Here is a 42,722-nt window from a genome sequence, read left to right as displayed (position 1 = left end):
ATGGTGCACGAGCCCAGCGGGATCATCGCATGGACCAGCGACAGGTCCTTGTTCTCCAGGCGCTTGAGGTAGCGCAGCATCTCGGTCTCGCTGCGATAGCGCCGGAAGGTCGGATGGGTCAGAAAGTCGCTCTCCCGCGCGCAGCCGGCGGGGAGGCCGGTGCGGCCCGCGGCCACCACCCGGTCATCGAGTTCGCGCACGGACAGGCCGTGCTCCTCGTCGAGCAGCACGTCGAACAGCGTATCCAGGTCGTGGGCGGTGGTGGTCTCGTCGAGGCTGAGGCCCACGTCGCCGCCCTCGAAGTAGCGCAGGTTGACGTCGTGGGCCATGGCGCGGCCGTGGATGCGCCCGGCGTCGACCCCAGTCAGGCGCAGGGTGTCGAACCAGCTGTCATTGACCAGCGCCACCCCCTTCTCCTGTAGCCCCTCGGCGAGCAGCGTGGTCAGGCGGTGGATGCGCGAGGCGATGGTGCGTAGCCCCTCGGCCCCATGATAGACGGCATAGAAGCCGGCCAGGTTGGCCAGCAGCGCCTGGGCGGTACAGATGTTGGAGGTGGCCTTCTCGCGACGGATATGCTGCTCGCGGGTCTGCATGGCCATGCGCAGGGCGGTCGCGCCGCGGCTGTCCTGGGAGACGCCGATGATCCGCCCGGGGATCGAGCGCTTGAGCGTGTCGGTGGTGGCGAAGAAGGCGGCATGCGGGCCACCGAAGCCCATCGGCACGCCGAAGCGCTGCGCCGAGCCCACCACGATATCGGCGCCCAGGGCGCCGGGCTCACGGAGCAGCACCAGGCTCATCAGGTCGCTGGCCACGCAGGTCATGATGCCCCGGTCCTGGGCCGCGGTGAGCAGCGGGGCCAGGTCGCGGACCCGGCCATCGTTGCCCGGGTACTGGAGCAGGGCGCCGAAGACGTCATGCTCGGCGAGTGCCTCGGCGGGGCCGGTGACCAGCGTATAGCCGAACCAGGCGGCGCGGGTGCGCAGCACGTCCAGCGTCTGGGGGAAGACATCGTCGGCGACGAAGAAGGCCTCGGTCTTGGCCTTCTTGTTGGCGCGCCGACACAGCGCCATGGCCTCGGCGGCGGCGGTGGCCTCGTCGAGCAGCGAGGCATTGGCCAGCGCCATGCCGGTCAGGTCCATGACCATCTGCTGGAAGTTGAGCAGTCCCTCGAGGCGGCCCTGGGAGATCTCCGGCTGGTAGGGCGTGTAGGCGGTGTACCAGCCCGGGTTCTCCAGCACGTTGCGCTGGATGACCGGGGGCAGATAGGTGTCATAGTAGCCCTGGCCGATATAGCTCCTGGCCACCCGGTTCTGGCGGGCCAGGCGGGCGAGGTAGTCCAGCGCCTCCGCCTCGCCCTTGGGCGGGTCGAGGGCGAGCTCACGGTCCAGGCGAATGGCCGCGGGCACGGTCTGGTCGATCAGGGCCTCCACGCCTTCCAGATCCAGGGTGGCCAGCATGGCGGCCGTGTCGTCGGCATCCGGGCCGTTGTGGCGGCGCAGGAAGGCATCGTGGTTGGCCAGCTCGGCCAGGCGGCGGGGGTCAAAAGCCATGGGGCACCTTGGATCGTGTAACCAGCAGGAGACGGGCGCGGGCCCGGGTAAGGGACGGGTCGCCCCCGGTCGGCCGGGGGCAAGGGGTGGGTCAGTCGTCGGCGTCGGCGATGGCGCGGTAGGCCTCGGCGTCGAGCAGGGTGTCCAGGGCGCCGGCATCGTCGAGGCGCAGCGTCATCAGCCAGCCGTCCTCGTAGGGCGATTCGTTGACGGTCTCCGGGGCGTCCTCGAGGGCCTCGTTGACCGCGGTGACCTCGCCGGCCAGCGGCGCGTAGAGGTCGGACGCCGCCTTCACCGACTCGACCACCCCGAACTCGTCGCCCTTGTCGAGGTGGCTGCCGACCTCGGGCAGCTCGACGAAGACCACGTCGCCCAGCGCCTGCTGGGCATGGTCGGAGATGCCGACGGTCACGGTGCCGTCGCCGTTATCGAGGACCCACTCGTGACTTTCCGCGTAGCGCCGGTTGGCGGGGATTGAACTCATGTGTGTTTCCTATAGGAAATTTATTTTCGACAGGTTGATCCTAGGGTAGCGAGAGCGTGTCGCCAACCATTTAGAAGTAAATTTTCCGACTTAATAAATAAATAAAAAGAATATACAAGGCAAAAGCGTGTAAGATCTTATCTCTTCTCATTGCATATCAAACAGTTATAAGGGTTTCAGCGGGCATGCAGGTGCTGCTCGCTGTGACGGGGCAGTCGATAGGCTATGTTTCAGGAAGACGGCTATTGTTTCTTTTAAGAAACTTCGTCTAGTCTGGGCGCACAGCGAGCGCTATCCGCCCGCCAGTGGCATGGCGGTGTCGGCGCACTTCCCTTTTCTTCGTCAACCCGAGGCGACCCCATGAGCGACCCGAAGCGAACCCCCCTGTATGACCTGCATGTCGAGCTGGGGGCCAAGATGGTGCCCTTTGCCGGCTACGAGATGCCCGTCCAGTACCCTCTGGGCGTCAAGAAGGAGCATGAGCACACGCGCGCCGCCAGCGGCCTGTTCGATGTCTCCCATATGGGGCAGCTGCTGCTGCATGGGCCGAATCCCGCCGAGGCGCTGGAGACCCTGGTGCCCGCCGATCTCGTCGGTCTGCCGGTGGGCATGCAGCGCTATGCGTTGTTCACCAGCGACGAGGGGGGCATCCTCGACGATCTGATGGTGGTCAATAACGGGGATCACCTCTATCTGGTGGTCAATGCCGCCTGCAAGGTGCAGGACATCGCCCATCTGCGCCAGCACCTGCCCGAGGGCTACACGGTGGAGGAGCTGGACCGTGGCCTGTTGGCCCTGCAGGGCCCGGCCACCGCCGAGGTCATGGCGCGTCTCTGCCCCGAAGCCGGCGAGCTGGTCTTCATGCAGCATGGTCATTTCGAGATCGACGGCATTCCGGTGTGGATCAGCCGCAGCGGCTACACCGGCGAGGACGGTTTCGAGATCTCGGTGCCGGCCGAGCAGAGCGAGGCCCTGGCGCGCCGCCTGCTGGCCGAGTCGGAAGTAGAAGCTATCGGCCTGGGGGCCCGGGACTCTCTGCGCCTGGAGGCCGGGCTGTGCCTCTACGGCCATGACCTCGACACCGATACCACGCCGATCGAAGGCGGGCTGATCTGGGCCATCGGCAAGCCGCGCCGTAACGGTGGAGAGCGTCCGGGCGGCTTCCCCGGCGCCGACAAGATTCTCCATCAGGTCGAGGCCAAGGACCACAGCCGCAAGCGGGTCGGCCTGCTCGGCGAGGGCCGGGCGCCGGTGCGCGAAGGCACCGAGCTGTTCGACGCCGAGGGCAACGCCATCGGCCAGGTGACCTCCGGCGGCTTCGGCCCCACGGTGGGCAAGCCGGTGGCCATGGGGTATGTGCCCATTGCCTTGGCCGAGCCCGGCACCACCGTCTATGCCGAGGTGCGCGGCAAGCGCCTGCCCATGGTGGTGAGCAAGACACCCTTCGTCACCCCGGGCTACTACCGCGGCAAGTAGGCACCCATGAACGGGGCCGGCATCCCGTGGGTGCCGTCCCCTCTCCCGTGCTGGGGGATGTCGGTGTCCGGTAGAGACTAGCCCAGGTAGGCGAGTGCCCCGGCGGCCATGGCCTCGATGCCGGTACGCAGCGTTACCGCGTTGCCCGGGAAGTAGTACGGCGAGTGGGGCATCTCCAGGTGACGCATCTTCTCCGCGACGCCCTGGCCCGGGGTGGCCTGCCAGCGCTCCGCGGGGGTGGCGCCGATGAACCAGTAGACATAGGGGATGTCCTCGCCACCGAAGCCGCCGTCCTCGGCGCTGCCGAAGAACGGGAAGTCCTCGCTGCCGTTGAGACGCGGCATGGCGTAGAGGTTGGCCTCGCCGAAGTGCGCGCCGTGGGCCTGGCGCACCCGCTCGACCGTCGCCGGGTCATTGTGCAGGGCGAGGGTCTCGTTGAGCACGCGGAACTCCGGGGGGTGGGGCGAGCGCCCGGCCTCGCACTCGGCGCGAATGATGCGCTCGATGGCCTCCACCACTTGGCGGTGCAGGGCGTTGTCGAAGCTGCGGATATTGATCTCGAGCTCGGCGGAATGGGGAATGATGTTGGCCTGGGTGCCGGCATGCAGCTTGCCGACGGTGACCACCACGGTCTCCTCCGGCGGCACCTCGCGGGAGACGATGGTCTGCAGGCGGGTGACCACATGGGCGGCGATGACCACCGGGTCCACCGTCTGGGCCGGCATGGAGCCGTGACCGCCGGCCCCGTGGATCGTCACCGCCAGGTTAGTGCAGGCGGCCATGGCACTGCCGGCGCGGTGCCCGATGGTGCCGGCCAGGGCCGGCATGTTGTGTTGGCCAAGGATGACATCCGGTCGGGCGAAGCGTTCGTAGAGGCCATCGTCCAGCATGGCCTTGGCGCCGCCAAAGATCTCCTCGGCGGGCTGACAGATCAGCATCAGGGTGCCGGACCAGCGTTCTTTCAGCCCTGCCATCACGGCGGCGGCCCCCACCACACAGCTGCTGTGCAGGTCATGGCCGCAGGCGTGCATCAGCGGCACCTGCCCGCTCTCGGTCTGTGCCGTGCGCGTGCTGGCGAAGTCCAGGCCGGTGTCCTCCTTGATCGGCAGGGCATCCATGTCGCCACGCAGCATCACCGTGGGGCCCTCGCCGTTACGCAGCAGGGCCACCACGCCGGTGCCGCCCACGCCGCGGATCACCTCATAGCCCAGGGTCTCTAAGGCCGTGGCGAGTCGCTGGCTGGTCTCGTGCTCCTCGAAGGGCAGCTCGGGATGCTGGTGAATCTGGCGGTACAGCGCCTGAACCTCCTCGAGGGTCGCCTCCACCTGGGCGCCGATGGCGTCCTTGAGATCGATGCTCTTGAGGTCGGACGTGTCGGTTTGCGTCGTCATCTGGGTCTCTCCCGAGGCTTAGTGGCTGTTACGGATCCGGGGCTGGCTGTCTTGCGTGGCGCTGACCAGGCGCTGCCAGACGGCGACCGCCACCACGTTGAGCAGCATGGCCCAGACGCCGGCGTGCCAGCCCAGCGGCGAGCTCCACACGAACTCCATCAGCAGGAAGGCCAGGCTGCCGATCAGCGCACCCGCCATCACACTGGCGCGGCGCAGCTGCGGCAGGAACAGCGCGCCGATCACCATCGGGAACAGCTGGATGATCACCCCGTAGGCGGTGAGCAGGATCATGACCAGCGAGCCGGGGTTGAGCAGCGCGATCAGGTAGGCCGCCAGCGACAGTCCCAGTACGCTCCAGCGCGTCACGCTGACCGTGGTCTTCTCGCTGGCGTCCTTCATCACGGTGGGGCCCATCACGTCGCGCACCAGCACGATGGCGGCGGTATGGGCGAGGTTGGCCCCGGTGGACATGGCCGCCGCCAGGGCGCCGGAGAGCATCAGGCCGATCACCCAGGGCGAGAAGTTGGCCACGTCCATCACCATCTTCAGCAGCACCGTGTCGGCACGCTCCAGCGGCGTATCGGCGAAGGCCAGGATGCCGGCGAAGCCGATGAACAGCAGCGGCACCAGCAGGTAGGCGTAGAGGGGGTAGAAGACGCTGACCTTGCGCAGGGTCTTGCCGCTATCCGCCGAGTAGAACTTCATGAATAGATGCGGCCACATGGCGCCGCCGAAGGCGCTGACCAGCACCGCGGTGCTGAAGTAGCCCCAGTTCATGCCGGTAGCCCCGGGCATGGTCAGGTACTCCGGCGCCGCCTGCTGGAGCTGGGTGAACATCTCCCCCACGCCGCCATAGAGGCGCTCGGAGATGGCCAGCCCCAGGAACCAGGCGATGACGATCATCATCAGGCCCTGCACCAGGTTGGTCCAGCCGATGCCGCTCAGGCCGCTGCAGAATACGTAGGCGGCCACCACCACGAAGGCCAGCAGGCCACCCAGCCAGAAGGGCACCATGCCGTCGGTCGCGGCCTGGAACAGCAGGCCGGCGCCGGCGATCTGGATGGTCAGGTAGGGCACCAGGGCGACCACGCCGATGAGGCCGGCCAGCATGCCCAGCGGCTTGCTGCGGTAATGATCGGCGATCATGTCGCCCTGGGTCAGGTAGCCACGCTCGCGACCCAGCTTCGCCACTCGCGGGCCTAACGCCCAGATGGTGATCGGTACCAGCGACAGGTAGGCGAGGATATAGAAGGCCGGCGCCCCGTGCTGGTAGGCCCAGCCGGGGGTGCCGAGGAAGGCGAAGGCGGAGAAGATCTCGGCCCCGAGGATAAAGAACAGGATCACCACGCCCACGTGGCGGCCGCCAGCCACGTAACCTTCCAGGCTGGAGCTCGACTGGCCGCGGGCGCGCAGGCCTACTACCAGCACCATCGTCAGGTAGACGAGCGTAATGCCAACGATAATCACGGAATCACTCATGGCGGCCACCTCCGTGACGGACGACGAAGGCGACCCACATGCCGGCGAAGAGCACCAGCATCCACAGGGCGTACCAGAAGAACAGGAAGGGCAGGCCCAGCACGGTGGGTTCGATACGGTTGGCGATCAGGGCGCCGGGCCAGATCATGGCCAGGGTGCACACTGCAAAGTGTAACGCCGTCAGCAGGTGATAGGTCTTGTTCATGGGGATCGTCCAGCTCGCCGAGGCGAGACTTGTTATGGGTTGTCCCGACACTATGAAATGCCTTTTTCGATAGAAAAAATATAGGTTTGGCATTGCTGACATGCCGTGATGATATGGCTAAGGTAGATACCTACCCCTGAATGAGACGAGAGGGCCCGTGGAATTCCGCCAGCTCAGCTATTTCATTGCCGTTGCGGAGACCGGTTCCATCTCCGCGGCCAGCCGCCGGGTTCACGTCGCCCAGCCGGCGCTGACCCGGCAGATTCGACTATTGGAGGAGAACCTGGGCACCCGACTGCTGGAGCGTCATGCCCGCGGGGTCAGCCTGACGGTGGCCGGCAAGGCGCTCTACGATGAGGCCGTCCAGCTGCTCGACAGGCGCACCCAGATCAGGACGCGACTCTCGGCGCTAGGCCAGGGGCTGATCGGCAAGGTCAGCCTGGGGGTGACGGTGACCCACCTTTGGGTGCCGGAAGTGGCGGCGCTGCTCAGGCACTATCGCGATCGCTATGCCAGGGTCGCCTTCGAGGTCTTCCCGCTGCTTTCGGGCCCCCAGCTGGAGCGGCTGCGGGAGGGCAGCCTGGAGGCCGGTATCCTCTACCTGGACAGTGCCGAACAGCCCGGCCTCGAGACCCGCCTGCTGCAGCACGACCACCTGATGCTGGCCGTGCCTGACGCCTCGCCGTGGGCGACAGAGCCACCGAACCGCCTGAGCGAGCTGAGCGATGCCGACTTCGTGTGGGGCTTTCGCAGCGTCTCACCGGTCTACTACGACCGGGTGATGGCGCATTTCGCGCGGCTGAACTTCGCGCCGCGGGTAGTGCAATACGGCGCCGACAATATCACCATCCTGAGCATGGTGGCGGCAGGACTGGGGATCGCCATCGTCCCCTCGGCCAGCAGCGCTTATCCCATGCCCGGCATCCACTTCGTGGACCTGCCGGAGCTTGAGGCCTGCGACATGCCGCTATGGATGGCCTGGCGGTCGATCAACGACTCGCCGGCGCTGCACAACCTGATTGGCCTGATCGACGAGGTGTTCGGGGACGGCACGGAGTCAGGTGTCGCCAGGGGGTGACGACGGCGGGACCATGGAAGCCCCCTTCCCGGGGCCGCAGGGGCCTTCCACACGTGCCGTAAGAGTATCCGCCACTACCGACCGGCGGCGTCCAGCCGAGCAAGGGCCCCGTCAGGCAGCGTCAGGTTCACCGAATCCAGCACCTCATCGAGCTGAGGCGTGCTGGTAGCGCTGGCGATGGGGGCGGTGACCGCGGGGCGGCTTAGCAGCCAGGCTAGGGCCACCTGGGCGGATTTGGCACCAAGCTCGTTGGAGACCGCCAGCAGCTCGCTCAGAATTGCCTGCCCCCGCTCGTCGAAGTAGCCCTTGAGAAAGTCGGCGCGGGCGTTGCCTTCCAGGTCCTCGAGCCTTGAATACTTGCCGGTCAGAAAGCCGCTGGCCAGGGAAAAATAGCTCACCACCCCGAGCGCATGCTCCTGGGCGACGCTGGCCAGCTCGGCCTCGAAGTCGTCACGGTCATAGAGGTTATAGAGCGGCTGGATCAGCTCGTAGCGGGGCAGCCCCTGTTCCTGGGAGACCGACAGGGCTTTACGCAGCCGCTCGGCGGAGTAGTTGGAGGCGCCGATGGCGCGCACCTTGCCGGCCTCGATGAGTCGGGCGAAGGCCCCGAGGGTTTCCTCCAGTGGCACGTCCTGGTCGTCGATATGCGCGAAGTAGACGTCCAGGTAGTCGGTGCGCAGGCGTTTCAGGGAATCCTCGACGGCGGCCTCGATGTTGGCCGCCGAGAGGCCCTTGTGCGGTTCCCACATGCCGACCTTGCTCATCAGCACGATGTCGTCGCGCCGTCCGCGTCGGGCCAGCCATTGACCCAGTACCGTTTCCGATTCACCGCCGCCGAGCTCCGGCGCCCAGGCCGCATAGACATCGGCGGTGTCGATGGCATTGAAGCCGCGCTCGATAAAGCGATCGAGCAGGGCGAAGGAACGCTGTTCATCGGTGGTCCAGCCAAAAACGTTGCCGCCGAAGACCAGCGGTGCGATCTCGATATCGGAGCGGCCCAGCTTGCGTTTTTGCATGGTCTCTTTCTCTCCTGTATCACGAAAGGTAGTGCCAGCATTGACGACGATTTGTCTCGAAGCTAGCAGATCGGCAGAGCGCTTGCCTTGAGTGGCGAGGACGGCCTGCTGTTCGGTGTCAGCTACCCGATCAGGCAATGCTCTCGACGATGCCGCCTTCCACGCGCAGTGCCGCGCCGGTCGTCGTGCCGGTCCATCCCTGCCCGGCCGTTTTCTCGATCGGCCGGGCAGGCTAAGCTGACGGGCTCGACCCATCGGTGAGAGAGACGACACGATGCGCCTGCGGTGCCTGCACTACCTGTTGCCCCTGGTACTGCTGGCCGGCTGCGAGGAGACGCCGACCGGGCGCTCCCAGCTGGCCCTGGTGCCGGAAGCCCTGATGGCCCGGATGAGCGAGGATGCCTTCGACCAGATGCGCCAGCGCCAGCCGGTGTCACGCGATGCGACGATCAATCGCCGGGTGCAGTGCGTGGCCCGGGAGGTGGTGGCCGCCGCCGAGGCGCGCTATCCGGATGCCGACCTGCCCGAGGCCTGGGAGGTGGTGGTCTTCGAGGACCCTTCCCCCAACGCCTTCGCCCTGCCGGGCGGTCGCATCGGCGTACATACCGGCCTGTTGCGGGTGGCCGAGACCCCGGCCCAGCTGGCGGCGGTGATCGGCCACGAGGTAGGCCATGTGCTGGCCGACCATGGTAACGAACGGCTGACCCAGCAGCTCGGTATCAAGGCCGTGCTGCTGGTGGTGGGACTGTTCAGCGAGGGAGAGCTGGCGCAGGAGTCGCTGATGCAGGCGCTGGGCCTCGGCGCCCAGCTGGGTATCACCCTGCCGTTCAGCCGCACCCATGAGGAGGAGGCCGACCTGATGGGCCTGGCGATCATGGCCCAGGCGGGGTTCGATCCGCGCCAGAGCGTGGCCCTGTGGCGCAACATGGCACAAGCCGGCGGCGGCCAGCCCCCGGAGTTTCTCTCCACCCACCCGGCCCACGGCTCGCGCATCGAAGCGCTTCAACAGGCCATGGAAGGCGCCATGGCCACCTACCGCACGGCCACCCCGGCCGACTGCGCCGGATAGGCGTGGTGAACCCGTCCGAGCCGGTAGGCCAGCAGGATACCCAGCAGCGAGGCCGTGCCGGTCATGGCCCAGGTCCACTGCCAACCGCCGACCTGGGCGGCGAGCCACGCCACCAGAGGCGGCCCGGCAAACTGGCCGAAGGCCGACCACTGCTGCATCCAGCCGATGGTGGTCGAGACGGTGTGCTCGCTGGGAGCCAGCCGGACCGCCAGGGTGAACAGGGCGCCAGGAATGACACCGCCGACGGCGGAGAACATCAGGATGGCGGCGAAACGCAGCAGCGGCGCCCCGGCCGTCAGCTCGCCGAATGCCAGGAAGGTGCCCAGGGCCGAGAAGGCGAAGCCGAAGCGCAATAGTGACACAGGCGCGATGCCGCGGTGCATCAGCTGACCGGAGCCCAGGTTGCCGATGATGTTGGTGGCGGCCACCAGCGCGGTCAGCGAGCCGGCCAGCAATTCGCTGACACCGGCCTGCTGGTAGATGGTGGGCAGAAAGCCGATCACCGCCAGCCACTGGCTCGAGTACATGGCGAAGCAGAGCGCGACCAGCCAGGGGCCCGGCGCGCCCAGCGTCATGGCCAGGCGCCGGCGCCAGCCTTCGCCGGTTTCGCCCGCCAGAGTCTGGGCCCCGTGGCGATGCCGGTCGGCTGGCACTCGACAGCGCAGCGCGACCAGCATGACCGCCGTCCACCCGGCGAGCGTCCACCACCAGCCCTGCCAGCCCAGCCAGGCGATCACCCAGGGGCCGGTCAGCAGGGCGCTGCCGACGCCGAGCCCCATGAAGCAGCTCCACAGGGCCATGGCGCGGTGCAGGCGCTCGGTGGGTACCAGTTGGCGAAGCAGGGCGGGGGCCGACAGCACCACCAGCAGAAAGCCCAGGCCTTCCAGGGCCCGGCAGGTCAGTAGGAAGGTGGGCGTCTCAGCCAGGCCTCCCAGCAGACTGGCCGTCGCCAGCAGGCCAAGGCCGAGGGTCATGCTGCGGCGCAGGCCCAGCGAGTCCGTCGAAAGGCCCACCAGCAGCCCCAGGGACATGCCGGCGAGTTGGACCAGCGAGACCAGAAAGCCGGCCTGGAGCAGGCTGATATCGAGGGTGTCCTTGAGGATCGTCAGGGCCGGGGGCAGCTTGCCCACGTGCAGGGCGGCGGTGATACCCGACAGCACGATCACAAGGCCGGCAGGCACAGCGGGAGGCGTCATGGACAGGCTCCAGGGAAAAGGGTCCGGGGAAAAATTGTGTGGTTATGTTTAGGAGCCTAAAGAAGTGGTCCATGCCTGGCCATCCCTGCTTTGGTCGCGCGTGCCGATGAGCCTGGCGGAGATGGTGGCCGATGTGTTCGTATAAACGCCTTGGACAACAACGGGAGAAGTGTCTTGGATCGTACAGTGTCTGTTGGTGAAGCCCCCGATTACGATGAGATCGTTCGCGTCGTGCAGCTCTATGTGGAGGGCTTTCAGGGAAGGAGCGACAAGCTCAGGGAGGCGTTCCATGAGGATGCCTGGATTTTTGCCATCGATGCGGAAGGCGCGCTGGGCAAGGGGCTGGTCAGCGAGCGCTTCGAGCGCTGGGCGACCAGCCACCGGCCGATCAAGGGGCGCGTCATTTCGGTGACCCAGGCGGGAGAGGTGGCCAGTGTTCTGCTGGGGTTCGATAACACCGAGGACCTGGCGGATTCCTGGGTGGACGTGATCGCCCTGATGAAGATCGATGGGGCCTGGAAGATCACCAACAAAACCGCGGCTCACAGCAGCCGAGCGGCATGGGCCAAGCCCTAGGTGGCAAGATCGAGGGTTTGCTGCGCGCTTACTCGGCAAACATCGCGAACAGCAGGCCGCGCAGCCAGCGGTTGCCGGCATCCTGGTGGAAACGCCGGTGCCAGAAGACCTTGATGGGGATCTCGGGAAAGGGCAGGGGGTGCTCATGCATCGTCAAGCCGAAACGTTCGCAGGTCGCCTCGGCCAGCTTGTCGGTGACCGTGACCACCAGGTCGCTGTGGCTGACGATATAGGGCACAGCCGCGAAATGCGGCAGCTCGAGGCGTACCGGCCGGTGAATCCCGGCCTTGGCCAGCGATTCCTCCACAATGCCGTGGCCGGTGCCACGGGCCACCACCACGGCGTGGCGAGCGGCGATGAAGGCTTCCAGGTCGAAGTCGCTTGTCGCCAGGGGGTTCGCCTGGCGCATCAGGCACACATAGCGCTGCACGAAGAGGCGCTGCTGGTAGAAACCGGCGCCCAGCTGGGGGATCAGGCCGATGGCCAGGTCGATCCGTCCCTCCTCCATCTCGCGTTTCAGGTCCTCATTCTGGCTACGCACGGTGCTCAGGGCGATGCCCGGTGCCTCTTCCAATCGCTGCAGCAGGCGTGGCAGGAAGACGATCTCGCCGATGTCGGTCATGGCGAGATGGAAGGTGCGCTCGCTGACCGCCGGGTCGAAGTCCTCGGGGCGGTTGAGGGCCTCCTGGAGCCCGGCCAGGGAGGTGGCCACCGGCGGATGCAGGCGGGTGGCCAGGGGAGTAGGCATCAGGCCCTGGGAGGTGCGCTCGAAGAGCTCGTCGCCGAGCAGTCGGCGCAGGCGCTTCAGGGCGTGGCTGACCGCCGGCTGGGTGAGGCCGAGGCGCAAGGCCACCCGCTGGGTGTTGCGCTCCTGGTAGAGCAGGTCGAAGACCACCAGCAGGTTCATGTCGATCTCGGAGAGCTGGATCATGGGCGGCTCCCGGTGCCCGATAGCCTCTTCGACGGCCCGCCGATGGCATAAGACAAAGGTCGATGCCGGGCGACGGAGTGGCTTTCAACTGGTTGATTCATCAGTTTATTCGTGTCGCTTATGCCATGAATGAAAGGCGCTGAGTGGCCCGCGGCCGGCCCGGGGAATAGCGTGAGGGGGAAATCTCACGACACCCCCTGACTGGAGACCCACATGGTATCCGACAACCACGACAAGCGTCTTTCCATCGGCATCATCGGCGGCGGCATCGGCGGCGTTGCCTTCGCCGTGGCCCTGTCACGCGACAGTGGCCTCGATGTCCACCTCTTCGAGGCGGCCACGCAGTTCTCCGAGATCGGCGCCGGCGTCTCCTTCGGCCCCAATGCGGTACGGGCCATCCGGCGGCTCGGCCTGGAGGCGCCCTACCGGCGCATCGCCGATTCTTCTCCGCCACCCTTCGAGGATGTCTGGTTCGAATGGCGGCGCGGCCGCGATGATGCCTACCTGACCGCCACTCTGGCGCCGGGCTGCGGTCAGTCCTCGGTGCACCGGGCCGACTTCCTGGAGGCCATCGTCGAGAACCTGCCCGAGGGGATTGCCCAGTTCGGCAAGCGTTGTATCGAGGTCCAGCAGGATAGCGAAAGCGCCACCGCGCGTTTCGCGGACGGCACGACCTTCACCGGCGATATCCTGATCGGCTTCGATGGCATCAAGTCGACGGTGCGCGATCATGTGTTGCCTCCCGAGCAGTACGCTGACCTCGGCCCCTTCTGGAGCGGCACCTATGCCTATCGCGGCATGATTCCCACCCAGCAGCTAGAGGCGACCCTGGCGGCCAAGGGTGCCGACAAGCGCCTGGCACGGGTGCCGCAGATGTATCTCGGCCCCGACCGTCACATCCTGACCTTCCCGGTGAAGCAGTCGCAGCTGATCAACGTGGTGGCCTTCATCACCGACCGCTCCACCCCGTCTCCCCAACTGCCGGAGGGCGAGGAGTGGGTCAATGCCGTGACCCAGGAAGAGCTGCTGGAGGTCTTCGAGGGTTGGGGTGCGGCGTCCCAGGCGATTCTCGAGTGCATCCCCGAGCCGACGCGCTGGGCCTTGCACGAGCTTCCCGAACTGCCTCATTACCATCGCGACCGGGTGCTGATCGTGGGCGATGCAGCCCATGCCATGGTGCCTCACCAAGGCGCAGGCGCCGGCCAGGCGCTGGAGGATGCCGATGTGCTGGCCAGCCTGCTGACCGAGGAGGCCTGCGACCGGCATAACGCCGAGGCGGTGCTGGCGGCCTTCGAGGCGGTCCGCCACGCGCGTACCTGCAAGGTGCAGCGCACATCGCATGAAGCGGGTGATGTGTACGAGTACGCCGGGGCCGGCATCGGCGATGATGAAGCCCGGCTGATCGAGAACCTGGAAACTCGCTACGACTGGCTGTGGCACCACGACCCGCAGGATGATGTGGTCGAGGCGCGTCGTCGGCTGGGCTGGAAGCAGGATGCCGACTCACGGGGGCCGAAAGCCTGACGGGCCTGAGGGCGTCCCGTGTGGGGCGTCATCCGGCCTGGCGCACCGGCACGCGGCTCAGGTGGTTGTTCTCGTCGGCGATGCGTGTCAGCAGCCGGCACAGGGTCTCCCGCTCGTCCTCACTCAAGGGGGCGAGAATCTCCTCCTGCACTTCGGCCACCTGTGGCTCGGCGTCGTGGCGAAGCCGTTCGCCCGCCTGGGTCAGGGTGACCAGCATGGAGCGGCGATCTTCCGGGTTGCGGCGCCGGGTCACCAGGCCGCGTTCCTCCAGCTTGCGCACCACCACGGCCACGGTATTGCGATCCAGTGCCGTATGGCCGCCCAGGGTGATCTGGTCGATCGGCCCCTTCTCCTCGAGGGCGCAGAGCAGAATGTACTGCAGCTGGGTCAGATTGTAGGCCTCGCACTTGCGCAGGAAGATCGCGACGCTGATCTGGTGGCAGCGCCGCAGCAGGTTGCCGGGCAGGGCGCTGGCCTGGGAGAGGGGGGCTTGGCTCATGGTTTCGATCGTCTCGTATAGGATGAACGACACAAGCCATGACCCTACCTGGGCCACGGCTCCGATGTGGGACTCCGCGCCGGACCACCTGCAGGTCCAGACGCCGGTGAGGATGACTTTCGCCGAGGCTTGGATAAAAGTCTAATTGCTCGTCGCCAAAATAATCACAATACTGATTAATATAGCCGTGGCAGATTGCCACGGGGCTCCGACCCTTACCCCTGATTGTCCATCAATAACGAATACCCGTAGCGCACGGGATGGAGAGCGAGCAGATGCAGTACTTCCTCGACGGTTACCGCAGTGGGGACCCGCGGATTCAGCCCGCGGCCGAGGGGCGCAGCGCCGACCAGGGTCCGCTGCCGGAGGAGGTGGACGTACTGATCGTCGGTACCGGCCCGGCCGGGCTGCTGCTGGCCGCCCAGTTATCGACCTTCCCGGATATCGTCACCCGTGTGGTGGAGAAGGCCGATGGGCCCCTCGAAGTGGGACGCGCCGACGGTGTCGCCTGCCGTACGGTCGAGATGTTCGAGGCCTTCGGCCTGGCCGAGCGGATGACCACCGAGGCCTACTGGATCAACGAGACCCACTTCTGGGGGCCGGACCCCGAGGACAAGGCCCGCATCGCCCGGCTCGGCCGTGTGCAGGACGTACGCGACGGCCTATCGGAGTTCCCGCACGTGATCGTCAATCAGGCTCGCCTGCTCGATTTCCTGCTGGAGTATATGGTCAATTCCCCGAGCCGCCTGCAGGTCGACTACAGCCACGAGACGCTCAAGGTGGAAGTGCCCGAAGCCGCCGACGAGCGGGTGGCTGTGACCCTCAACACGTCGGACGGTGAGAAGACCGTCCGTGCCAAGTACGTGGTCGGCTGCGACGGCGCGCACAGCGTGGTGCGCCAGTCCATCGGCCGTAAACCGCAAGGCCACGGCGAAGACAAGGCGTGGGGCGTGATGGATGTCCTGGCGGTGACCGACTTCCCGGACATCCGCTTCAAGTGCACGATCCAGTCCGCCGAGGCGGGCAACATCCTGCTGATCCCCCGCGAGGGCGGCTACCTGGTCCGCCTCTACGTCGACATGGGCAACATCGCCCCGGACGCCTGGCTGACCCAGGAGCAGGTGCTGGAGAAGGCTCAGGCGGTACTGGCACCGTACTCCTTCGAGGTGAAGGAGACCGCCTGGTTCTCCGTCTACCGGGTCGGACACCGGGTCACCGACAAGTTCGATGACGTCGACGACGACCAGGTGGAGAGCCGCACGCCCCGGGTCTTCATCGCCGGCGATGCCTGCCACACCCACACCGCCAAGGCCGGCCAGGGCATGAACGTGTCGATGCAGGACACCTTCAACCTGGGCTGGAAGCTGATCTCGGTGCTGCAGGAGCGCAGTCCGGCCAGCCTGCTGCACACCTACAACGCCGAGCGCCACGTCATCGCCGAAAACCTGATCGAGATGGATACCCGCTGGTCGCGGGCGATCGGCGCCGCCCAGGACGCCAACGACCCGCAGGCGGCGATGAAGGGCCTGGCCGAGGTGCAGCGCCAGTTCGTCACCAACAGCGAATTCACCGCGGGCTTCGCCACCCACTACGCCCCGGACCTGCTCACCGGTGACGATACTCACCTGGGCCTGGCCACCGGCTTCCCGCCCGGACGGCGGTTCCACTCGGCCGAGGTGATCCGGCTCGGCGATGCCAAGCAGGTCCACCTCGGGCACGTCCATCGCGCCGATGGCCGCTGGCGGCTCTATGCCTTCGCCGACATGGTCGACCCGCGAAGCCCGGGCTCCCGATTCAACGCGCTGATGGACTTCCTCGCCAGCGAGGCGTCGCCGATCCGCCGCTTCACGCCGAAAGGGGCCGACCCGGACGCGATCTTCGACGTGCACGGCATCATCCAGCAGTCCCACCTCGAGGTCGACTGGGCCGACATGCACGAGCTGCTCAAGCCGCATAAGGGGGCCCTCGGGCTTCAGGACTACCAGAAGGCCCACGCCCCGGTGCTGGGGACCGACCAGGACATCTTCGATCTGCGAGGCATCGACCGCGGGGCCGGCGCGCTGGTGGTGGTGCGCCCGGACCAGTACGTCTCGCTGGTGCTACCGCTCGATGGCTTCGATGAACTCACCGAGTTCTTCTCCCGCTTCATGGTGGAGCCGAGCTGAGACGGCGATATCGCGCCGCCCCCTATCGCTACATCGCTACCCAGGAGTACTTCTATGAACACCAAGGTTACCGCCTGCCTGCTGGCAGCCTCCTTTGCCGGCCTGAGCGCGGCGTCCACTCAGGCCGCCACCACCCTGCGGTTCGCTCACTTCTTCCCGGCGGCCTCGGCGGTCCACGAGGATCTTTACCAAGCCTGGGCGGAGTCCGTGGAGGAGGCGTCCGGGGGGGAATTGCGCGTGCAACTGTTCCCCTCCGGCACCCTGGCCAAGGCCGAGTCCCTCTACGAGGCGGCGGCCAACGGCATCGCCGATGTCGGGTCCACCGTCCAGGGCTATAGCGCCGGGCGTTTTCCGCTGACCCAGGTCGTCGAGCTGCCCGGGGTGGCGCCCACCGCGGAGGCCGGCGCCTGTGTGCTGCAGACCCTCTACGACGAAGGCCACCTGGATGAGGAGTATGCCGATACCCGGCCGCTGTTCATGTTCACCACCGGCCCGGGCTTCCTGCACACCCAGGACACGGTGGTGGAAACCCCTGAGGACCTGCAGGGCCTGCGCATCCGCCGTCCCACCGCCCTGGTCGGCGACATGCTGACCGACATGGGGGCGACCCCGGTGGGCATGCCGGCTCCGGATATCTATACTGCCATGCAGCGCGGGGTGATCGACGGCGTCAGCCTGCCCTGGGAAGGCGTCAACACCTTCCGCCTCAACGAGCTGACCACCCAGCACACCCAGGTGCCGTTCTACTCGCTGGGCCTGATCGTCACCATGAACCAGCGGACCTACGATCGTCTGAGCCCCGAGCAGCAGGCGGTGATCGATGACCACTCGGGCATGGCCTGGGCCGAGAACGCCGGCGAGGTCTTCGGGCGTCTCGATCGCGAGGGCAAGGAGAAGGCCATCGAGGCCGGCCATAACATCATCGAGATCGACGAGCCGCTTTCGCACCCGGACTGGCAGCAGCCGTTGCAGAATGGTATCGAGCAGTACCTGACCGGCCTCGAGGAGCGCGGCCTGCCCGGTCGCGAGGTCTACCAGGCGGCGTTGGCCGCGCGCGATGCCTGCACCGCCGAGCAGGAGTGAACCTGGGTGACAGCTCCCCCCTGAAGGGAGGGAGCGCCTGTTTCATTCGACAGGACGACCGGGATCAGGCAGCGTGAGCTAAACAGTCACGTAATTTTTGATCAGAGTGCGCGTCAGACCCCGTACTTCTAGTGCGGGGAAGGAAAGCGCGAGGCGAGGTAACGCCTCTCTTTGACAGGCTAAATATAGCACGCTAGATTGAGATTATGGCTACCGTTCTTCGCGCTTACCGCTACCGCTTCACCCCAACGCCCGAGCAGGCTGAGCAGCTGGCTCGGACGTTTGGCTGTGTGCGGTACGTCTACAACTATTTCCTGCGCGAGCGCACGGATGCCTGGTATGAGCGCCAAGAGCGGATGGGCTACAACGCCACCGCCAAGGCTCTCACCACCCTCAAGAAGCAGCCGGATACCGACTTTCTTTCCGAGGTGTCCAATGTCTGCCTTCAGCAGTCGCTGCGGCATCTCGATCGGGCCTTTGCCAACTTTTTCAAAGGCCAGGCGCGGTATCCCACCTTCAAGAAGAAGCGCGGCAAGCAGTCAGCCACCTACATGGCCAACGGTTTTCGCTGGCGCGATGGCCGGCTGTGGCTGGCCAAGCAGAAAGACCCGCTCGCCATTCGCTGGAGCCGCCGTTTCTCCGGCGACCCCTCCAGCATTACCGTCAGCCTGGATACCGCGGGGCGCTACCACATCAGCTTCCTGGTCGAGGAGGAGCAGGAAGCGCTGCCGGTGACGCCGCGAATGGTCGGGCTCGACCTGGGGCTGACGCATCGCGTCATCACCAGCGACGGCGACAAAATCCCCAACCCGCGCTTCATCCGGCAGACCGAACGCAAGCTGGCCCGCGCCCAGCGGGCACTGTCGCGCAAGCAGCGCGGCTCCAACAACCGGGCCAAGGCCCGGCAGAAGGTGGCGCGCCTGCACGCCAAGCGGGCCGACCAGCGCCGGGATGCCACTCACCAGCTCACCACGCAGCTCATTCACGAAAACCAAGTCATTGCTGCCGAGAGCTTGCAGGTCAAGAACCTGCTGAGGAACCGTTCACTGGCCAAGGCGATCAGCGACGTGGGCTGGCATCAGCTCACGTGCCAGCTCGCCTACAAGGCCGAGTGGTACGGTCGCGATTTCGTCCAGATCGACAAGGGGTATCCCAGCTCCAAGCGCTGTTTCCACTGCGGCTACATCGCCGACACGATGCCGCTCGACATCCGGCGCTGGGACTGCTCTGCCTGCGGCACTCGGGGCATCGACCGCGACATCAATGCTGCCCGCAACATTCTGCAGGCGGGCAAGGCGATCCTGGCGGGCGCCGACAAGCTCCGCCATCACGAGAAAACTACCGTGGGGCACACGGGAAGTTAAGCCTGTGGAGCCTGTGTAAGACCGGCGGTGCGATCACCAAGGGCAACGGGCAGGGAAGCAGGAACCGGAGAGGTGACAACCCGGGAATCCTCCGCCTTCAGGCGGAGGGGCATGTCAATTTCACTGCTTATCCCCGTTCTCATTGGCTTGTTGGTTTGACGCCTCGCATTCGTCTTTCAGGCGCATTGCCTCATCGTAGATCTCGCGGGCATTGCCGTCGACCTCCTCCAGATAGCGGTCGATGGTCTCCTGCAGCACTGGTCCCCACTGCTCGTCATCCAGCGGGTCCTCGATCACCAGGAACTCGTGGCCTGCCGCCTTGGCCTCCTGGCGGCCCTGGGCGATCAGCTCGTCGTAGACCGCTGCGGCACGCAACGACCACTCCATGCCGCTGTGATCGTCGATGACCTGCTGCAGGTCTTCGGGCAGGCTGTTATAGGTGCGCTGGCTCATGGTGGCGATCAGGGACAGATCGTAGAGGGCCACTTCGGTGTGGTATTCGGCCAGCTCATTGAGGCGGAAGGTCTTCATGCCTTCCCAGTTGAAGCTCAGGCCGTCGACCACCCCGCGCTGCATGGCGGTAAAGACATCCGGCGCGGGCATGCCCACCGCCTGGGCGCCGAGGCGCTCGAGCATGTCGCCGACCAGGGGGGTGGGGCGGCGGATGCGCATCCCTTCCAGGTCCTGGGGCGTCTCGATCAGCTTTTCCTTGGTGTGCAGGTAGCCGGGGCCGGTGGTGAAGAAGAACAGCGGCCGGGTGTCCTCGTATTCGCTACCGATGTAGCTCTGGTCATAGAGCGACTGCAGGATGCAGGAACCCTGGCGGCTGCTGTCGGAGACCCCGGGCAGTTCGACGATCTGGGTCAACGGAAAACGCCCAGCGGTGTAGCCCTGGGCGGTGGCGCCCACGTCGGCGATACCGGTGACCGTGCTGTGATAGGTCTGGTCGGACTTGGCCAGGGTCTGGCTGGGATAGACTTCCACCTCCAGCCGGCCGTCGGAGGCTTCCTCGACGCTCTCGGCCCAGGCCTTGAAGAGTTGCTTGTCGATCAGCGAGCCGCCGGGCCAGACATGGGCGACCCGGATGGTCGTACTGGCCTCGGCCAGGGCGGCGGTGGTGAGGGTCAGGGCAAGGGCACTGCCGATAGCGGTCTTGGTCAAGTTCATTAGGGGTCTCTCGATTGTGATTGTCGTGAGGTGCTGGGCGTCAGGTGTCAGGTGATATTGAGAAGACGTTATAAGTGTCCGGGCACCTCAGAGATCCAGCACCAGGGTCTTGCTCTTGGACCGTGAGCAGCAGGGGGTGAACTGGTCGTTGGCCGCATGCTCGTGGTCTTCCAGGTAGAGATCGCGGTGTTCCGGCTCGCCCTCGAGGACCCGCGTCAGGCAGGTGCCGCACACCCCCTGTTCGCAAGAGACCATGATCTCGATGCCGTTCTCTTCGAGCACCTGATGCACGGTCTTGTCCTTGGGGATCGTGAAGGTGGCGCCGCTGCTGGCGATCTTGACCTCGAAGCTCTCGTCGTCGGCGGTATCGGCCACGGCGCCGGCGAAGTACTCGGTATGCAGCTGGTGGCTGTCCCAGCCCTTGGCCTTGCAGGTCGTCATCACGGCATCGATGAAGCCGGTGGGCCCGCACACATAGACCTGGGTGTCGGGATCGGGGGTGGCGACTAGCGCCTCCAGGTCGAGTTTCTGTGAGGCGTCGCCGTCATCGAAATGGAAGTGCACGCGGTCGGCGAACTCTCCTTGACGAATGCGCTCGAGAAAGGCCGTGCGCGAGGCCGAGCGAGTGCAGTAGTGCATGGCGAAATCGGCGTCGGTATGCGCCAGGCGCTCGGCCATGCACAGAATCGGCGTCACGCCGATGCCGCCAGCCAGCAGCAGGCTACGCTTGGTGTGATGGGCCAGCGGAAAGTGGTTCTTGGGCGCACTGATCTGGATCAGGTCGCCTTCTTGGATCTCGTCGTGCATGGCGATGGAGCCGCCCCGCGAGGTGGGGTCGCGCAGCACGCCGATTAGGTAACGGTCGCGCTCCTCGGGGTGGTTGCACAGCGAGTACTGGCGCACCACGCCTTCCTTGACCTGCACGTCGACATGCGCGCCAGCGCTAAAGGCCGGCAGCGGGCGCCCGTGGGGGTCGGCCAGCTCGAAGGTGACGATATCCTCGGCCTCCTGGCGCTTGCGCTTGACCTCGACGATTAGTGACAGGCTGCTGGGGATGCTCATGAGGTCACCTCCTCGCTGCCAGGGGCTGCCTGGTGCTCCTCGGCCAGGATGCGGTCGATGACCCGACGGGCCTGCACGCCGCCGCCGTCGATGTTGAGCTTGAGCAGCTGACGCTCGGGGTAGAGGAGCAGGTTACGTTGCTGGGCCTCGAGCATCTCCAGGTCCTCGGCGAAGATCTGGCCCTGGCCCTCGCGGATCTGGTCGGTGAGCGCCGGGTCCTCGGGCTTGAAGTTGCGTGCCATGCCCCAGAAGTACCAGATCGAGGTGTCGGTCTCGGGGGTGATGAAGTCGACCACGATGCTCGAGGCCTTGAACTCCGCCGGTGCCTCATAGCCACCTTTGCCGGCCAGGGCCACGCCCACTTCGATCAGCACATGGCTGGGCGGGGTGAAGCGGCAGACCTGCCAGCGGTCCACCGGCTCGTCGTCGGGCAGGTCATTGCCGCGCAGGGCGGTCTGCCAGAAGGGCGGGGCTGGGATGCTTTCCATGTGGCGGGCGGTGATGACCTCATCGCCTTCGCTGGTGGTTTTGGGCGCGGCCTCCTCGATCTCCGGCTGGCCGATGCTCGAGGCATGCACGTAGGTCTCGTGGGTCAGGTCCATGAGGTTGTCGATCATCAGCCGGTAGTCGCAGTTGACGTGGTAGAGGCCACCGCCATAGGCCCAGTCGGGGCTCTCGGCCCAGTGCAGTTCGGGGATCCGCTCGGGGTCAGCCTTGGCGGGATCGCCGGGCCACACCCAGATAAAGCCGTGGCGCTCCTCCACCGGATAGGCGCGGATGCTGGGGAAGCCGCGCACCCGCTGGCCGGGCATGGCGGCGCACTTGCCGTCGCAGCCCATCTCCAGGCCGTGGTAGCCGCACACCAGCTTGCCGTCGCGCACGAAGCCCAGCGACAGCGGGGCGCCGCGGTGAGGGCAGAAGTCCTCAACGGCTGCGGCCTTATCTTCGTCGCCGCGGAAGAAGACCATTGGCTCGTTACAGATGGTGCGCCCCAGCGGCTTGCCGTCGATCTCGTCGGGGGTGCAGGCGACATACCAGGTGTTGCGGGGGAAAGGGGCTTGGGGGGTCATGGGGCTCTCCTCAGCGTGCGTGTCACGGATTGGTTAAGGGAGGGTTGTTTTGGATCCAAAGTAAAGAGCATTGTGGCATTTTAGGTCAAGTTATGCTTTAGTTGGATCCATCGAGGGGTGCTGATGCAGATCCTTGACAAGGGGAGAATAAGCCGATGACGAGTAGCAGGAACGTGGTGAGCCAGCTTCGCAAGCTGATCAGTGATGGCCTCTATCAGCCGGGCGAGCGCATCGGCGAGGTGCAGGTGGCCGAGCAGCTGGGCGTGTCGCGCACACCGGTACGTCTGGCCTTCCGTACCCTGGAGCAGGAAGGCCTGCTGGAGCGAGCCGGCAAGCGTGGCTTTCAGGTGCGTGAGTTTACCGAGACCGATGTGCGCTGCGCCGTGGAGGTGCGTGGCGTGCTGGAGGGGCTGGCGGCACGCCGTCTGGCCGAGCAGGGCATCGCATCGGAACTGGATGCCGAGCTGGCCTTTTGGATCCAGAAAGGCCGGGAGCTGCTGGCCAAGGGCTATCTGGTCGAAGCGGATATCGAGGGCTGGAGCGAGCTCAATCGGCACTTCCACGAGGCCATCGTCAAGGCTGCGGGCAGCCCGGTGATCGGCGATGCCATCGCCCGCAACAACCATCTCCCCTTTGCCGCCGCAGACTCCATCATCATCGACCGCCAGGCCCTGGAGCAGGAGTACCGCAAGCTGCATCAGGCTCAGCTGCAGCACGAGCTGGTGGTTCAGGCGCTGCGCCAGGGCGAGGGCGCGCGCGCCGAGATGCTGATGCGCGAGCATGCCTTCATCGGGCTACGCTATGCAGAGCTGCTGGGCTAGGGAGGCCGGCCGTCAAGACGGTACGCGCCTCGCCGCTCTGGATCCGAGCTGCGACTAAAGTCGTTTTTCCTTATGAGGCCAGGGTGGTTACACTTCGCCGTCAACGAACTAATGTTCTCTATGCGAACAACTAAACAAGGCATGTCCATGCCACCGTGGAGGATTTCCATGAAGCGCACGTTCACTACCTGCCTGCTGGCCGCATCCATCGCCGGTCTGGGTACGGCATCCGCCCAGGCCGCCACTACCCTGCGCATGGCGCACTTCTGGCCGGGTGCCTCCGGCATCAACCAGGAGATCTTCGAGGCCTGGGCCGAGACAGTCGAGGAGGAGTCCGGCGGTGAGCTGCGCGTCCAGATGTTCCCCTCCGGCACCCTGGCCAAGCCCGACTCCATCTACGAGGCAGCGGCCAATGGCATCGCCGACATCGGCGCCACCGCCCAGGGCTACACCGCCGGGCGCTTCCCGCTGTCGCAGATCGTCGAGCTGCCCGGCGTGGCCACCACGGCCACCCAAGGGGCCTGCGTGCTGCAGACCCTCTACGACGAGGGCCACCTGGACGAGGAGTACGCCGATACCCGGCCGCTGTTCTTCTTCACCACCGGCCCCGGCGGCATCCACACCCAGGAGACCGACGTGCAGACCCCGTCCGACCTGGAAGGGCTGCGCATCCGCCGGCCCACCGCCGTGGCCGGCGAGATGCTCGAGAACATGGGGGCTATCCCCGTGGGCATGCCCGCGCCGGACATCTACACCGCCATGCAACGCGGCGTGATCGATGGCCTGAGCTTCCCCTGGGAGGGGCTGAAGGGCTTTAGGATTAATGAGCTGGTCAACTACCACACCGAGGTGCCCTTCTATACGCTGATCTTCGTCACCACCATGAACCAGCGGGCCTATGACAGTCTGTCCCCGGAACAGCAGGCGGTGATCGATGCGAACTCGGGCATGAAGTGGGCCGAGAACGCCGGCGAGGTCTTCGACCGCCTGGATGTGGAAGGCAAGCAGGAGGCCATCGAGGCGGGCGATACCATCCGCGAGATCGAGAACCCGCTGGAACACCCCGACTGGCAGGAGCCCTTGAAGGACGGTATCGAGAGCTATCTGACCCGCCTCGAGGAGCGCGGTTTGCCCGGTCGCGAGGTCTACCAGGCGGCCCTGGCCGCCAGTGAGACCTGCGCCGCTGTGGACCAGGGGTAAGAGGCTATGCAATCGACTCTGGAACGGGCCAGCCACTGGCTGGCCCTGTTGTGCAAGATTGTGGCCGGTATCGCCCTGCTGGCGCTGCTCGGGGTAACCATCGCCGACGTCAGCACGCGCTATCTCTACCGCCTCACCGAGGGCGCCATCGCCCTGCGGGTGATCGGCAGTGTGGAGCTGGTCAGCTACCTGATGCTGCTCTCGTTGCTGGCGGCCATGGCGGCCAACGTGGAGAAGAGCCAGGTAGTGGTCGAGGCCTTCTCCCACGGTCTCTCGCCCAACCTCAAGAACCGCTTGCATGGCGTCTACCTGCTGGGCTTCGCGGCCCTGGGGCTGGTGCTGTTCATCGGCCTGCTGGACTCCGCCACGGCGGCGGCTCGCCACGGCGAGGTGACCCAGGACCTGCGCCTGCCCATGGGACCCATCTACTATATGGCCGCCGTGCTCAGCCTGTTGCTGGGCCTGCGCAGCCTGATCCACGCACTGCTGAGTGCCGTCTTCGGTGCCGAGGGGGAGGTGTCCCATGGGGAGTGAAATGATCGGCGCCATCGGCCTGGGCCTGCTGCTGGTGCTGATGGTGCTGCGAGTGCCGGTGGCGCTGACCATGCTGATCATCGGGGTGGTGGGCTTCGCCCAGATCATCAGCTGGGACGCCGCCATCGCCCAGCTCAAGACCGTGCCGGTGGAGGTGCTCTCCAACTACAGCTTCAGTGCCGTGCCCATGTTCATCTTCATGGGGGTGCTGGCGGCGCATTCGGGGATGGCCGGCAAGCTGTTTGAGTCGGCGCGCACCATCTGCGGCGGCTGGAAAGGGGGGCTCGCCATCGCGGCCGTAGGCTCCTGCGGCGTCTTCTCGGCGATCTCCGGCTCGTCGCTGGCCACCGCCAGCACCATGACCCGCGTCGCCCTGCCGGAGATGGAGCGCTACGGCTATAACCGCGGCCTGGCCACCGGGGCGCTGGCCGCCGGGGGCACCCTGGGGATCATGATCCCGCCCTCCATCGCACTGCTGATCTACGCCATTCTCACCGAGCAGTCGGTGGGCGACATGTTCATGGCCGGCCTGGTGCCGGGGCTGATGGGCCTGGTGATGTACGCCCTGACGGTCACCGTGGTGATGCGCCTCAAGCCGTCGCTGGCGGTGGCCGGCGAGCCGACCTCCTGGATGGAGAAGCTGAAGTCAATGACCGGCCTGGTGCCGTTCTTTGTGGTCTTCCTGGTGATCATCCTGGGCATCTACTTCGGCGCCTTCACACCAACGGAAGGGGCCAGCGTCGGGGCCTTCGCCACCCTGCTCTACGCCCTGGTCAAGGGCATGCGCGGCAAGGAACTGTGGCGCAGCGTGCAGGAGACCCTGGCGCTCTCCAGCGTGGTGTTCTTCATGCTGGTGGGTGCCGAGACCCTGGGCTACTTCATCTCGGTGTCGCGCATCTCGTTCACGATCAGCGACCTACTGTTCGGCATGGACCTGGCCCCCATCGTGGTGGTGCTGTGCATCCTGCTGCTCTACTTCGTGCTCGGCATGTTCATGGACTCCATCGCCATGCTGGTGATCACCGTGCCGGTGGTGTTCCCGATCATCGTGTCGCTGGGCATCGATCCGGTGTGGTTCGGCATCATCACGGTGCTGACCGTGGAGCTGGGTTTGATGACACCGCCGGTGGGGATGAACGTCTTCGTGATCAAGGCCATGGCCCCCCATGTGGGGCTGGGCGAGATCTTCAAGGGGGTCGCGCCCTTCGTGGTCTCCGACTTGCTGCGCCTGGCGCTGCTGATCCTCTTCCCGGTGCTGACCACGCTGTTTTTGCTCTGAGGCTGGCTTCCCTGTCCGCGCCGCTGGGCGTGACAGGAGGCCATAAGATCGAAGCGGGGCGCCCCAAAGGGCGCCCCGCTTCGTGATATGCGCCCCTTGTCGTCAGGCCTTTCGGCTCGTCACCGTCTCGCCAGGTGCAGGTGGGGCCTGCCCATCGCGTGAGTGCCGAGGCGTTTGAGCGTCGGGCCCGAGCTCGCGCCTGATGCACACCGTGTTTGAGGGCTAAGCCAAAGTCTGGTGTATGGGAGGAGGCAGGAAGGGTGGCGTATCCTGTTGACTGATCTAACACGAGTGGATACGCCATGATCGATTCTACGTACAGAACAGATGCGTTTTCGGTGGTGCCCCCTCATCGACAGCCAGGTTGGCGTGACCTATAGTAGTTATAGGTATTACCTCTAACTACGGAGGTCAGCATGGCAACTCCAACATCCATCAAGCTCGACGACGACCTGAAAGGGCGGGTTCAGCACCTGGCCGACGCTCGCCGGCGCTCGGCACACTGGCTCATGCGTGAGGCCATCGAGCAGTATGTGGAGCGTGAGGAAAGGCGGGAGGCCTTCAGGCGAGACACGCTCAAGGCCTGGGAGGATTACCAGGCTACGGGCCTGCACGCGACCGCTGGCGAAGTGGAGAAGTGGCTGGCCACTTGGGGAACGGATAATGAAGACCCGGCCCCAACATGCCACAAGTGATCTTCGCGCCGGCAGCGCTCCGAGATCTGGAGCGGCTGCGTGAGTTCCTGCGACCGAAGAATCCAGCGGCAGCCGAGCGAGCCGCTAAGTCGATCATCCAGGGCATCCAGGAGCTTGGAAAATTCCCCAATATCGGCCGCCCGATCGAGGAGTTGCCCGAAGAATACCGGGAGTGGCTGATTGATTTCGGTGATAGCGGCTATATCGCCCGGTACCGTCTCGACGGCGACACCGTGGTGGTGTTGGCCGTTCGTCACCAGAAGGAAGCCGGCTTCTAGCAAGATGGTCCAAGTGGAACTGAACGGAGTGGAACGCGAATAAAGCCTCGAAGACAGGCGCGGCGTGAATGAGAAAAGCCGACGCTTGAGCGCCAATGACAAGGACCGGCCAGAGGCCGGTCCTTGTGTATCGGGTGGATGCCACCGATGAGAATGCCCCCTCAGCTACCTGAACTGCACCCCGAAAGTTGGACACTCAACTCAACCCCGGGGCGCCGTCGTAAGGGCTTCAGGCGCCGGGCTGGCGACGTCGGAAATCCCGGGGCGATAGGCCCGTCAGGCGCTTGAAGAAACGCGTGAAATAGGCCGGTTCGGAAAAGCCCAGGCTGTCCGCGACCTCGCTGATGGTCATATTGGTATAGGTGAGCTGGCGCTTGGCCTCCAGCAGCAGGCGTTCGTGGAGCAGCTGCAGGGCGCTGCGGCCGGCCAGTCGTCGACACAGCAGGTTGAGGTGGGCACTGCTCATGCCCAGCTGCTCGGCGAAGCGCTCGACGCTGGGCTGTTGGCGAAACTGCGCCTCGATCAGCGCCTGGTAGTTCTGCAGGTGCTCCAGGGCACGGCTGCGGCCATGGGGCAGCGGGCGGGCGGCGGGGCGCCAATCGTGGTCGGCCAGGCGGGCCACCTCTACCGTCAGCGCTTCGATCAGGGCGGTCAGCAGTCGCTCTCGTCCCGGGGCCGGTTGACGATACTCGTCGTTGATCTGAGCCACCAGGGTGGCGATGCGGGCCGCTTCCCGGGCGTCGTCCAGGCCACGGGCCTCGGCTCGGCCGAGCACGCCGGCCTGGTCGGCCAGGTCAGCGCTGAGCCGCTCGGTCAGCGGGCGCGCCAGGGTGATGATATGGCCCTGGGTGTCCGGCGAGAAACGAAAGCCGTGGATGCTCATGGTCGGCACCATGATCACCAGGGGCGCCTGGCGTTCGCGGACGCTGCCCTCGAGCTCCAGCGTCACCCGACCCGCGGAGAGGTGCAGCAGGTGCACCAGGTCGGCATGGCGGTGGGGTTGGATGCGCCAGTCGTGAAGGCGGCTACGCTCGGGAATCGACTCGCAATGCAGCAGGTCTGGTGTGGGCCAGGGGTGCGTCTCGCCGTAGAGCTTGAAGACCGGGACGCTAGCAGCCGGCGGGGTCATGGCGCCTCCTGTCGGGTAGGCTTCGACCAAAGTCGTGTCAAGATATTGGGAATATCCAAGTGTGGCTGCCAATATTGCCTTATATGGGCGTGAGTTTCAGTGAAAAATGCAATCTACATAGCGAACACTTGTTCACTGATTCTTTTTCACCCCCTATCGACAACAACGGAGCCATCCCCATGAAGACTCAAGTCGCCATCATCGGCGCCGGCCCCGCGGGCCTGCTGCTCGGCCAGCTGCTTACCCGCCAGGGCATCGATAACGTCATCCTCGAGCGCAAGTCTGGCGACTATGTGCTTAGCCGTATCCGTGCCGGCGTGCTGGAGCAGGGCATGGTCGACCTGCTGCGCGAGGCGGGCGTCGATGCGCGCATGGACGAGGAGGGGCTGCCCCACGACGGCGTCGAGCTGGCCTTCGACAACCGCCGGGTGCGGGTCGACCTGGCAGGCCTGACCGGCGGCAAGACGGTGATGGTCTACGGCCAGACCGAGGTCACCCGCGACCTGATGGAGGCCCGCGAAGCCATCGGTGGCAAGACGATTTATGAGGCCGACAACGTCCAGCCCCACGACCTCGACAGCCCCTACGTCACCTTCGAGAAGGACGGCGAGACGGTGCGCCTGGACTGCGACTACGTGGCCGGCTGCGACGGCTACCATGGCGTGTCGCGCCAGTCGATCCCCAAGGATCGCATCAAGGAGTTCGAAAAGGTCTACCCCTTCGGCTGGCTGGGCCTGCTCGCCGATACCCCGCCGGTCTCCGACGAGCTGATCTATGCCCGTCACGATCGCGGCTTCGCCCTGTGCAGCCAGCGCTCCGAGACCCGCAGCCGCTACTACATCCAGGTGGGGCTGGATGAGAAGGTCGAGGACTGGTCCGATGAGCGCTTCTGGGAGGAGCTCAAGCGGCGCATTCCCGATGACGTGGCCGACAAGCTGGTGACCGGCCCCTCCATCGAGAAGAGCATCGCGCCGCTGCGCAGCTTCGTGGTCGAGCCCATGCAGTACGGTCGCCTTTTCCTGGTGGGTGATGCCGCCCATATCGTGCCGCCCACCGGCGCCAAGGGCCTCAACCTGGCGGCCAGCGACGTCAATACCCTCTACCGATTGATGGTCAAGGTCTACCAGGAAGGGCGTACCGACCTGATCCCCAACTACTCGGCGACCTGCCTCAAGCGCATCTGGAAGGCCGAGCGTTTCTCCTGGTGGATGACCTCTCTGCTGCACAAGTTTTCCGAGGAGGAGGACTTCACCACTCGCATGCAGCAGGCCGAGCTCGACTATGTGACCAGCTCCGAGGCGGGGCTGACCACCATCGCCGAGAACTATGTGGGCCTGCCCTACGAATCGCTGGAATAGCCACTGAGCGCCCAGCGCCCAGCCGGTCGCTGCTCGCCACGACCCGGAGGAGCATGATGATCAAGCAACCGGTGCAACTGCTGCTGGTCGGCGAGGGCGGTATCGCCGGCGTGCATATGCAGGCCCTTGAGCCGATACCGGGTGTGGCGGTGCGTGGCCTGGTGGGCGGTGTCGAGGCCGATGCCCGGGCCTTCGCCGCCGAGTGGGGCATCCCCGAGGTGGTCGCAAGCTTGGAGGAGGCCCTGGGCCGCGACGATCTCGATGCCGTGATCCTGGCCACGCCGAGTCCACAGCATGCCGAGCAGGCCGAGGTGGTGATCGGTGCCGGCAAGCACCTGCTGTGCGAGATCCCCATGGCCCTGTCCCTGGCCGATGCCGAGTGGATCACCGCCCGGGCCGAGGCGTCCGGGCTCGTCTGCATGGTTGCGCATACCCGACGCTTCAATGCCCCGCACCGCGAACTCAGGCGACGCCTTCAGGTCGGCGAGTTCCACCTGCAGCATCTGGTCTCGGAGACCTACTTCTTCCGTCGCGAGAACCTTAATATGCAGGGCCAACCGCGGCGCTGGGTCGACAACCTGCTGTGGCACCACGCCTGCCACAGCGTCGACCTGCTCGCCTGGCTGCTCGACGACTTTGACCTCGAGGTATGGGGCAGCCGTGGGCCGGACCATCCCGAGCTCGGCATTCCCATGGACATGTCGATCGGCCTGCGCAGCAGGGGCGGTGTGCTGGCGACCTTGGCGCTCTCCTTCAACAACCGCGGGCCCTTTGGCGGCTTCTACCGCTATATCGGCGAGGAGGATACCTTCCATGCCTTCCGCGACGCGCTCAAGGACCACGAGGGGCAGGCGGTCGCCCTGACGGGCAATGGCTTTGCGACCCAGGATCAGGAATTCATCGCCGCCATCCTCGAAGGCCGCGAGCCCGAGGCGTCCTTTACCAGTTGCCTGCCCAGCATGCGGCTGCTGGACAGGCTGGAGTGCGCGATGGGGGGTGCCTGAACAACGCTCAGCCCTCCTGTGCGCCGTCGGCCTGGGCCGCGTCATAGCCCAGTGCCCAGTTGACGAACAGGTTGGTGCCGGTCGCCAGGGCGTCTTCATCCAAATGGAAGTAGGGCGAGTGGTTGGGGGCCGCCTCGGCCAGTGGCTGGTCCTCGGGCGTGGCCCCCAGGGTCACGTACATGCCGGGCACCTCGAGGGCGAAGAAGGAGAAGTCCTCGGCCGGGGTGCGCAGCGACGCCTCGACTACCTTGTCGTCGCCGGCGACCTGGCGGGTGATCGGCAGCATCGCCTCGACCAGCGCCGGGTCGTTGATGGTCACCGGATAGCCCTCGTGGATATGTACGTCAGCAGTGGCACCGTTGGCGGCGGCGGTGGATTCGGCGACACGGGTCAGGCTGTCGAATACCTGCTGGCGAGCGTCCATGTCGAAGTTGCGCAGGGTGCCCTCGAGGTTGACGCGCTCGGGAATGATGTTCTGGCGTACGCCTCCCTCGATAATCCCGTAAGAGAGCACCGAGGGGGCCTGAGTGATATCGACCTGGCGGCTGACGATGGCCTGGGAGTTGGTGACGATCTGGGCCGCGGTCACGATCGGGTCCACGCCGTTCCAGGGCATGCCCCCATGGGTCTGGTGGCCGTTCACGGTGATCTCGAAGGTGTCGGAGGATGCCAGCACCGGGCCGCTGCGATAGCCGACGACACCGGTGTGCATGCTGGTCATCACGTGGATGCCGAACACCGCCTCGGGCTGGTAGCGCTCAAATAGCCCCTCGGCCAGCATCTGTTCGGCGCCCCAGGTCTCGGCACCGGGCACGCCCTCCTCGGCGGGCTGGAAAATGAACAGCACATTGCCGGCGAGCTCGTCGCGCATGGCGGCCAGCTGCTCGGCGGCGCCCATCAGCATCGCCACATGGGCGTCGTGGCCGCAGGCGTGCATCACCCCCACTTCTTCACCATTGAGCGTAGTGGTGACGTCCGAGGCGAAGGGCAAGTCGACCTGCTCGGTGACCGGCAGGGCGTCCATGTCGGCGCGAAAGGCGATGGTGGGGCCGGGCTTTCCGCCCTTGAGCAGGCCCACCACGCCGGTCTCGGCGATCCCGGTCTCGACCTCCAGACCCAGCTCGCGCAGATGATCGGCCACCAGGCCTGCGGTGCGGGTTTCCTGGTTACCCAGCTCGGGGTGCTGGTGGATATCGCGCCGCCATTCGATGATCTGTTTCTCCAGTTCGGCATCGATCTGGACCGGCGTGGGGGCGGCGAAGGCCGGGGAGGCAAGCAGGGCGCTGCCAAGCAGGCCAAGGACGGCAAGGGTCGGTTTCATGTGTGGCCTCTTCGTGTGATTGGAGATGGAGCCTGGCATCAAGGCGCCAAGCGTAACCAGCGAGTCTACGCTTGAGGCGGTCAGTCTGGACAATGCCGTGTCGGCATCCTTGATGAAGCGGATTGCATGGAACTTTTGCACTCGGACAGCCCGAGGGGCGGTGTATCTCAGCGTGCAGGTTTGAGCGTCGACACCGGTGGTCATCAGCTTGCTGGTGGTGGCGATGACCGGGTAGCGCGCCTCGGGGTCGATGAAGTTGTCGAGCTCGGCCTTGCCCTCGTCGCCGGTGATGCGCATCACGTACTTGCGGTTCTCGGCCACGCGCTGGGGGTTGAGGTTGACCAACGCCCGGCACATGCGCTCGGCATGGTCGATGTCCTCGCAGAACACGATGGTCTTCTGGTAGGGGGCGGTGCTCTCCAGGAACTCGGTTGTCAGTTTCAGAAGGTGACTGAACGGAATGTCAGGAGTCGATCGCATTACCCTGTTGCCTAAGCCAAGCGCTTGCTCCCGAGACCCGATGGGGCTCGCCGGCGGCTTCTATCGGTTGAACCGGTGAAGCCATGAGCGCGGTCAACGGCGGAGGAGGGAAAGGTAGGCCCGATGATAGTCAGGCGGTTTCACCAAAGGTCTTGCGCCAGTCGCGGGGGCTGACCCGATGGTGCTGCTTGAAATGCTGCCGGAACGACGTGGCCGTATGGAAACCGATCCTTTCCGCAATCGCTTCGACCGACAAAGACGTGGTTTCCAACAGCTCGCGCCCTTGCCGTAACCGCTCGCTCACCAGCCATGCCACCACCGTCATGCCGGTGGCCTTTTGGAAATGGCGCGTGAAGGTACGTCGGCTCATGGCGGTACGGGCAGCGAGTTCGTCGATGGTGTGCGATTCCGCCAGGTGTTCTCGCAGGTAGTCGAGCAGGGCGCCTATCCGGGCTTCGAGGACACCTACCGCAGCGAGTTGCGCAATCCGCTGGTTGGGCTGCCAATGCCGGCAGAGGATGTGATCGATGACGCGGACGCCGTGATTGTCACCCACACCCACCTCGACCACTGGGACGCCGCCGCCCAGGAGCTGCTGCCGAAGGACATTCCCCTGTTCGCCCAGAATGCCGCCGATGCCGAGCTGATTCGCTCCCAGGGTTTCAGCGATGTGCGCATCCTCGATGGTGACGACGAATTCGGCGGGGTGCAGCTCCACAAGACGGGCGGCCAGCACGGCTCCGATACCCTCTATGCTATCCCCGAACTCGCACAATTGCTCGGCGATGTCATGGGGGTGGTCTTCGAGGCGCCGAGACAGAAGACCACCTATGTGGTCGGCGATACCGTCTGGCGCGACGAGGTCGAACGGTCACTGGAGCGCTACAACCCCGAGGTGATCGTGTTGAACACCGGCGCCGCCGAGATAACAGGCTTCGAAGATGACCCCATCATCATGGGCAAGGAAGATACGCTGCGTACCCATCAGGCGGCCCCAAATGCGACCATCATCGCGGTGCATATGGACGCCGTGAACCATATGACGCTAAACCGTGACGAACTGGCCAATTACGTTCAGGAAGAGGGCATCCAAGATCATGTCTCGATCCCCGCCGACGGCGAGGTCATCTCCTTCTGATCCCAAGGGCCGCCACCTTCATGGCGGCCTGTTTCTCTCTATCAGCGTATTGGAGGCGTTCTCGTCCGCCCACCGCAGTCCTTGCAGAGCTGAAGTGGTCCAATTGGAGCGGAGATCGAGGCCTTTCTAGAGACGCGTCGAGGCCTGCTGGAAGGCGTGGTGTTCAGTGGTGCATGAATGAGGGTCGTACCCCGGTTGCCACGAAGGGGCAGCTAAAGGTCCTACGCATCATGCCCTGGGCGTATCACGCGAGTGAAATAAAGCATTATCCACGCCGTGGAGCCGGTTCTAGCATGGCCCCAGACTCACCTCTGAAACCCAGGAGCTAGCCTTGAACAATAAGCATGCCGGCCAGGCCATCGTCGATTCCCTGGCTCTGCACGGTGTCGAGCGGACCTTCGTGGTGCCCGGCGAGAGCTATCTGGCCGTCCTCGATGGCCTCTATGCCTCCGAGATCGATACCGTGGTATGCCGCCATGAGGGCGGTGCCGCCTACATGGCCGAGGCCCACGGCAAGCTGACCGGCCAGCCCGGGGTGGCCATGGTCACCCGCGGCCCCGGTGCCGCCAATGCCTTCGTGGCCCTGCATACCGCCTGGCAGGATGCCGTGCCTATGGTGCTGTTCGTGGGGTTGATTCCGGTGGCCGATCGCATGCGGGAGTCCTTTCAGGAGTTCGACCCTCATGCCTGGTTCGGGACCCAGTGCAAGCGGGTCTTCGTGCTCGATGAGGCAGAGCGTGCCTCCGAGGTCGTCGCCGAGGCCTTCTTCGCCGCCTGCTCGGGACGTCCCGGGCCGGTGGTGATTGGCTTGCCCGAAGACGTGATCACCCACGAAGTCGCCGGTGAACTGCATCCGGTGCTGCCGGCCGTCCCCGAACTGCCCGAGACGCGCCCGGGCACCGCCCATATGAGCGCGGTGGTAGGCGAGCTGGTCAAGCGCTTGCCAGCCGATGCCATCTACAGCTTCGGTGCTGGCAACCACTGTGCCTGGGCCCAGCGCTATTTGCCCACTCGCACCTTCCCCAGTCAGCTCAGCACCCGCAACGGTTCCATGGGCTACAGCGTGCCGGCCGCCGTGGCGGCCTCGCTCGAGAGCCCTGAGCGGCTGTGCGTGGTGGTGGCCGGTGACGGCGAGTTCATGATGAATGGCCAGGAGATCGCGACGGCCATGCAGCATGGCGCCACCATGCTGATCCTGGTGATGGACAACGGCCAATACGGCACTATCCGGGCGCACCAGGAGATGCATTTCCCCGAGCGGGTCAGCGGCACCCAACTCGCCAACCCTGACTTCGCCGCCCTATGCCGCGCCTATGGCGGCCATGGCGAGACCGTCACCGCCAACGATCAGGCCGAGGCCGCCATCGAGCGGGCGCTGGCGGCCGTCACCGGTCGACGACAGCCGGCCCTGGTACACGTGCACACCGATGCCCGGCATGACCTGCCCTGAGGATGTCAGAACGAGCGTAACGACAATCACAACAGGAACGACCCGATGACCCAGTATGCCGTGACCAACCCGGCCACCGGAGAGATGGAGAAGACCTTTCCCACGGCCACCGATGCCGAGATCGTGAGTGCCATCGAGCGCGCCCACCATGCCTTCGGCGAATGGCGCCGTAGCGGCGTCGCCGAACGTGCCGCCCTGCTGAGCCGGGTGTCCGACCTCTACGCCGAGCGCCGCGATCCACTGGCCGCCATCATCAGCCGCGAGATGGGCAAGCCGCGGTTCCAGGCCGGCCTCGAGATCGACATCGTGGTGTCCATCTATCGCTACTATGCCGAGCATGGACCGCGCTTTCTGGCCGATGAACCCATCGAGATTGCCGGCGGCGGCAGCGCGGTGATCCTCAAGCAGGGGCTTGGTGTGCTGCTCGGCATCATGCCTTGGAATTTTCCCTACTATCAGGTAGCCCGCTTCGCCGCGCCCAATCTGATGAATGGCAATACGATCCTGCTCAAGCATGCGCCCCAGTGCCCCGAGTCGGCCCGGGCGATGGCGCAGATCTTCCAGGATGCCGGCGCTCCCGAGGGTGCCTACGTCAATGTCTATGCCAGCAACGCCCAGGCCGGGGACATCATCGCCGACCCGCGGGTCCAGGGGGTGTCGCTGACCGGCTCCGAGCGCGCCGGCTCGGCGGTGGCCGAGATCGCCGGTCGCTACCTCAAGAAGGTGGTGCTGGAACTGGGCGGCTCCGATCCCTTTCTCGTGCTGGACGACGCCAATCTGGAGCAGGCCGTGCAGCAGGCACTGCTGGGCCGTTTCGGCAATGCCGGGCAGGCCTGCAACGCCGCCAAGCGTATCCTGGTCGATCGTGTCGTGTACGACGATTTCCTGGGCGCCTTCCAGGATGCCGTGGCAAGCATCGTCGTGGGGGACCCCATGGCCGAAGACACCTTCATGGGCCCGCTCTCCTCCGAGGCGGCGCTCCAGACGCTCGACGCCCAGGTACAGGATGCCGTCGCCCAGGGTGCCTGGGTCGTCACCGGCGGTCATCGTCTTGACCGTCCAGGGGCCTGGTACGCGCCGACTATCCTGACCGGGGTGACCCCCGAGATGCGTCCCTTCCACGAGGAGCTGTTCGGCCCGGTGGCGGTCGTTTATCCGGTGTCGAATGAGGACGAAGCGGTGCGCCTGGCCAACGACTCCGCCTACGGCCTGGGGGCAGTGATCCAGTCGCGGGACCTCGAGCGGGCCCGACGCCTGGCCGAGCGGCTCGAGGCCGGCATGGTACATATCAACGAGGGGCCGGGCTCGGCCGCCGAGCTACCCTTCGGCGGCGTGAAACGCTCCGGGTTCGGTCGCGAACTGGGCCACGACGGCATGCACGAGTTCGTCAATCGCAAGCTGATTCGCCTCGGCGCCTGAATCGGCGCACCCGCCCTTGCCATGAAAGCGCCCCGCCCGGTTTCCTGGGCGGGGCGCTTTCATGGGCGGCAGTAAGTGTCAGAGGGCATAGACCGGCCGCCGGGCGGCCGTGGGTCATGAACGCTCTGCGGCGTTGCCCGTATCGGGCAGCCGACGGGCCGGGCGCTGCCACGGGCGGTGCAGCACCAGGTAGGCGGCGGTGCCGATCACCACGCCCCAGAAGGCCGAGCCCAGGCCCAGGAAGGACATCCCGGACGCCGTGGCCAGGAAGGTGAGCAGCGAGGCTTCGCGGTGGTCGGTGGCGGTGATCGCCGCCTCGAGATTGCTGCCGATGGCGCCCACCAGGGCCAGCCCCGCCAGCACGGCGATGAAGGTGCCGGGTAAGGCGGTGAACAGCGCCACGATGGTGCCGGCGAAGGTACCGCCGATCAGGTAGAAGACGCCGTTGGCGATGCCGGCCACGTAACGCTTGTCGGGGTCGTCATGGGCTTCCGGGCTGGTGCACAGCGCGGCGGTGATCGCCGCGATCACGGTGGTAATGCCGCCGAAGCAGGCGGTGGCCAGCGAGGTCAGGCCCGTCACCGTGATGATGGGGCGAGCCGGCGTCGTGTAGCCGGCGTTGCGCATGATGGTCATGCCTGGCAGGAACTGCCCGGTGAGACTGACCAGCACCAATGGCAGGGCCAGGCTCAGGGTGGCATGCCAAGACCACGCCGGCGCGATCAGCGTAGGTGTGGCCAGCGACAGGCCGACACCCTCCAGGCTGGCCCCTTCCAGGCCGATTGCCAAGGCGATGCCCACGCCCAGCAGCATCACTAGGCAATAGCGCGGAAAGAGGCGCTTGAGCACCAGGTAGGCGGCGACCATGCCCAGCGCCAGGGCCGGCGCCGACTCGATCGAGTGAAAGACCCCGACGCCGAACTGGAACAGGATGCCGGCCATCATGGCCCCGGCGATGCCACGGGGGATGGCCTGCAGCAGTCGGTCGAAGCCGCCGCTGAGGCCGATCAGCAGCAGGATAACGGCCGCGGTGAGGTAGGCGCCGATGGCCTCATTGAGGGTGATCTCGGGAAACAACGTGACCAGCAGCGCGGTCCCCGGCGCCGACCAGGCGGTGACCACCGGGACCTTGAGCCACAGGCTCAGCCCGATGCCCGAGACGGCGGCACCCAGCGAGACCGCCCACACCCAGGAGGTCATCATGGCCGGCGAGATATCGGCGCTCTGGGCGGCCTGGAAGAAGATGATCAGCGGGCCGGAATAGGAAACCAGCACCGCCAGGAAGCCGGCCGTGACGGCCGACAGGGAAAGATCCTTGTGCAGCATAGCGCTCTCCGGGACGAGAATTTGCCGGCATGCGGAGTGCGATGGCCACATGCGGTTCGCAGATCAGCCTATTGGGCGCGCAGGAATTGATAAATAGCCCTGATGTGACAATACTGTTCACTCAGGTTGAACAATATTGGATGGAGCAAGGGCGACCCTGCAGGGCAATCGCAGTTGAGTCTGACGAGGGGTGCCGGGGACAAGCCGGAGAGGAGGTCCTACGCCATGGGTGAGGAGCACTGCTACGAACGGGCTGGCCATGGATGGCCAACACCGGTCCTGCGAGTGAAGCGGGACGCGAGAGCGAAGCAGGGCGTCGGTAGCGTACAGGGAAGTATTCACAGCGCCTCCGGAGGGCCGGCCCCGCTCGCAGGCTTGTCGATGGATTAGCCCCGAGCGATATCGCTATCTGTGATAGTCCTGAGAGACCCTGGCCATGGATCGACTTCAGGCGATGCAGCTGTTCACCCGGGTCGTGGAACTGGGCAGCTTCACCCGGGCGGCGGAGCAGCTCGACATCTCGCGTGCCTCAGCCAGCACGTTGATCAAGCAACTCGAGAGCCATCTGGGGGTGCGCCTGCTGCAGCGCACGACGCGGCAGGTGAGTCCGACGCTGGATGGGAACTCCTACTACCGGCACTGCCGCGAGATCCTGGCCCAGATCGAGGAGGCTGAGAGCGCGCTCGCCCAAGTGGCCCATCGGCCCCGGGGGCGGCTGCGCATCGACCTGCCGGCCTCGCTGAGCCGCCTGGTGGTGATCCCCACACTGCCCGATTTCCAGGCCCGCTACCCGGATATTCTACTGGAGGTGGGCAGCGGTGACCGTCGGGTCGACCTGGTGGGCGAGGGTGTGGACTGCGTGGTACGCATCGGGGAGCTCAAGGATTCCACGCTGGTGGCGCGGCCGCTGCCGCCCCTGGAGCAGGTGACCTGCGCCAGCGCCGACTATGTAGCGCGCCATGGCCGCCCCGTCTCACTGGACCAGTTGGCGGGCCATCGCTGTGTGGCCTACCTGTCGCCCACTACCGGGCGGCTGGATCCGCTGGCCTTCTCGGTCGAGGGGCGCGAACAGCCCCGGGACCTGCCCGCCGACCTGGCGGTCAACCATGGCGAGGCCTATGTGGCGGCCTGCGAAGCGGGGTTCGGCCTCATCCAGGTACCGCGCTACCACGTCTCACGCCAGCTCGAGGCGGGCACCCTGGTAGAGCTGCTGCCCGACTACCGCCTACCGCCCCTGCCCATGACCATCCTCTATCCCCATCATCGTCATCTGACGCCGCGGTTGCGGGTCTTCATCGACTGGCTGGTGGCACTGTTCGCGACGTGAGCGGGGATCAGGCCATCGTCACGGTGTGCTCGCGGGCGCAGGCCATCAGTGGCAGGCAGGAACCAGTGGGCTATATTGCTATCAATGATGGCATTGATATCAGTAAGCGAGGGGAGGACCACATGGCATCCATCACGATCCGTAACCTGGATGACGACCTGAAGGCTGAGCTGCGCCTGGCGGCGGCACGTCATGGGCACTCCATGGAGGAGGAGGTGCGTACTATCTTGCGGCGGGCGCTGGCGCCCCGTCCCGAACGCGGCCTAGGCAGCCGGATTCGGCAGCGCTTCGCAGAGGAGGGCGGTGTCGACCTGGAGCTGCCGAGCCGTGAGGAGCGCCCGCGGGCGGCGGAGTTCGAAGAGTGATGGTGCTCGACACCAATGTGCTCTCCGAGTTGATGCGCCCGGCACCCGCGCCGGGCATTGTCGATTGGCTGGATGCGCAGGTGGCAACCACGGTGGCCATCACGTCGATTACCGTGGCCGAGATCCTCTACGGCATTCAGCGCCTGCCGGCCGGCCGTCGCAAGAGGTCGCTGGCGGTCATGGCGGCGGGGATGCTTGATGATGACTTCGCCGGTCGCATCCTATCCTTTGACGGCGAAGCGGCGATTCACTATGCCGAGCGGGTTGTCGCCAGCGAACAGGCGGGCAGGGCGGTGCAAATAGCAGATGCCCAGATCGCAGCGATCTGCCTATGCCATGGGGCCATACTGGCCACCCGCAACGTGAAGGACTTCGCAAGCCTCGGTGTGCCGCTTGTCAATCCGTGGCAGCAGGGGTGAAATGCCAGGCTGGCCCTCTTACCCCACTACGCCGGCAGTGGTGTCGGGCATGCCCATGACCATCCTCTATCCCCACCATCGTCATCTGACGCCGCGGTTGCGGGTCTTCATCGACTCGCTGGTGGCACTGTTCGCGATGTGAGGCGACGCCTCGACCGTCAGGGATAGCGCCCGCTGCGGCGGTTTTCCACCAGGACGCGCAGGATGGCATTGGCCTCCTGCATGAGCGGCGATGGGGCTTCGCCGCGGCGGCGGCTGCAGATCACCGGAATGGTGAGGCTGCGGTCGGCGAGGTAGGTGTAGACGATGCCATCGCGCTGGACACGGCGGACCTGCTCCGGCACCAGGCTGATGCCGATCTCGGAGTGCACCAGGCTCAGCGCCGTCTGCAGTTCGTTGGCCTCCTGGGCAACCTCGACCTTGAGCCCCTGTCGCCGGAACAAGCCCAGCACCATGTCGGCCATGCTGGGGCGCGGCTTGGCAGGGAACAGCACCAGCGGATAGCGGGCAAGCTCGGCCAGGGTGGGGGTGGTCCCTTCCAGTGGATGGCCGCTGGGCAGGGCGGCCACCAGAGGTTCGTCGAAGAGCACCTCCTGCACCACCTCCGGGTCGTCTATCTTGAGACGGCCGAACCCCATATCGATGCGGCCCGCCTTGAGCGCCTGGATCTGCTGGACCGTGGTCAGCTCCGCCAGGGTCAGCTCGACATTATCCTTTTGTCGTAAGTCGCGGACCAGCAGCGGTAACTGACCATAGAACACCGAGGGGACGAAGCCGATGCCAAACATGACGCGCTTGCTGCGGGCCATGTGGCGGGTGGCCTCCAGGGTAGCATCGACCTTTTCCAGTATCTGCAGGGCATGCTGCTGGAAGAACTGGCCAGTGGCCGTAAGACGCAGCCCCCGGGAGCTGCGCTCGAATAGCTCGGCCCCGACCTCCTTCTCCAACTGTTTGATCTGTCTGGATAAAGGCGGCTGTGACATGTGCAGTCGTTCCGCCGCACAGGTCAGGTTGAGCTCCTCGGCGACCACGCAGAAGTAGCGCAGGTGGCGCAGTTCCATGATACCTCCAGGGTATGGCAAGTCACTCAAACAATATTGGTTCGGTCTTCACGCTGCAATCAAACTGCCACGCAATCACCTGATTGCCGAACTTCGGAGCCTCCCATGTCATCCGTGATCGAACGCATCGAGACGCTGCTGGTCGACCTGCCGACCATCCGCCCCCACAAGCTCTCCATGACCACCATGGCCTGCCAGACCATGGTGATCGTGCGAATGCGCCACAGCGACGGCATCGAGGGGGTCGGCGAGGGCACCACCATCGGTGGCCTGGCCTACGGCCCCGAGAGCCCCGAGAGCATCAAATGCAACATCGACACCTACCTGGCGCCGCTGCTGGTCGGCCAGCCGTCCGGCAACGTCAATGCGCTGCGTGCCCTGATGAACCGCCACGCGCGCGGTAACGCCATCGCCAAGTCGGCGCTGGAAACCGCACTGCTGGATGCCCAGGGCAAACGTCTGGGCGTCCCGGTGGCCGAGCTGCTGGGTGGCGCCCGCGAGGCTCACCTGCCGGTGCTCTGGACCCTGGCCAGCGGCGATACCCAGAAGGACATCGACGAGGCCTTCCAGCGTCTCGACGAGCGTCGTCACTGTGACTTCAAGCTCAAGATCGGCGCCAACCCGGTCGATCAGGACGTGCGTCATGTGGCCGCCATCAAGGCCGCCCTAGGTGAGCGGGCAAGCGTGCGGGTCGACGTCAACCAGGCCTGGGACGAGTCCACCGCCGTGCGCGGCATCCAGGCGCTGCAGGATGCCGGCATCGAGCTGATCGAGCAGGCCACGCCCGCCCGCGAGCATGAAGCCCTGATCCGGCTGTCGAAGCGTTTCAATGTGCCGATGCTGGCCGACGAGGCGGTGCAGGATGCCCGCGATGGCCTGTCGCTGGCCGCCGGCGGCTTCAGCGGTGCCTTCGCGCTGAAGATTGCCAAGTCCGCCGGTCCGCGCGGCGTGCTGGAGTTGGCCAGCGTCGCTCAGGCCGCCGGCATCGGCCTCTATGGTGGCACCCTGCTCGAGGGCACCATCGGCACCGCCGCCTCGCTGCATGCCTGGGCAACGCTGCCCGAGATGGCCTGGGGCACCGAGATGTTCGGTCCGCTGCTGCTCACCGACGACATCGTGACCGAGCCGCTCAACTACCATGACTTCGGGGTCGATCTGCCAACGGCGCCGGGCCTCGGCGTGACCCTGGATGAAGACAAGCTGGTCCATTACTCACGCAAGTGACGGCGCGCAAGTGACACTTGTTCCTAGGGTCTAGGCTCAAGGACACGCACCCCTCACCAGGCGAGACCACATCGAGAGGAGAGAACCATGCTGTTTCAGGTGGAAATGACCGTCAAGCTGCCGCCGAACATGCCGGCCGAGCAGGCCGCCGAGATCAAGGCAACCGAGAAGGCCTACTCCCAGGAGCTGCAGCGCGCCGGCAAGTGGCGCCACCTGTGGCGGGTCGCCGGTAGCTACTCGAACGTCAGCATCTTCGACGTCGAGGACAATGCCGAGCTGCAGGAACTCGTCAGCAACCTGCCGCTGTTCCCCTACATGGAGATCAGCGTCAAGCCGCTGTGTCGCCATCCGTCCTCCATCCGCGACGACGACTCCTGATCCCCGGCGCAGGATGCCGAACATTATACTGAGGGTATGACCATGACCGTGAAGATCTTCGACACTCCCGAAGTGCAGGACTTCCTGAACACCGTCGCCGGCTTCGACCAGGCCGGCGGCAACGAGCGCGC

General features: G+C 65.7%; 41 protein-coding genes and 1 pseudogene. 24 read left to right on the top strand and 18 right to left on the bottom strand.

The annotated features are described in order from the left end of the window. Nucleotides 1-1,550, bottom strand: a 1,550-nt coding sequence (locus tag FHR94_RS18055; RefSeq protein WP_484494478.1) for an aminomethyl-transferring glycine dehydrogenase, incomplete at its 3' end; no start/stop codon positions are given. 91 nt (nt 1,551-1,641) lie between these two features. Further along, on the bottom strand, nt 1,642-2,034 hold the full coding sequence (gene gcvH / locus FHR94_RS18050; RefSeq protein WP_183327903.1) for a glycine cleavage system protein GcvH: 393 nt from the start codon (nt 2,032-2,034) through the stop codon (nt 1,642-1,644). Between the two features lie 360 nt (nt 2,035-2,394). Between gcvH and gcvT the strand changes: the two genes are divergently transcribed. After that, nucleotides 2,395-3,510, top strand: a complete 1,116-nt coding sequence (gcvT, locus tag FHR94_RS18045; protein WP_183327901.1) for a glycine cleavage system aminomethyltransferase GcvT — start codon at nt 2,395-2,397, stop codon at nt 3,508-3,510. Between the two features lie 77 nt (nt 3,511-3,587). Here the strand turns inward: gcvT and FHR94_RS18040 are convergent, their stop codons facing one another. Genes FHR94_RS18040 through FHR94_RS18030 form a run of 3 tightly spaced genes read right to left on the bottom strand, consistent with a single transcriptional unit; the run spans nt 3,588 to nt 6,585 of the window. After that, nucleotides 3,588-4,901 (bottom strand): amidohydrolase, encoded by a 1,314-nt coding sequence (locus tag FHR94_RS18040; RefSeq protein ID WP_183327900.1) that lies wholly within the window; start codon nt 4,899-4,901, stop codon nt 3,588-3,590. 18 nt (nt 4,902-4,919) lie between these two features. After that, entirely contained in the window at nt 4,920-6,380 is a 1,461-nt protein-coding gene (locus tag FHR94_RS18035; RefSeq protein ID WP_183327898.1) for a sodium:solute symporter family protein, read from the bottom strand. Further along, nucleotides 6,373-6,585 carry a hypothetical protein gene (locus FHR94_RS18030; protein WP_183327895.1) on the bottom strand — a complete coding sequence of 71 codons (213 nt, stop codon included), beginning with the start codon at nt 6,583-6,585 and terminating at the stop codon, nt 6,373-6,375. The genes FHR94_RS18035 and FHR94_RS18030 overlap by 8 nt, the downstream gene beginning before the upstream one ends. 157 nt (nt 6,586-6,742) lie before the next feature. On the opposite strand from FHR94_RS18030, the gene FHR94_RS18025 reads away from it, so the two are divergent. Further along, entirely contained in the window at nt 6,743-7,663 is a 921-nt protein-coding gene (locus tag FHR94_RS18025; RefSeq protein WP_183327894.1) for a LysR substrate-binding domain-containing protein, read from the top strand. A 74-nt stretch (nt 7,664-7,737) separates the two neighbouring features. Here the strand turns inward: FHR94_RS18025 and FHR94_RS18020 are convergent, their stop codons facing one another. Continuing rightward, nucleotides 7,738-8,679: an aldo/keto reductase gene (locus tag FHR94_RS18020; RefSeq protein WP_183327892.1), complete on the bottom strand. Its 942-nt coding sequence runs from the start codon at nt 8,677-8,679 to the stop codon at nt 7,738-7,740. A gap of 274 nt (nt 8,680-8,953) precedes the next feature. Between FHR94_RS18020 and FHR94_RS18015 the strand changes: the two genes are divergently transcribed. Further along, the gene (locus tag FHR94_RS18015) at nt 8,954-9,748 is read left to right on the top strand and encodes a M48 family metallopeptidase (protein WP_183327890.1); all 795 of its coding nucleotides are present in this window, start codon (nt 8,954-8,956) and stop codon (nt 9,746-9,748) included. Here the strand turns inward: FHR94_RS18015 and FHR94_RS18010 are convergent. After that, a complete protein-coding gene (locus FHR94_RS18010; RefSeq protein WP_183327888.1) occupies nt 9,712-10,944 on the bottom strand; it encodes an MFS transporter in 1,233 nt (410 codons plus the stop codon). The genes FHR94_RS18015 and FHR94_RS18010 overlap by 37 nt on opposite strands. A 186-nt stretch (nt 10,945-11,130) precedes the next feature. Between FHR94_RS18010 and FHR94_RS18005 the strand changes: the two genes are divergently transcribed. After that, nucleotides 11,131-11,520 carry a nuclear transport factor 2 family protein gene (locus FHR94_RS18005; RefSeq protein WP_183327885.1) on the top strand — a complete coding sequence of 130 codons (390 nt, stop codon included), beginning with the start codon at nt 11,131-11,133 and terminating at the stop codon, nt 11,518-11,520. 28 nt (nt 11,521-11,548) lie between these two features. On the opposite strand, the gene FHR94_RS18000 is transcribed toward FHR94_RS18005, so the two are convergent. Continuing rightward, nucleotides 11,549-12,451: a LysR family transcriptional regulator gene (locus tag FHR94_RS18000; protein WP_183327883.1), complete on the bottom strand. Its 903-nt coding sequence runs from the start codon at nt 12,449-12,451 to the stop codon at nt 11,549-11,551. Nucleotides 12,452-12,664: 213 nt separating this feature from the next. Here FHR94_RS18000 and salA point away from each other — a divergent pair, with 213 nt between their 5' ends. After that, a complete protein-coding gene (gene salA, locus FHR94_RS17995) occupies nt 12,665-13,975 on the top strand; it encodes a salicylate 1-monooxygenase (protein WP_183327881.1) in 1,311 nt (436 codons plus the stop codon). A 28-nt stretch (nt 13,976-14,003) separates the two neighbouring features. Here salA and FHR94_RS17990 read toward each other — a convergent pair whose 3' ends face one another. Further along, nucleotides 14,004-14,474, bottom strand: a complete 471-nt coding sequence (locus FHR94_RS17990; protein ID WP_183327880.1) for a MarR family winged helix-turn-helix transcriptional regulator — start codon at nt 14,472-14,474, stop codon at nt 14,004-14,006. Between the two features lie 275 nt (nt 14,475-14,749). Here FHR94_RS17990 and FHR94_RS17985 point away from each other — a divergent pair, with 275 nt between their 5' ends. From FHR94_RS17985 to FHR94_RS17975, 3 genes are all read left to right on the top strand, one after another. Next, nucleotides 14,750-16,639, top strand: coding sequence for an FAD-dependent monooxygenase (locus FHR94_RS17985; RefSeq protein ID WP_183327878.1), 1,890 nt, complete (start codon nt 14,750-14,752; stop codon nt 16,637-16,639). A 54-nt stretch (nt 16,640-16,693) separates the two neighbouring features. After that, nucleotides 16,694-17,722, top strand: coding sequence for a TRAP transporter substrate-binding protein (locus FHR94_RS17980; RefSeq protein WP_183327876.1), 1,029 nt, complete (start codon nt 16,694-16,696; stop codon nt 17,720-17,722). A gap of 206 nt (nt 17,723-17,928) precedes the next feature. After that, nucleotides 17,929-19,086 (top strand): RNA-guided endonuclease TnpB family protein, encoded by a 1,158-nt coding sequence (locus FHR94_RS17975; protein ID WP_183327874.1) that lies wholly within the window; start codon nt 17,929-17,931, stop codon nt 19,084-19,086. 120 nt (nt 19,087-19,206) lie between these two features. Here FHR94_RS17975 and FHR94_RS17970 read toward each other — a convergent pair whose 3' ends face one another. From FHR94_RS17970 to FHR94_RS17960, 3 genes are all read right to left on the bottom strand, one after another. Continuing rightward, nucleotides 19,207-20,253 carry a TRAP transporter substrate-binding protein gene (locus FHR94_RS17970; RefSeq protein WP_183327873.1) on the bottom strand — a complete coding sequence of 349 codons (1,047 nt, stop codon included), beginning with the start codon at nt 20,251-20,253 and terminating at the stop codon, nt 19,207-19,209. Between the two features lie 87 nt (nt 20,254-20,340). Next, nucleotides 20,341-21,315 (bottom strand): PDR/VanB family oxidoreductase, encoded by a 975-nt coding sequence (locus tag FHR94_RS17965; protein ID WP_183327871.1) that lies wholly within the window; start codon nt 21,313-21,315, stop codon nt 20,341-20,343. Then, nucleotides 21,312-22,385: an aromatic ring-hydroxylating dioxygenase subunit alpha gene (locus tag FHR94_RS17960; RefSeq protein ID WP_183327869.1), complete on the bottom strand. Its 1,074-nt coding sequence runs from the start codon at nt 22,383-22,385 to the stop codon at nt 21,312-21,314. The genes FHR94_RS17965 and FHR94_RS17960 overlap by 4 nt, the downstream gene beginning before the upstream one ends. 155 nt (nt 22,386-22,540) lie before the next feature. Here FHR94_RS17960 and FHR94_RS17955 point away from each other — a divergent pair, with 155 nt between their 5' ends. From FHR94_RS17955 to FHR94_RS17930, 6 genes are all read left to right on the top strand, one after another. Beyond that, nucleotides 22,541-23,206: a GntR family transcriptional regulator gene (locus tag FHR94_RS17955; protein ID WP_183327867.1), complete on the top strand. Its 666-nt coding sequence runs from the start codon at nt 22,541-22,543 to the stop codon at nt 23,204-23,206. 168 nt (nt 23,207-23,374) lie between these two features. Further along, nucleotides 23,375-24,406 carry a TRAP transporter substrate-binding protein gene (locus tag FHR94_RS17950; RefSeq protein ID WP_183327865.1) on the top strand — a complete coding sequence of 344 codons (1,032 nt, stop codon included), beginning with the start codon at nt 23,375-23,377 and terminating at the stop codon, nt 24,404-24,406. Nucleotides 24,407-24,412: 6 nt separating this feature from the next. Next, nucleotides 24,413-24,940: a TRAP transporter small permease gene (locus tag FHR94_RS17945; protein ID WP_183327863.1), complete on the top strand. Its 528-nt coding sequence runs from the start codon at nt 24,413-24,415 to the stop codon at nt 24,938-24,940. Then, nucleotides 24,930-26,219 (top strand): TRAP transporter large permease, encoded by a 1,290-nt coding sequence (locus FHR94_RS17940; protein ID WP_183327861.1) that lies wholly within the window; start codon nt 24,930-24,932, stop codon nt 26,217-26,219. The genes FHR94_RS17945 and FHR94_RS17940 overlap by 11 nt, the downstream gene beginning before the upstream one ends. 416 nt (nt 26,220-26,635) lie before the next feature. Then, a complete protein-coding gene (locus tag FHR94_RS17935) occupies nt 26,636-26,914 on the top strand; it encodes a CopG family ribbon-helix-helix protein (RefSeq protein ID WP_183327860.1) in 279 nt (92 codons plus the stop codon). Continuing rightward, complete coding sequence (locus FHR94_RS17930) at nt 26,902-27,192, top strand: type II toxin-antitoxin system RelE/ParE family toxin (protein ID WP_183327859.1); 291 nt, start codon at nt 26,902-26,904, stop codon at nt 27,190-27,192. The genes FHR94_RS17935 and FHR94_RS17930 overlap by 13 nt, the downstream gene beginning before the upstream one ends. Nucleotides 27,193-27,421: 229 nt before the next feature. Here the strand turns inward: FHR94_RS17930 and FHR94_RS17925 are convergent, their stop codons facing one another. Next, complete coding sequence (locus tag FHR94_RS17925) at nt 27,422-28,321, bottom strand: helix-turn-helix domain-containing protein (protein ID WP_183327858.1); 900 nt, start codon at nt 28,319-28,321, stop codon at nt 27,422-27,424. A gap of 179 nt (nt 28,322-28,500) precedes the next feature. Between FHR94_RS17925 and pobA the strand changes: the two genes are divergently transcribed. Together pobA and FHR94_RS17915 are read left to right on the top strand one after the other, a co-directional pair. Then, nucleotides 28,501-29,679 (top strand): 4-hydroxybenzoate 3-monooxygenase, encoded by a 1,179-nt coding sequence (gene pobA, locus FHR94_RS17920; RefSeq protein WP_183327857.1) that lies wholly within the window; start codon nt 28,501-28,503, stop codon nt 29,677-29,679. A gap of 53 nt (nt 29,680-29,732) precedes the next feature. After that, complete coding sequence (locus FHR94_RS17915; RefSeq protein WP_221188535.1) at nt 29,733-30,683, top strand: Gfo/Idh/MocA family oxidoreductase; 951 nt, start codon at nt 29,733-29,735, stop codon at nt 30,681-30,683. 7 nt (nt 30,684-30,690) lie between these two features. Here the strand turns inward: FHR94_RS17915 and FHR94_RS17910 are convergent, their stop codons facing one another. The 3 genes and pseudogenes from FHR94_RS17910 to FHR94_RS17905 all read right to left on the bottom strand — a co-directional run bounded on the left by FHR94_RS17910 (nt 30,691) and on the right by FHR94_RS17905 (nt 32,881). Then, nucleotides 30,691-32,004, bottom strand: coding sequence for an amidohydrolase (locus FHR94_RS17910; RefSeq protein WP_183327905.1), 1,314 nt, complete (start codon nt 32,002-32,004; stop codon nt 30,691-30,693). Between the two features lie 120 nt (nt 32,005-32,124). After that, nucleotides 32,125-32,436, bottom strand: a pseudogene (locus tag FHR94_RS20120) (type I restriction endonuclease subunit R); the annotation flags it as partial. A 178-nt stretch (nt 32,437-32,614) separates the two neighbouring features. After that, nucleotides 32,615-32,881, bottom strand: a complete 267-nt coding sequence (locus FHR94_RS17905) for a helix-turn-helix domain-containing protein (protein WP_343064688.1) — start codon at nt 32,879-32,881, stop codon at nt 32,615-32,617. 18 nt (nt 32,882-32,899) lie between these two features. On the opposite strand from FHR94_RS17905, the gene FHR94_RS17900 reads away from it, so the two are divergent. From FHR94_RS17900 to FHR94_RS17890, 3 genes are all read left to right on the top strand, one after another. After that, a complete protein-coding gene (locus tag FHR94_RS17900) occupies nt 32,900-33,622 on the top strand; it encodes an MBL fold metallo-hydrolase (protein ID WP_343064687.1) in 723 nt (240 codons plus the stop codon). A gap of 331 nt (nt 33,623-33,953) precedes the next feature. Then, nucleotides 33,954-35,072, top strand: coding sequence for a thiamine pyrophosphate-dependent enzyme (locus tag FHR94_RS17895; RefSeq protein ID WP_183327855.1), 1,119 nt, complete (start codon nt 33,954-33,956; stop codon nt 35,070-35,072). Between the two features lie 45 nt (nt 35,073-35,117). After that, on the top strand, nt 35,118-36,491 hold the full coding sequence (locus tag FHR94_RS17890) for an NAD-dependent succinate-semialdehyde dehydrogenase (RefSeq protein ID WP_183327854.1): 1,374 nt from the start codon (nt 35,118-35,120) through the stop codon (nt 36,489-36,491). 114 nt (nt 36,492-36,605) lie between these two features. Here FHR94_RS17890 and FHR94_RS17885 read toward each other — a convergent pair whose 3' ends face one another. Continuing rightward, nucleotides 36,606-37,817: a benzoate/H(+) symporter BenE family transporter gene (locus FHR94_RS17885; RefSeq protein WP_183327852.1), complete on the bottom strand. Its 1,212-nt coding sequence runs from the start codon at nt 37,815-37,817 to the stop codon at nt 36,606-36,608. 436 nt (nt 37,818-38,253) lie between these two features. Here FHR94_RS17885 and FHR94_RS17880 point away from each other — a divergent pair, with 436 nt between their 5' ends. The 3 genes from FHR94_RS17880 to FHR94_RS17870 all read left to right on the top strand — a co-directional run bounded on the left by FHR94_RS17880 (nt 38,254) and on the right by FHR94_RS17870 (nt 39,928). After that, on the top strand, nt 38,254-39,144 hold the full coding sequence (locus FHR94_RS17880) for a LysR family transcriptional regulator (RefSeq protein WP_183327851.1): 891 nt from the start codon (nt 38,254-38,256) through the stop codon (nt 39,142-39,144). 122 nt (nt 39,145-39,266) lie between these two features. Further along, complete coding sequence (locus FHR94_RS17875) at nt 39,267-39,509, top strand: FitA-like ribbon-helix-helix domain-containing protein (protein ID WP_183327850.1); 243 nt, start codon at nt 39,267-39,269, stop codon at nt 39,507-39,509. Beyond that, nucleotides 39,509-39,928, top strand: coding sequence for a type II toxin-antitoxin system VapC family toxin (locus tag FHR94_RS17870; protein WP_221188534.1), 420 nt, complete (start codon nt 39,509-39,511; stop codon nt 39,926-39,928). Before FHR94_RS17875 ends, FHR94_RS17870 begins: the two co-directional genes overlap by 1 nt. Nucleotides 39,929-40,086: 158 nt before the next feature. Here the strand turns inward: FHR94_RS17870 and FHR94_RS17865 are convergent, their stop codons facing one another. After that, on the bottom strand, nt 40,087-40,989 hold the full coding sequence (locus FHR94_RS17865) for a LysR family transcriptional regulator (protein ID WP_183327848.1): 903 nt from the start codon (nt 40,987-40,989) through the stop codon (nt 40,087-40,089). Nucleotides 40,990-41,094: 105 nt separating this feature from the next. Between FHR94_RS17865 and FHR94_RS17860 the strand changes: the two genes are divergently transcribed. Both FHR94_RS17860 and catC read left to right on the top strand, forming a co-directional pair. Beyond that, complete coding sequence (locus FHR94_RS17860) at nt 41,095-42,213, top strand: muconate/chloromuconate family cycloisomerase (RefSeq protein WP_183327847.1); 1,119 nt, start codon at nt 41,095-41,097, stop codon at nt 42,211-42,213. 87 nt (nt 42,214-42,300) lie between these two features. Further along, complete coding sequence (gene catC / locus FHR94_RS17855; protein WP_183327846.1) at nt 42,301-42,591, top strand: muconolactone Delta-isomerase; 291 nt, start codon at nt 42,301-42,303, stop codon at nt 42,589-42,591. The last annotated feature ends 131 nt before the right edge of the window (nt 42,592-42,722 follow it).

Origin of the sequence: Halomonas cerina (assembly GCF_014192215.1) — a bacterium.
Lineage (GTDB): Bacteria > Pseudomonadota > Gammaproteobacteria > Pseudomonadales > Halomonadaceae > Halomonas > Halomonas cerina.
Note: the sequence above shows the minus strand (reverse complement) of the source record. Positions and strands in the feature narration are given on the sequence as shown.

Excerpts from the sequence above, each read along its gene's own strand:
- gcvH (WP_183327903.1), bottom strand. The coding sequence starts at position 2,034 with ATGAGTTCAATCCCCGCCAACCGGCGCTACGCGGAAAGTCACGAGTGG.
- gcvT (WP_183327901.1), top strand. The coding sequence starts at position 2,395 with ATGAGCGACCCGAAGCGAACCCCCCTGTATGACCTGCATGTCGAGCTG.
- FHR94_RS18040 (WP_183327900.1), bottom strand. The coding sequence starts at position 4,901 with ATGACGACGCAAACCGACACGTCCGACCTCAAGAGCATCGATCTCAAG.
- FHR94_RS18035 (WP_183327898.1), bottom strand. The coding sequence starts at position 6,380 with ATGAGTGATTCCGTGATTATCGTTGGCATTACGCTCGTCTACCTGACG.
- FHR94_RS18030 (WP_183327895.1), bottom strand. The coding sequence starts at position 6,585 with ATGAACAAGACCTATCACCTGCTGACGGCGTTACACTTTGCAGTGTGC.
- FHR94_RS18020 (WP_183327892.1), bottom strand. The coding sequence starts at position 8,679 with ATGCAAAAACGCAAGCTGGGCCGCTCCGATATCGAGATCGCACCGCTG.
- FHR94_RS18015 (WP_183327890.1), top strand. The coding sequence starts at position 8,954 with ATGCGCCTGCGGTGCCTGCACTACCTGTTGCCCCTGGTACTGCTGGCC.
- FHR94_RS18010 (WP_183327888.1), bottom strand. The coding sequence starts at position 10,944 with ATGACGCCTCCCGCTGTGCCTGCCGGCCTTGTGATCGTGCTGTCGGGT.
- FHR94_RS18000 (WP_183327883.1), bottom strand. The coding sequence starts at position 12,451 with ATGATCCAGCTCTCCGAGATCGACATGAACCTGCTGGTGGTCTTCGAC.
- salA (WP_183327881.1), top strand. The coding sequence starts at position 12,665 with ATGGTATCCGACAACCACGACAAGCGTCTTTCCATCGGCATCATCGGC.
- FHR94_RS17990 (WP_183327880.1), bottom strand. The coding sequence starts at position 14,474 with ATGAGCCAAGCCCCCCTCTCCCAGGCCAGCGCCCTGCCCGGCAACCTG.
- FHR94_RS17985 (WP_183327878.1), top strand. The coding sequence starts at position 14,750 with ATGCAGTACTTCCTCGACGGTTACCGCAGTGGGGACCCGCGGATTCAG.
- FHR94_RS17980 (WP_183327876.1), top strand. The coding sequence starts at position 16,694 with ATGAACACCAAGGTTACCGCCTGCCTGCTGGCAGCCTCCTTTGCCGGC.
- FHR94_RS17975 (WP_183327874.1), top strand. The coding sequence starts at position 17,929 with ATGGCTACCGTTCTTCGCGCTTACCGCTACCGCTTCACCCCAACGCCC.
- FHR94_RS17970 (WP_183327873.1), bottom strand. The coding sequence starts at position 20,253 with ATGAACTTGACCAAGACCGCTATCGGCAGTGCCCTTGCCCTGACCCTC.
- FHR94_RS17965 (WP_183327871.1), bottom strand. The coding sequence starts at position 21,315 with ATGAGCATCCCCAGCAGCCTGTCACTAATCGTCGAGGTCAAGCGCAAG.
- FHR94_RS17960 (WP_183327869.1), bottom strand. The coding sequence starts at position 22,385 with ATGACCCCCCAAGCCCCTTTCCCCCGCAACACCTGGTATGTCGCCTGC.
- FHR94_RS17955 (WP_183327867.1), top strand. The coding sequence starts at position 22,541 with ATGACGAGTAGCAGGAACGTGGTGAGCCAGCTTCGCAAGCTGATCAGT.
- FHR94_RS17950 (WP_183327865.1), top strand. The coding sequence starts at position 23,375 with ATGAAGCGCACGTTCACTACCTGCCTGCTGGCCGCATCCATCGCCGGT.
- FHR94_RS17945 (WP_183327863.1), top strand. The coding sequence starts at position 24,413 with ATGCAATCGACTCTGGAACGGGCCAGCCACTGGCTGGCCCTGTTGTGC.
- FHR94_RS17940 (WP_183327861.1), top strand. The coding sequence starts at position 24,930 with ATGGGGAGTGAAATGATCGGCGCCATCGGCCTGGGCCTGCTGCTGGTG.
- FHR94_RS17935 (WP_183327860.1), top strand. The coding sequence starts at position 26,636 with ATGGCAACTCCAACATCCATCAAGCTCGACGACGACCTGAAAGGGCGG.
- FHR94_RS17930 (WP_183327859.1), top strand. The coding sequence starts at position 26,902 with ATGCCACAAGTGATCTTCGCGCCGGCAGCGCTCCGAGATCTGGAGCGG.
- FHR94_RS17925 (WP_183327858.1), bottom strand. The coding sequence starts at position 28,321 with ATGACCCCGCCGGCTGCTAGCGTCCCGGTCTTCAAGCTCTACGGCGAG.
- pobA (WP_183327857.1), top strand. The coding sequence starts at position 28,501 with ATGAAGACTCAAGTCGCCATCATCGGCGCCGGCCCCGCGGGCCTGCTG.
- FHR94_RS17915 (WP_221188535.1), top strand. The coding sequence starts at position 29,733 with ATGATGATCAAGCAACCGGTGCAACTGCTGCTGGTCGGCGAGGGCGGT.
- FHR94_RS17910 (WP_183327905.1), bottom strand. The coding sequence starts at position 32,004 with ATGAAACCGACCCTTGCCGTCCTTGGCCTGCTTGGCAGCGCCCTGCTT.
- FHR94_RS17890 (WP_183327854.1), top strand. The coding sequence starts at position 35,118 with ATGACCCAGTATGCCGTGACCAACCCGGCCACCGGAGAGATGGAGAAG.
- FHR94_RS17885 (WP_183327852.1), bottom strand. The coding sequence starts at position 37,817 with ATGCTGCACAAGGATCTTTCCCTGTCGGCCGTCACGGCCGGCTTCCTG.
- FHR94_RS17880 (WP_183327851.1), top strand. The coding sequence starts at position 38,254 with ATGGATCGACTTCAGGCGATGCAGCTGTTCACCCGGGTCGTGGAACTG.
- FHR94_RS17875 (WP_183327850.1), top strand. The coding sequence starts at position 39,267 with ATGGCATCCATCACGATCCGTAACCTGGATGACGACCTGAAGGCTGAG.
- FHR94_RS17870 (WP_221188534.1), top strand. The coding sequence starts at position 39,509 with ATGGTGCTCGACACCAATGTGCTCTCCGAGTTGATGCGCCCGGCACCC.
- FHR94_RS17865 (WP_183327848.1), bottom strand. The coding sequence starts at position 40,989 with ATGGAACTGCGCCACCTGCGCTACTTCTGCGTGGTCGCCGAGGAGCTC.
- FHR94_RS17860 (WP_183327847.1), top strand. The coding sequence starts at position 41,095 with ATGTCATCCGTGATCGAACGCATCGAGACGCTGCTGGTCGACCTGCCG.
- catC (WP_183327846.1), top strand. The coding sequence starts at position 42,301 with ATGCTGTTTCAGGTGGAAATGACCGTCAAGCTGCCGCCGAACATGCCG.